This window comes from Methylobacter sp. (assembly GCF_004322395.1).
Taxonomy (GTDB): domain Bacteria; phylum Pseudomonadota; class Gammaproteobacteria; order Methylococcales; family Methylomonadaceae; genus Methylobacter_A.
Window position 1 is genome coordinate 1 of the sequence record NZ_SCTW01000070.1, and the last position, 53,106, is coordinate 53,106.

Below are 53,106 nucleotides of genomic sequence, written 5' to 3' on the forward strand. Positions count from 1 at the left end.
CACGAAGTCTATTTGCATGAACTGCTTTGCACTGATATTGACTGCAAGAACAATATTGCTGGTTTGCTCGCTATTACCCCACTTGGCAATCTGCTGACAAGCAGTATCGAGTATCCAATTGCCAATATCCAGAATCAGCGAACTTTCTTCAGCGACGGAAATAAATTTTGCTGGAGGTACCATACCGCGGTCGGGATGTTTCCAGCGTATCAATGCCTCTGCTCCGGTTTGACGCAGATCGTGGTCTAACTGTATTTGATAGTACAAAAACAGTTGCTGTTCGGTGATTGCGCGGCGTAAATCCGATTCAAGCGCGGCACGTGTTTCGACCGATTGCTGCAATTCCGGATCAAAGAACCTGACTTTATTGCGTCCGGCATTCTTGGCTTGATACATCGCGATATCGGAGTGCTTAATCAGTTCATGTACCGATATCTCATTACCGCAAAAGAGACGCACACCGATGCTGGGTGAACTGTAGTGTGTGTTGTCCTTTATGTAATAAGGTGTAACTAGAGTTGCGCGTATCTTCTCGGCGACTCGAGCGACATTTTGTGAAGCATCGTTCGCCTCCGTACTGATGTTTTCGATCAGTACCAGAAACTCATCTCCACCGAAACGAGCCACAGTATCCGTCTCTCGCACACAGAACTTGAGGCGATTAGTAACTTCGATCAGTAACTTATCACCAGCTTCATGTCCCATCGTATCATTTAATGTTTTGAAATTGTCCAGATCGAGGAATAGCAATGCTCCGTATTGCTTGCTTCGGCCTGATGCTGAAACTGCAACACTGAGTCGATCAAGAATCAACCGCCGGTTGGGAAGTCCTGTCAGTGGATCGTAAAACGCCAGATTGTAAATCTCTTCCTCAGTTTTTTTGCGTTTGGATATATCGGCGAACATCGCAACATACTGGGTCGTTTCTCCATCGGCAGTTTTAACTGCGGTAATAGTCAGTTGTTTCGGATAAATATTTCCGCTTTTGTGCCTGTCCCACATTTCGCCATTCCAAGAACCTGTAGTCTGCAACCTTTGCCACAAATCGGCATAGAAAGTTTTTTCATGACGCCCAGACTTCAGAATGCGGGGATTCTTACCGATCACTTCTTCTTCGCCGTATCCCGTGATGCTTTCAAATGCGCGGTTGACACGAATGATCGCGCCATCTGCGCTAGTAATCATGATAGCTTCATGGGTCTCGAATGTAGTAGCTGCGATATGCAGCGCTTCTTCGGCTTTTTTGCGTTCGGTAATGTCGCTGGCTATGCCCATAAAGCCAACGATACGTTTTTCCTCGTCGAATATCGCGGTAAGGGAAAGCAGCACAGAGATACGTTTCCCGTCCTTGCATATGTAAGTCCATTCACATTCTTCGACCGTTCCCAGTTTGGCTTTTGCGACAAACACTTCAAAACCGGGCTTAACTAGATACCCTAGTTCTTTCGATAACTTCTCCGCATGTATGACCACTTCTTTCTTATCGTGAATAATTTCAGGGGTCTGTTTGCCGATCATTTCATCTGCGCTATAGCCAAGCATCCGCTCGGCGGCCGCGTTGAAGTCTGTAATGAGCCCATCGTGATCGGTAGCGATGATGGAATAATTTGCCCCATCCAGGATGGCGTGCTGGCGAGATAACAAGCGCGAGACTTCCAGCTGTGTTTTCTGGCGCTCGGTAATGTCTCTGAAAAAAGCAAAAAACTGCTGCGATTCCGCCATGTAGTTTACGGATACTTCAACATCAATGAATGTTCCATCTTTACGCCGATGGCGTGTATTAAACAAGTCAAAGCCTTGGGCGAGCACCCTATCGATATGGACTTGCACGTCGGAGGGGTCTTCCATCGCCTCAAGATTGCTGATGTGCATCGTTTCCAGTTCTTTGATTGAGTATCCCGACATGTCCGCATAAGCTTGGTTGGCTTCCAGCAGATTACCCTCCAAATCTGCTACCCAGAAGCCGTCACGAGCCCTATCAATGACCACTTTGTGATGTTTTGATATTGCCTCTGCCTTCTTACGGGCGGAAATATCCACCGCGGTTGGCAGCAGGCCGACAATCTTACCGCTCTCATCGTGAACAGGAGAAATTTGGAAGTCGATGGGGACAATATCTTCACCCATTTTTACTACTTCCTCATAGCGGATTGTCTCCCCCTGATTGGCGGCTTCGATTGCCTTCAACAATCGAGTTCGTACTGTTTCGTCGTAAGCCCACCACGGCCCATCGTAGAAATATTGACCGAGGACATCTTCACGCTTAATTCCGGACTGGCGTAGCGGTGCATCGTTCATTTCCTGGATTATTCCATCGGGATCCAGTAAACCAACATAGCAAAAAAGATTGTCGAGGATTCGTTTTAAATACTTGGCACTTATACGCTGGTTTTCTTCTGCTACTTTCTGTGCGGTGATATCAAGCCAATAGCCAACGAATTCATGGGATTGCCCACTACTGTTACGAATCAACACCGACTCGCCAAGCATCCAGCGGAAGCTGCCATCTTTGTGCTGAAAACGGCAATCGAATTTGTGAAAACCCGATTCCAGCAGATGCCTCATTCCTTCATGTACCATTGTCAAATCATCCGGGTGAATACGGCTAACCCAGAACGATGAATCTTCGGTGAGCTCATTGGGTTGATAACCGAGTTGCGAAGTTACATTTTCGCTAATAAAAGTCACCCCATAATCGCCATAGGCACGGGCGGAATAAATTACCGCAGGAGTGGAGTTGAGCAGGAATTCCAATCTCGACTTTAATGTCTGCAATTCTTCTTCAATTCGTTTGTGCGCAGTGATGTCGGTAGAAATTCCACATAAACCAATAATCTGGCCTTGATCATTGCGAATGGGTTTCTTGGCCGTCCAATAAATTCGCTCTTCTCCACTGGGCTTGAGAGCATTCCTTTCCTCTCGCTCTATCGTTTCTCCAAAGTCGATAACGCGACGATCATTAACCGTCAATTCGTTAATTTGTTCCAGATCAAAGAAATGACTGTCATCTTTGCCCACAATGTTTTGATAGGAAGTGCCGAAAAGATCTTGGACCTTCTGATTCACATAGGTGTAACGTCCGGCGGTATCCTTTGTAAAAATGTAGGAGCCGGTTTGATCGATAACCGTCTGAAGCCCATGTAATATGTCATGCAACGCGGGTAATGCGGCATCCAAACTACCCCCTGATTGGTTTTCAACCGAGGTTTCTATTGGCATAGTGAAGATAGAATTATTTTGGTCATTTAATGACAAAGGTTTTTCTTTTATACGAATATGAAGCAATCGATTGATTATCAATCTTAATAAACCACTCCGTCAATGGCTGGTTTTAGCCCAGGCTGTGTCAGAACGTAAAGCTTCCGATTATGGTGAAAACAATCAACCGATTATTGCCTGATTATCATTAAAGAAGTGATGACAGTCATTATGAGCTCGCCATGTTATAAAGGGTAAGCGGATTAAGTGTCACCACTGGAGATTTTGTTTGCGGGGTTTTGACTCAACCGCCGATAGCACTCGATTGCGAACTGGTGCTATCGACCCTGAGCGGTTAGTCACTGTTGACCGATACAACTATAGGGCAAGAGGGTGTAAACAAGTTTCCGGTAAAGAGCGTCTACATTGACCAGTAACCATGGCTATCTCGTTGTTTTTAAATTGAGAATAAATTTACTAAACTAGAAAATCGGGCGCCGGATGTGGAAAAAGCTGAAAGCTCTTTTACAGGCAGCCCTTAGAAGCCCCAACGGGAAGCTTCGATCACATGTTCTTGACTTTGTTCAGCTTTAAGTCGTCGTTTATATCTGTAAAATGCTCGAAGTCCCACAGAATGTAAACGCTCCCTATATTCCGGACGCTCCCGAGTTTCATAACTTTGAATTCTAATGTTGTCGTAGAGCTTAAAAGCTTGTTTGGTCAGTTCTTTTTGTGTCATGAGGTCAATTTTCCGTTTCATAGTTCTTGAGCTGAGCTCAAATACGTCAAAGGGCGCACAGTAAGGTAAACGGCCAGATATTGGTATATCGTAAACTACCTAGAAATTAAGAAATTATTCCGGCGTGTTAGCTCCGCCAATCACCCGCGAAAAGTGAAGAATATTATTTAAATATATTGCTGTGTGTTTATCGGCTGTAGTTGTTAATTAATATTGCCAAATTACAGCAAAGAAAAAAGCCCGGATATATAAGCATTCGCACCTATTCCTTTGTTATTGCAAAAACTCTAACATCCAACTCAGTTGAAAAAATGCCCGAGCGAACCCAAGACCCAGGAGTTCACATGGGATTAATAAAACTAACTCAGAGGAATTACGCCATGACCAGTTTAATTCTAACGATAGCATTCTTAATCCCACTATCAGCGCAAGCAAATGAAGAAGGCTGCCTGGCCAAAATTATTTTCGCGGAATCGCGAGGCGAGTCTATAGAAGGGGCTATTGCTGTAGGACAGGCTACGGTTAATCGGGCCAAGCGTACCGGCAAGACCATATGCAAGTTGTCCGGCGTATCGAGATTAACCCCGCCGCGCAATCTGATGGCCCATTATACGGCGTTAGCTCAATCGGTTATGCGCGGCAAAGATTCAATAGTGCAAAACTCCGATAGCTGGAACACCGGCACCAAGCCAAGCCGTTCCGGGAAAATTGTCAGGCAGATTGGCGGGCATGTTTTTTATGTAATGTCGAGGCTGTAAAAATAACGATAAACCTCATAGAAGCAGTAATTGCGCGCTAAAAACACTTCCCGCTCTTTTATGGGTAGCCCGGAAATAGGCATTTATAAAAAGCGTAATCCAAACCGTGTGCATTCCAATTTTTCGAAAACATATTGCCATTTTATATTTTCATCTTCCGCTAAATTCCAATTTCATTTTGTTCGACTCGTCATCCGCTTTATTAAAAACGACTATTCTATTCAAAGAAGTATTTTTAACCTTCTTCACAGGAATAGCTTGTCGTTATCGATAGAGGCCTTGGTTACTTTTACCAAAAATCATAGCGTTACGTCCGGGCTAAATCATCAATCAACGATCAGCAGCCTGAAAGTTATTATTTTTTCAGAATGTACAGCCTTTTCAGCATGAAATTTTCGATGCTGTTTGACGGCTATACGGTTTTCAACTGCAAGCTTACGCGGATGTGCGGTATAATTACTGCATATTCCACTATTTAACACTCAATAAAGGCAATGGCTCAATTTTTTGAAATACACCCGGAGAGCCCGCAGCTGCGCTTGATACATCGAGCCGTAGAAATAATCCGGAAAGGTGGTGTTATCGTTTATCCGACTGATTCTTCTTATGCAATTGCCTGCCATATAGGCGATAAGCAGGCATTGGATAAAATACGCCGCATCAGACAGCTGGACGATAAACACAATTTCACCCTGGTGTGCAAAGATCTGGCTCAAGTATCCATGTTTACCAAAATCGGCAATGATGCTTTCCGGCTGATTAAAGCGTTAACGCCGGGAGCTTTCACTTTTATTTTGGACGCTACGCGTGAAGTGCCTCGCCGGTTGCAGCACCCCAAGAAAAAAACGGTAGGTATACGCATACCCGATCATCCCGTCGCCCAACTGCTGGTTCAGGAGTTGGGTGAACCCTTGTTTAGTTCCACGCTGATGCTGCCGGGAGAAGAAGAGGCATTGACCGATCCTTATGAGATTAGGAATAAACTTGAGCATGAGCTGGATTTAGTGATTGACGCCGGCATTATTGAGTCAGAACAAACGACTATTATCGGATTTTCCGGCAACGGTGCTGAGATAATCAGGCAGGGCAAGGGCCTTGCGCCAATGTTAGATAGACGAGGAGCATACCGGCATGATGGATGAATTGACGCTGATGCAACGCATAGTAGTCTGGATATTGCCGGTAATTTTTGCAATTACCGTGCATGAAGTGGCGCATGGTTGGGTTGCAAAAAAATATGGCGATAATACCGCCTCGGCATTGGGCAGATTAACCTTGAACCCGATTAAACATATCGATTTGATTGGAACCATTATTCTTCCAGGGATATTACTAATGACGGGCACGGGGTTTATTTTTGGCTGGGCAAAACCTGTACCTGTCGATCCGCGAAATTTTAAAAATCCCAGGCATGATATGGCCATAGTCGCGCTGGCCGGCCCCGTTGCCAATTTATTAATGGCTGTCGGTTGGGCATTAATCATTCGTTTAGGTATTACTATCGGTGTAAGTGCTGAAGCTATTTCGTTGCCTTTGATTTATACAGGATTTGCAGGCATCTCAATAAATCTGTCTTTGGCGTTAATTAACTTATTGCCGGTTCCGCCGCTGGACGGCAGTCGGGTTTTGACGGGCATTTTGCCCAGTTATTGGGCGTGGCAATACAATCGTTTGGAACCCTATGGTTTTTATATTTTATTAGCGCTTTTATATTTTAAAGTGTTGAATGTGCTTTTAGAATACCCCCTATTTGTCGCGCAGAAAGTGTTTTCTTCAATTGCCGGGTTGTAGAACGATTAATTAGTCGATGACGGCAACTATTGATATGCATCAGGATACCGCCGAGATATTGGATGAATCGCCAGCGTTAGCAATGGTTAACGGCGCGCCTTTCAATAAGCTGCCGGATGATCTTTATATTCCGCCGGATGCACTGGAAGTGCTGCTGGACACTTTTGAAGGACCGTTGGATTTATTGCTGTATTTGATCCGCAGGCAAAATCTGGATATTGTAAACATACCGATAGCCCAGATTACTCATCAATACATCGCTTACATCCAAATAATGGGTGTGCTGAATCTGGAACTAGCGGCGGAATACCTGGTAATGGCTGCCCTGTTAGCGGAAATCAAGTCCAGAATGCTGTTGCCCAGGCAGCCTGATGCCGAAGAAGACGAGGAAGACCCAAGGGCAACGCTGATCCGCCGGTTGCAGGAGTATGAGCAGATTAAAAATGCGGCTGAAGATATTGACCAGCTGCCCAGAGTCGAACGTGATATATTTGAAGTCGGCATCGATGTCTCGGCGCTTAGAAATTGTGAAAAAATCTTGCCTGATGTTCAGCTAAAAGAAATGCTGCTGGCATTTCAGGATGTGCTTAAACGAGTCGAGCAACTCAGTCACCATCAAATAACCAAAGAGCCCTTATCTGTCCGTGAACGAATGTCAACCATTTTGGAAAACCTTAAAGGAGCGGATAATCTCCTTTTCTCTCAGCTATTTATCCGAAAAGAAGGTCGACACGGAGTCGTTGTCTCGTTTCTGGCAATCCTCGAACTCAGCAAGGAACGACTCATCGATATTATCCAGTCAGAACCCTTTGCCGAATTACGAGTCAGAATCGCCGCCCCCGTCACCGATAGCTGAGCCTTCGTCATCACCCCTCGACAATGCTCAGGATAAGCCCCCCTTAACCGAACAGCGTGAAATTAACGTGGAAATTAAACGTGTAGTTGAAGCAATTTTATTTGCCGCCAACCGGCCGATGACCAGTAAACAGCTGCAACAGGTTTTTCCTGAAATCGAGCAGCCGAACCTACAGGACATTGAGGATGCCCTTGAGTCAATCAAGGAGGATTACCGGTTCAGGCCGGTTGAATTAAAGCGGGTCGCCAGCGGCTACCGTTTTCAGGTCAGGCGGGAGCTGTCGCGCTGGGTATCACGGTTGTTTGAAGAAAAGCCGCCACGATATTCCCGTGCATTATTGGAGACGCTGGCCATTATTGCCTATCGCCAACCGGCAACACGCGGAGAAATTGAGGATATTCGCGGTGTTGGAGTCAGCTCAAGCATTATCCATACACTACTGGAACGCGAGTGGATTAGAGTGGTGGCGCACAAGGAAGTACCGGGCAGACCCGCTTTATACGGTACGACCAAACAGTTTTTGGACTATTTTAATATTACATCATTAGACGAGCTGCCGACATTGCAAGAGATTCAGCAGCTTGATTCAACGTTAGATGCAATGCAACAAACCATGCAGGTAAAGAGTGAAGAGCAAGAAACCACCGAACAAATCGCCGAAATCATCGAACAGCTTGACGAAGCAGCCGAGCAACTTGGCAAAATCGAGCCGACCCTCGAAGCAGCAGACTGACAACAAAGCGGCTAAATCGCCTGCTTTGCAAACAAGGAAATTTGACGCCGATCAGTCAACCGATGGTGAACGTATCCAAAAGGTGCTGGCGCGCGGAGGCGTCGGTTCCCGGCGGGAAATTGAACGCTGGATAGATGAGGGAAGATTAAAGATTAACGGCAAACCTGTCGGCTTAGGCGACCGATTAAAAGCCGGGGATCATTTACAAATCAATAACCGGGTTGTTCATTGGGAAAAATTTGTCGAGCAACCCACCCGAGTGCTGCTTTACCATAAACCTGTCGGTGAAGTGGTCACGCGCCGCGACCCGGAAGGGCGTCCGGTGATATTCACGCAATTGCCGAAGCTGGCCGTCAGCCGCTGGATAGCCGTTGGCCGTCTGGATATCAATACCTCGGGATTATTATTAGTCACCAATAATGGCGAACTGGCCAATCGCTTAATGCATCCGTCAACCCAAATGGAGCGTGAATATGCTGTGCGTATTTTGGGCGAGGTTTCAGAGGCCACCTTAGCAAAGCTCAAGCAGGGTGTGGAACTGGAAGACGGCAAAGCCAAGTTTGACGATATTAAATTTTTCGGCGGTGAAGGCGCCAATAAATGGTACAACGTTACCGTTACCGAAGGCCGCAATAGACTGGTAAGACGTTTATGGGAATCTCAGGAAGTCGTCGTCAGCCGTTTAATGCGGGTGCGGTATGGGCCTGTGGTGCTGCCGGAGAGGTTGAAAACCCATTCGTTTTATGAATTGTCTGAAAAAGAACTGGAATTGCTATTTGAATTTGCAGGCATGGAAAGCGATAAACCGGTAATTAATGCCAAACCCGAGTTTAAGCAACATAAGTCAGGGAAATAGGCTGAATTGACCTGAAGGCACAAGAGTTCGGTGTACCAACAGTAGGCGCTCCAAGCGATCCGACTGCCGTTGATTTATTTAGCGAAGACAACTTGATTTCTGCCCTTGTTTTTGGCCGTATACATGGCTTTATCTGCACGTTGGATGAAAGACTCGGTAGTATCATTGTCGCGTAAAGTGCTAACCCCAAGGCTTGCTGTGACTTTAATAGTTTCCATGCCGTAAGCTATTGTGTGATGTTGAATTGAAGAGCGAATTCGTTCTGCCAGCAATTCTGCACCATTGGCATCTGTGTCACTTAATAAAATTACGAATTCTTCGCCGCCATAGCGGAAAACAATATCACTGTCCCTTAGACTTTCTTTGATCTTTTTTGCACTAAAAGCCAGCGTGATGTCGCCGCAATCATGGCCATATTTATCGTTGATGGCTTTAAAATGATCGATATCAAAGAAAATAAGCGATAATTTTTTGGCGGTGCGATTAGCAAGGCTCATTTCCCGTTTAATGGAGTCATTAAAAGACGTCCTATTATGAGTTTGGGTGAGTGGATCCGTATAAGCCATTTTTAAGGCCTGATGAAATAAAGTTGCATTCTTCAGCGGATAAATTAAGCAACAAAGCAGCGCTTCCAGCAACTGGAGATCAGCATCGCTGAATCTATGGTTGCGCATCAGTTTTAATTCTCCCAATTGTTGTTGTTCAACTTTAAGCGCGTAATTACAAGAATGCCTTGTAAAAACGCCGCTTTTTATTTCCAATCCAAATTCCGTATTGATATAAACATAGGCGCTATGAGGGACCATGTTTGCGATTTTATTACTAAAAATCGCGATCAGCTCATTAAATTCTAAAGTTGTTTGTAACGCGCTGCTTATATCGTAATGATGGAGGTTGACTGCCTTGGTTGCTTCAAAAGTGTTATTGTTGATAATCGCTAAGTTTGCTGAATTTTCGATCATGGCCGCTTCCCAATGGATTGAAACTATTACGTTACAATAGCTAATGCGAAGCCTGTGCCATTTCACTTAAAAACAATATTAATCAATGCATTGATTAATATTTTTTAATTTAAAAATACTCGATGCCATAAAATTGACACTCTAAAGCGGCAAAGGGTTGCCTATGAATGGGCTTGAGAGTTGCTCTATTGCCGTCATGTTTAATTTCAGGGAGCGGGTTAATCTGTAGATTCTTACTCAGATTCAGCTCATAAATGCAACGAACTAAATCGCCCCCCGAAAAAATGCTCCGCTCATTGAGGCTATCAATCTATTTTAATAGGATGAATGGGGCACTAAATGCCGTGTAAACGCGCATTTTAGCGCTGCTTGGATTTTCGCGCTTTACCAACGCATATAGAGAGGTGCAATCTGGGAAACTGGCCTTATAACAGCCGAATATTGAGTTAAAACTAATAAGTCCGACAAATTCTAAAGCCTGAAGTCCATTAAGAGCCTTTAAAATTATAGCTTTTTACTTTCAGCCAAAATTTTCGACTGTAAACAGGCATTCTTCCGCGACGCAAGGCATCGCAAAGAAATAGCCCTGACCGAATTGGCAACCTTGATTTTTTAGATAGCCTATCTGCCCTGCATGCTCAATCCCTTCAGTGATAATTTTAATACCCATGTGTTGCGCGATTGCAATAATGGAATTAACAATCACCTTATCGTCATTCATTTCCAGAATATCTCTTATAAAAGAACGATCTATTTTTAACATATTAACCGGGAACTGCTTAAGATAAGTCAACGAGGAATAACCCGTACCAAAATCATCCAATGAAATACTAACACCAAGATGCTGCAAGCCTTTAAGCATCTTGATAGTTTGATTCATGTTTTTCATGATGACGGTTTCGGTAATTTCCAACTCCAAATATTGAGGCTCTAAAGCGTACAAATTCAAAGCATGCTTAACCACTTCAACCAGATCATGTTGCATAAACTGTCGCGCCGATAAATTAACCGACATTTTCAAGTTGCTTCTTCCAGCCTCATGCCATCGCTTTAACTGCTGACACGCACTATGCAGTACCCACTCGCCAATGCCGATAATCAAACCTGTCTCTTCCGCAATCGGTATAAATAGATCAGGCGGAATAAGCCCGCGTTTAGGATGTCGCCAACGAATCAAAGCTTCAAAACTCACAATTTCGGAAGTTTGCAAATTAACAATAGGTTGGTAATACAACACTAATTCCTGGTTTTCTAGCACTGAACGTAAATCATTTTCCAGGGTACTGCGTGTCAAGGCCTGTTCACGCATGTTATCGGAATAACATTGGTAATTATTGCGCCCCTGTTCTTTGGCATGGTACATCGCTGTATCCGCATTTTTCATTAATTCGGCGACCGAGTGTCCGTCCTTAGGGAAAAAAGCGATGCCAACACTGGTCGTGGTCATAAATTTGTTGCCTGATAAATCAAACGCTTTGGATAATTCAGACAAAATCTTTTGGGCAATTTCGGCAGTATGCAAGGTGACGGATTGCTCGTCTTCAAAGTCTGACAGCACTATCATGAATTCATCGCCCCCAAAACGCGACACGGTATCGCTTTCGCGTACGCAATTTTGAAGGCGCTTGGCAACCCCTTGCAGCAATAAGTCCCCTATAAAATGCCCCAATGTATCGTTCAGGGTTTTAAAACGGTCAAGATCCAGAAATAATACCGAAACCCACTGCTTATGCCGGGTAGCCCGTACAATGCTGTGCTTTAAACGCTCATTAAACAACACCCGGTTCGGCAGAGCGGTCAGCGCATCGTAATGCGCCATAATTTCAATTTGCTCCTCCGTTTGTTTACGGCGGGTAATATCCGAAAATATGCCAATAAAATGAGTTACCTTGCCAAATTGATCGTTAATGGCATTAATGCTCAAACATTCGAGATAAAAATCACCGTTCTTGCGCCGGTTCCAAATTTCACCTTGCCAGCCTCCTTCACGGTTGATCTTATTCCACATCTGCCGGTAAAACTCGGGGGAATGTTTATAGGATTTTAAAATAGTCGGTGATTTGCCGATCACCTCATCGGCATCGTAACCGGTGACAGCAGTGAAAGCAGGGTTGACCTTAACAATGCGCAACTGATGATCGGTAATCAAAATACCTTCATCACTGTTTTCAAACACCTTGGCGGCCAATCTCAATTCGTCTTCCAATTGTTTATGGGAACTGATGTCAACGACATTGACTAACAGATAGGGCTCTTCGGGTGCATTTGCCTGAAGGACATGAGGCTTAACCAAACGTCCGCTGAGTTCTACCAATAAAGGAGGAAGCCTATACCTGTTTAAACGCAATTCAATGCGTTTATTTTCAGGGCGTTTAAAAAATGCCTGGTACCGAGCATTGAAAATTATCAAGTCTTCATGATGGATAAAATGCACAAAATATTTATCGTTCTCAAATTCACCGGCATGATAATTAAGCCATTCATGAATGGTGCGATTGCTCTGCAATATTTGAGCTTTGCTGTTCAGGATCAAATAGCCCACAGGAGCACGATCAAAAAACTGGCTTGCGTTTCTTTGCGCGACCAGTAATTCGGCTTGGGCCATTCTGAGCTGTTCATTCTGCATTTCCAGCTCAACCTGGTGTACTGTTAACTCATGAAAAATCTTGGCATTTTCACTTTGATCGAACAGAACAATATCTTCCTCTTGCATGGCAATCAGGGATTCAGCCTTTTCTCTTAAGATATTGTAATATGAGGTATTTTTATGTCTCATCAACTCCCCTTTAACCTCATTACGGATACGGAACTTAGTCCTGATGACACTCAGTAACAACAATCATCACGACTTCACCGCTATGATTATCCAACACTGAAGCGGACAAGCGTACCGTGATTTCATGTCCATCCTTGGTTAAGCATTGCACCTTTAAATTTTGTTGCGTTGCCTCACCGCTAACGAGTGCCTGAATTTTATCGCGAGTTAATGCCTGTTCCTGCGCCGGAACCAGATCGGTGATGTTAATATTGATCTTCTCCTGCTCTTTCCAGCCATACAGTTTTCCCGCACGTTGATTCCAGTCCATGATATTGCCTTGAGTATCCAGTAAAATGATAGCATCTTGTTCGCCATCCATTACAATCGTCGTTAAACGTTGCATACAGCTTATACAACTATTATTTGCCGTCGATTGTCTGGAACGTATATCTCTTTCGGTAAAAGTAATCAATTCGCGATGGTGGTTTTCAGTATATAGCACTGAAACCGTCACCCAGACAGTAAAAACAGTGCCGTTTTTTGCAATACGCTTGGTTTCAAATTCAGGAACCGGAGTACCGTTTTTCAACTTCATCCGTATCTGTTGGTCATTGGCTATTTCGGTTTCGGGTATGAGCATCGTAAAATTCATCTGTAAGGCTTCTGCTTCAGTCCACCCATACAGCTCTTCCGCACCACGGTTCCAAGTCAGAATTTGTCCATCCAGCGTTTGCAGAGTAATTGCATCATGCGAATAGAGCACCATAGTTGCTAAACGTCGCGTTTCTTCCTGTTCGCGCTGTTGCAATTCAAATTGGGTTTTCTTAAGCTGGTCAATATCGACAAAGGTCAAGATAACGCCTGCGTACACATTATCTGAGATGGCATAAGGCGAGATACGCAACAAAAACCAATTTCCTGCTTCTATTTGCACCTCTTTAGCAATGGTTTGATGATTGAGCATAACTGAATTAATCAGCTCGCCCAGGCTAATATCAACGATACGATGCGATAAATGACTATAGGGGCGGTCTATATCATGCGCCATGATATGGAATATGGACTGTAATTTTGGCGTAAAGCGGCGAATATCCAGGTTTTCATCCAAAAACAGCGTAGCGATTTGAGTGCTATTAAACAGGTTGTCCAGATCATTATTGAGCAAGGTTAATTCAGTAATTTTGCCTTGATATTCGGCATTGACGGTATAAAGTTCCTCGTTAACCGATTGCAGCTCTTCATTAGTGCTTTGCAGCTCTTCATTACTGGCAAGCAATTCTTCGTTGGTTGCCTGTAATTCTTCATTGGAGGTTTCCAGCTCTTCAACCGTGGCTTGCAGGTTTTCCCGGGTAAATTGCAGTTCATGCTCCAGATCGCTGATGCGTAGTTCTGCTTCTTGGTTAACGTCAAATGTCAACGACTCCGACTCACTCAAGACATCTTTTTTAACGGTTTCGCTGATGAAAATAGCTAATAACGGATCCTGGCCTTTTTTTCCGGGTAAACATTTAACTCGTAAACTCAAAGAACGCACATCCTGAGCTTCACGAATACGAATATTGGACAAAATAATGTCGTCACGGCTGCTTAACGCACGTTTAATAGCGGTAGCAATAGGGATGGACAGGTCTTTTTTGACGATTTTAGTAACATCCTGCACCAGTTTACCGCTGGGATAAGCAAGATAATCCTTGGCATCGCCAAATACATGCGTAACTTCCGCGTGTTCATTAACAATCAGCGTAAAGGGCAATAAATCATCTGCCAAGCCCCTCACAAATCGGTCGAGCACCCGATCATCCGCATAATAAGCAAGATTGGAACGGTTAACGGATGCAGGTGCCGAGTTATGAAAAGGCCCTTTGGTAAAAGGCGCAGGATCCGCAATACCCAAACCGATACCTGAATTATATTTGCCTTTGGAACGATAAATTTTCCATTTAGGCCCGACCAGATCGAAGTAATCGACCATTTCGCCGACAGATTCGCTGGCGCCCAACATTAAAATGCCTTCCTTGACCAGGGAAAAATTGAATAACGCCAAAATCTTACGTTGCAATATGGATTGCAGATAAATCAGCACGTTACGGCAGCTTAATAAATGAATATTGGTAAAGGGCGGATCTTTAATCAGATTGTGTTGCGCAAACACCACCATTTCCCGGATTTTCTGGCTAACCTGATAATTATCTTCACGGCGTATAAAATATTTGCTTAATAACTCAGGCGGCACATCCGCAGCAATACTGGCGGGATAAATACCATTGCTGGCTTTTTCGACAGCCTTATGATCAACGTCGGTAGCAAAGATTTTGACCCTGAAATGTTCGCCGGTATGCTCCCGGTATTCCGCCAGCAACATGGCTAATGAATAGGCTTCTTCGCCGGTCGAACATGCCGCCACCCAAAGCCTGATTTCATCGTCCTGTAAATTTTCAATAAGGTTTCCCAACCATTTATCGCGCAACTCGTCAAACGCCAACTCGTCGCGAAAAAAACAGGTGACGCCAATCAGCAGTTCCTGAAACAAGGTCGCCACTTCATTCGGATTATTTTGCAGAAAGCGCACATATTCGCTTAAATCCTGCAACTGATTGATCGTCACCCGACGTTCGATACGGCGCAATACGGTCGTTGGCTTGTAATAGGTGAAATCAACCTTGCTCTTCTCGCGCAACATCAAAAAAATGCGTGTCAAATCGCTGTCATCGCCTTGAAACCCGCCGTTTTCAGGGGCAGACGCATAGGGGTGTTTGACAAAAGACAGCAATTGTTTGGGCATTTCATCGGGCGGTAAAATAAAATCCGCCAAGCCGGTCGCAATCGCATTTTTTGGCATACCGTCAAACTTGGCCGTTTCATCATCCTGCACCATGACCATGCCGCCGCGCTCCTTAATCGCACGAATGCCGCGCGTACCGTCGCTGCCGGTACCGGACAGCACGACACTGATAGCATATTCGCCCATATCTTCCGCAAGCGAACGGAAAAATATGTCGATAGGCAAATTGAGGCCTTCCGAATGATCCTGCTCTGTTAATAACAAGCGGCCATGAAACGAACTGAGGTTTTTGCGCGGTGGCAACAGATAGATATTGTTTTCTTTGACCAAAACGCCGTCTTCGATGCGATTGACCGGCATTTCGGTATGTTTGGATAACAGTTCAACCATCAAACTTTTGTAATCCGGCGACAGATGCTGCACCACCACAAACGCCAACCCTGAATTAGCCGGCATTTTCTTAAAAAATGCTTCGATTGCCTCTAACCCGCCTGCCGAAGCGCCGATACCTACGATATATTTTGCGGGCTTAGTGGAGGATTCATTCAGTTCATTCATAAGTTTTTGAAACTGTAAATATTGATAAAAACCAAAAAATCCTATTTCTCTGGTATTGCAGCCCAGTTTAATACAATAACATAAGCAATCTAAGGTTTTTTATCAGGCAGATCCCCTTAAATCAGCCTTATTTTTATTACAAATTGTTAATCAAATACTTACAAATATTATTTTCAAAAAAATAAGAGATCATGAAGGTGCAATGCGCGTTTATTTCACTCAGATAAATTTGGCAACAATCTGATTCATAATAATTTAAGCATTTACCATTACTATCCGACAGACAAAAAAAAGGCCGATGCAAATGCACCGGCCTTTTACTCAGCTAATCGATTTATAGGCTATTAACTGCATTCAATTCCTGGAAAGCCTGTTCCAAACGAGTCACCATACCGACTTCACCGGCACGTTGCCAAACGCGCGGATCGTAGTATTTTTTGTTTGGCTTGTCGTCACCGTCAGGGTTGCCGATTTGGCCTTGCAAATAACCTTCGTTTTGTTTGTAGTAATTCATGATGCCTTCCCAAGTTGCCCATTGGGTATCGGTATCGATGTTCATTTTGATTACGCCGTAGCTGATTGATTCTTTGATTTCTTCTGCGCTGGAGCCTGAACCGCCGTGGAATACAAAGTTCAGAGTGTTTGCCGGAACGCCGAATTTTTCAGAAACGTGTTTTTGTGAGTTAGCCAAAATGCTTGGCGTCAATTTAACGTTGCCTGGTTTATAAACGCCGTGAACGTTGCCGAATGAAGCAGCAATAGTGAAACGCGGGCTAATTTTGCTTAACTCTTCATAAGCGTAAGCCACATCTTCCGGTTGGGTGTACAGCATTGAATGATCCATATCGCTGTTGTCGACGCCGTCTTCTTCACCGCCGGTGCAGCCTAATTCGATTTCCAAAGTCATGCCCATTTTGGACATACGCGCCAGATATTGGCCGCAAATTTCAATGTTTTCTTTCAAGCTTTCTTCAGACAAATCCAGCATGTGCGAGCTGAATAATGGCTTGCCGGTTTCTGCGAAATGCTTTTCGCCGGCATCCAGCAATCCGTCAATCCAAGGCAGCAGTTTTTTAGCCGCGTGGTCGGTATGCAGAATGACAGGTACGCCATAAGCTTCAGCCACATTGTGTACATGCTTAGCACCGGAGATAGCGCCTAAAATAGCAGGAGTTTGGCCTTCCGCTTTAAGGCCTTTACCGGCAATAAATGCTGCACCGCCGTTAGAAAACTGGATAACGATAGCCGATTTTACTTTCGCGGCCGCTTCCAACGCTGCATTAATCGAATCAGTGTTAATGACATTTACCGCGGGCAATGCGAAGTTGTTTGCTTTGCAAATTGCAAAGATTTTTTGTACGTCATCGCCAGTTACAACACCGGGTTTTACTACATCTGAAATTTTCTGTGACATTAAGGATTCCTGTTTCAATCTGTTACGTTGAGGATGATCAAGCCGAAAGCCATTGCGATTGCGGAAAACATCCGCCAACCCAATGCGGTCAGCCGCTTATTATAAAGTGTGTTCGTATAATAGGCTACTTGCCGATAACCCAATCCTCACACAGAGGCCTTTATTTTTGAAGTTGTTTATATAATCAGCCCGTTTAAACTTGGAATCGGCGCAACATTTCCTGAAAATTAAATTTTATTCCATTGTGCCGTAGACTTTCTTCTTGGCAAAGATTGCTTACTGTCTTTTGAACAAGAACCCCAGCGATAGCCTAAAGCCCTCGATGGTTGCCGATAAAGACTTAATGCTCACTTAACCAAAAAATCATTGGATTTGATATTTCCGAATGAGGCGGCCGGGCCGGTCGCTCTTTATGCCCGTGGGTGCTACAACGGTCAGTTCTGTGAATGAGATGATTTCACCATCTAATTAATTTTTCAGACCAGACATCCCTATAAATTATGTCTAAAAACTTTACACTTTATTTAAAATAACAAACCCAAAATAATTAAATCATATTTATATTCAATAAGTTAAATAATTGGAACAACTATTGCTTGTAAGATAATACTGCAAATTGATGGGAAATTTTGGTTTTATAGCAGTACGCTATTATCGATGCTAAAGGAATTACAGCTTGTACTAGACTGACAGAGCTGAAATTGAGCCTAGATTGATTTGCCGTGACTATAAATAGCAGTTAATTTTTCAATATAATATTTTATTCATTTTAATCACTAAGGAATAACCATGAAAACACTCATTCAAACTACGCTTTTTTTATCGCTGGCTTTAACAAGTCTTTTTGCAAATGCACAAACAGCACCAGATAGAGTAAGTGCTCCAGAAATCGGCATCGACAGCGCCGTATTAGGTATAGGTTTATTGACCGGCCTCGTTGCTCTGATTTCTGAACGCCGTCGTAAATAATTTCTACCGCTTAAGGGAGGCGATGGTAAAAACCCATCGCCTCCCTCATCGCATGCCCGTCTTTTCTCTTCGAGTTTCCACTTAAGTTTAACTCTCCAATATGCTGAAACTTGATGCCCTCCTCCACCTGCCATCAAAAGGGTTGCTTGTTCAAAGAAGCCTCTTTCTGATCCTTTTAATAGGTGTGGAACTAACGTTGTTAACGGTGCGCTTTGATACTCAATCATTTGAAGGCTCATCGTACCCGCTTTTAAACTTGCTAGGTTATTCCGGGGAATTTCTTAGATTTAGTATTGGCATTGCCGGCGCTTTCGTAATTTTTTCCATATCCAGGCTTAAAATGACTTTCTCGCCATTAACGCAATCTATTCAACACTCAGCCTGGTTGAATTGGCTTTTTGCTCATGTAGCCTTGATATTCATATTTTATTGGCTGACGGTTATTTTATTCGAGAGCATTCCCAAAAGTGCGCTTATTGATACGGTGCGGGTTAATTTAGCCATTGTCGGCTGGTTGTTAACGGGTATCTGCGCATTGGTATCGGTGTTATTTTCTATGACTTCGCCATCATGCTGGCGGCAATTTATACACCAACAACATAAGACACTGCTGGCCTCAGTTGTAGCGGGAGGGCTGATTTGGATTTTGGGTCAGGTCTCACAGCAGGCTTGGCAACCGCTTGCGAATTTAACTTTTTGGCTCTCTTTTTACTCGTTGAGAATGGTCTACCCCGAGGTTGTTTATGATGTATCTGAAAAATTATTGGGCACACCGTCTTTCCAGGTCTTAATCTCTCCGGAATGTTCGGGTTATGAAGGAATAGGCTTGATTGTGGTATTTTTAAGTATCTACATTTGGGTGACGCGTAAGGAACTGCGTTTCCCTCAGGTCTATGTTTTATTCCCTCTAGGTATTATGGCCATCTGGCTACTGAATGCGTTACGGATTGTAGTCTTGATTGCTATTGGCTCATCATTTTCCCCGGAAATCGCCGCAGGTGGATTTCATTCCAATGCAGGCTGGATTACTTTTGTCATCATAGGCGTAGGACTGGTTTTGCTTTGCCAAAAAATGCCCTTGTTCAATAGCAAGCAAATTATACCCGACGCCTTATCACACGCAGAAACATCATACGCAGCCCCGCTACTCGCTCCTTTTGTCATTCTGTTAGCCGCTCTGTTAATGACATCCGCTATGACAACAGGATTCGATTGGCTTTATCCGCTACGGGTTATTCTGGCTATCGTTACGCTGTGGCTGTTTCGAAAACATTACCGAGTGTATTTAAAGAACATAACCGGCACATCGATTGCCATCGGCTTTCTTGTGTTTATTATCTGGATAATGCTGGTTCCGACATCTGCCGATGCCAATCAGCAGTTTGCAACAGAACTTTTTAGCGTCTCACCCGTTCTTGCCGGTACTTGGTTATTATTTCGGTTTTTGGGTGCAACGATTACCGTCCCTATTATTGAGGAGCTTGCGTTCCGTGGCTATTTAATAGCAAAGCTGGTGAATACTCAGTTTGAATCCGTTAAACCGGGGCAATTTACTTGGCTTTCTTTTTTAGTCTCGTCTTTACTTTTCGGCCTATTGCATGGCGATTGGTTTGCCGGGACCGTGGCAGGGCTTTTTTTTGCTTTTGCACTCTACCGGCGAGGTGAGTTACTGGACTCGGTGGTTGCGCACATGACAACGAACTTATTACTTGCCGTTTATGTTATATCGACAGGCTATTGGGCGTTATGGTAAACAGCAAACTAAAATGGACTATCTCATGAATCTAGGAGCCTGTCGGACTTACCAACTTTCTGTTGATCGTTCTCTTATTTTTCTTGCCCGCCGTGAAGCCCTGCGATGCTATGGGTAAAAAGCCCCGGAGCAAAGAACCGAAGACTCTCGAAAGCGCCCAAAGTTAAACCAATGCGCATCATGCCGAGCGCCAACGGCTTCGTATAGGACTACATTTAGAATAATCCAATCAATAAGCGCTCCTCCACTTCAACAAACTGCATCAATATATAAAACTCATTCTCTGTAAGGTTCCATATATAAAAATCGGTTAACTTATCGTAAAAATAGCGATTACTTTCGTTAAGTGAAGATAACTTATCTGTCAAAGGCTAACTTCCAGTATTAAAATTTGCCACGGAAATTAAGGGATAAAAGTTCTACTGATATAATGATAGTAATCCAAGTTGTAGAAAAACAGCCCGTGGCAGAACAACACATGACTAATAACCTAGTAATAAAGTAAACTATATAAACCTCAAATTATGGTTAGCACGATGACAGCAACAAACAATGTACACCCACACGAAATCCATAAATTCGGCTCGATGGCGGAACGCTGGTGGGATACTCAGGGCGAATTCAAAACCCTGCATGATATTAACCCGCTACGTATCCAATTTATCCGGCGTTATGCGGATATCGAAGGTTCCCGTTTCGTTGATGTCGGCTGCGGCGGCGGCATTTTAACCGAGGGCTTGGCTAAACAGGGCGCTGATGCACTGGGTATCGACCTGAGTGAAGACCTGATCGACATCGCCGATTTGCACGGGCTTGAGTCCGGCGTTAATGCGCATTATCAAAAAATCAGCGCCGAAGACTTGGCCGAGCAACAGCCGGAAAGCTTCGATCATGTGACCTGCATGGAAATGCTCGAACATGTACCTGATCCCGGCTCGATAATCTCCGCGTGCGCCAAAATGGTTAAACCCGGCGGCATGGTGTTTTTTTCGACGCTCAACCGTAAACCCAAAGCGTATTTGCTGGCTATTTTTGCAGCGGAGTATGTCCTGCAAATGTTGCCTAAAGGCACGCATGATTTTAAAACCTTCATCAAGCCTTCCGAGCTATGCCAGTCAGCGCGCGCGGCAGGTCTTGAATTGCAGGGTATGGTAGGGATCGAATACAACCCGTTCACCAAACACTTCAGCCTTGGCAAAGACATTGACGTCAATTACATCGCTGCTTTTAAGCGTTCCGCGTAAAACATGCCTGCCGATTTCAAATTATCCTGTGTATTATTCGACCTCGACGGTACTCTGGTCGATACCGCTCCGGATTTAATTTCATGCTTGAACCGGGCGCTAAACGTTCACGGCTTCGACATTGTTGCGCCTGAAATTATCAAACCGTTTATTTCGTATGGCGCTACGGCGATGATAAATGCGAGCCAGCCTTCAATTAACGACCGGTTAAAGGCGGATATTCTGGAAACCATGCTCGCCCTCTATCAGAACAATATTGCCGAACATACGGTTTTTTTCTCCGGCATGGTCGATACGCTGGCTGCGATTGAAGCCCAAGGGCTAAAATGGGGCGTGGTCACCAATAAACGCGAACGCTTTACCAACCCGCTAATGGACGCCTTGAAGCTGACCGAACGTGCCGCCTGTATCGTCAGCGGCGATACCACCGCTAACTCTAAGCCCCATCCGGAACCGATGCTGGCAGCCTGCAAGCAGGCGGATGTCGATCCGCAGGAATGCGTTTATATTGGCGACGCGCAGCATGACATTGTCGCCGGGAAGAATGCGCAAATGAAAACACTGGCGGCACTTTACGGCTACATTAACCCCGGCGATACGCCGGAAATGTGGGGGGCTGATGCGTTAATCGAGTCTCCCGATCAAATTTCAACCTGGATAGCCACGGTAACTGCTCCCTGCGTTGCTTACATGGATGTAGGCAAGGGGCGTGAACAGGGAGCGGAAGCTTCGCCTAAAGCGCCTACTGTTGGTACTCTACCTCCTCCATCCATGGAGTCGTCACTGCCATGCCGCTAAGAAATCAAGTCATCTTAATTACTGGTGCCGGTGGCGGCCTGGGCAGCACGGCTGCTTTGGCATTAGCCAAACACGGTGCGCATATTATTTTGTTGGATAAAAACATCGCTAAACTGGAAGCGGTTTACGATGCGATTTTGACAATCAAGGCGCCCGAGCCGATCATTTATCCATTCGACCTGGCGGGCGCCAATGAAAACGAATACCAGGAATTGGCCGACAAAATTGAACAAAAATACGGCTCCTTGCAAGGCATCTTGCACTCAGCGGTAGAGTTTAGCGCCTTTTCCCCGATCGCTACCCACAAAACAAAAGACTGGGGACATACCTTAAACGTCAACCTGAATGCGCCTTTTTTACTGTGCAGAGTTTTGTTGCCGGTATTACAAAAGAGCGATCATGCCTCCATCGTATTCACGTCCGATTCCTCGGCCAGGAAGGCTCCCGCTTTTTCAGGAGCATACGGCGTTTCCAAAATAGCAATGGAGGGTTTGGCTAACATACTGGCCGAAGAACATGAAGCTTTCGGCAAAATCCGGGTCAATACGCTGATACCGGGACCGATAGATTCTCCATTAAGAAAACGGGCCTATCCGGCCGAAGATAAAAGCAAATTTCCTGCAATGAAATCACTGGCTCCCATTTATCTGTATTTATTCGGCTCAGAAAGCATAGGCATTACCGGTCAGGCTATCGATGCCCGAACTTTTTATCTGTAATTAAATCATCATGACTGAAAGAGAAGACGTTGTTTTAACAAGGGATGTCAATATTGTTACTATTCCTGACGGTAACACCGGAACCTTAAGCAAGGGGCAAATAGTCACCATTTATCAGGCGCTTGGCGATAACTATACCGTAGTCACCGAACACGGCCACATGGTGCGGATTGCCGGAGCGGATGCCGATGCGTTAGGCAAAGAACCGCAGCAGTTGCATACATTGGTATCAGCGACCGATGCCGAGGCGGTTGAAAAAAACTGTTGGGAAGTGATGAAAACGATTTACGACCCCGAGATCCCTGTCAACATTGTCGACTTGGGTCTGGTTTATCAGTGTAAAGTCACCCCGACAGAGGAAGGTTTGAATGATGTCCATATCATGATGACCTTGACCGCGCCAGGCTGTGGGATGGGGCCGGTTATTCAAAGTGACGTGGAAAGATGCATTCGCGCACTGCCCGGCGTCGCCAGCGTTAATGTCGAAATCGTACTTGATCCGCCCTGGTCGAGGGAAATGATGTCGGAAGTGGCTCAGTTGCAATTGGGTTTATATTAAAATCAGTTCAGAAATAACAATAATAAGAATTGAGAAAATATGATCACGTTTAAGGATATTAATCTGCAAGTTGGTGCGCGCTTGCAAATGATGTTGCACCATGGCTCCAAGCAGCTCATTTATTATACGGAACTCATCGGCTATTCAGATGGAGAGTACTTAATAATAAAGACACCTTTTGAGAACGGACTTTCCGTTCAACTGAAAGTAGACGAGCCGGTTATCCTGCGAATATTATCGGGAGTAGATGTATTTACATTGACTTGTAGGATAAAAACCATCTTTAGAGCCCCGCACCATTATATGCATCTGAGTTTTCCGACGGATATTAAATCCATAGCGCTACGAGGCGCCGTCAGAGCCAAAGTGAATCTACCGGTACAAATCAATGGCGTAGCCGGAGCCGGGGTGATTACCGATATCAGTGTCACAGGTGCAGCGATAACTGCCGATAAAGCACTGGGCGAGCTTAATGCAGAAGCTTTAATTTCTTTCGAGTTCCCTATAAAACCGACCAGTCAGAGTGCTCGCATAGATACCAGTGCGACGATTCGCAGCATTCAAGAGTTACCCAGCAAGAACAAAAACTCACTACCCAAGTTTTCGCATGGAATTTCGTTTCATGAGCTTGAGCTTACCAACCAAGTGATGTTGTTAAATCTTGTCTATGAATCGATGAATAGACTGTAGTAATGCCCTTACTTAGGTAAGATTTTAAGGCGCAATTAACAAAGCAAACCCGGCGAAAACGCCATAATCATCGGTTATAGTGGTCATACCTATCGTTCCGCCAAAATCCAACATCAGTTCAGGTGTCATTAAATAATTTAGAGTAGCTAAAAATTGGCTGGTCGGTTTTTGTTGTCTAGCTAAAACGCCGGAAAACTCGCCAGCGATGCCCCAGCGCTCGTCAATCGGATGCGATACGGCTATCGCCCAATTGTACCTGTATCGATCCAGATCCTCTTCCTTAAATCCCTTTCTCGTCACGCCGGCATTGACATCAATCCGCAAGTCGGAAATATCCTGGCTGACAATCAAATTGCCCAAATAATCGGTGCGTCCTTGCCCCAGTGACTTACGCGCTGACGGCAAGACCGCCCCCGCTTCAAAACCGACAGCCAGCGTCGAGTTAATCGGATAATAATGTTTAAGCAGAACCGAGGTATTGCCAAAGCCGGAAATGGTTTCGTCCGGGCTACGGGATTTAATCCACGCTTCGCCGCCAACCAACAATCCCCATTGATCGGCAAATGGATATTTCAGCAAAAAAGGCAGGCTATTACGCTCCTCTTCCATGCCGGGTTGATTCGATTGTACGCCGAATTCAACTTCCAGATGCTGCAATGCAGACAATTCCGCCGGATTGGATACTGTGGGCCGGTAGGGTGTAACGGTAAGCTGTTCGGCTTGTGCAATCAAAGGTAGGGACAATATGAATAAGAGCGGGAGAAAACGCATAAAAGTGGAATATGGGGTAAATTAAGTCTATCGATTTTACGCGAATAGCCGCAAAAAGACAGTTTTCCGGAGCAAGGAAAAGGAGTGTGTAGAAGTCAAAATCGGTGCGATGAATTTAGTATACTATGAAGTAATTAAGGAAAAATCCTTCTAATCCTAGAACTTCAATTAGTTGTCACTAAGGGTTAACCAAACAGTACCTAAAATAAAATGTCGATGGCACACAAAAAAATTCCACGCGAATACGGTCAGCCCTGGCCCGATTATGAGCTGCTCGATGCGGGCAACGGCAAAAAGCTTGAACGCTGGGGAAAGGTCATTACCATCCGCCCTGAACTTCAAGCCAATTTTAAACCGGGATGGTCGTTTGCCCATTGGCGAGACATGGCGCATTGGGAATTTGAAGAACAATCCTCAACCCAAGGCCGTTGGCTTAACATCAAACCGCATGCTCCCGAACAATGGATTATTTCCTACGGAAACTTAAATTTGGGTTTGAAGCTAACCAAATTCAAACATGTCGGCCTGTTTCCGGAACAACAGGCAAACTGGCGTTTTATTAAAGAACGGGTTAAAGTCGGTCAAAAAGTATTGAATTTATTTGCCTACACCGGCGCGGCATCGCTGGTTGCCCGTAACAGTGGGGCGGAAGTGGTGCATGTGGATTCGGTTAAACAAATGATCACCTGGGCCAACGAAAACAAGGAACGTACGACTGCAAGGATGCAGAACGACTGCAAGGATGCAAGAGGTAGAGTACCAACAGTAGGCGCTTTAGGCGGTGCAGGAGCAGTTACCGAGGTAGAACAATGCATGGAGCTATTGCCGAGTAACCTTTCCGACATTAAATGGGTGCTTGAGGATGCGTTAAAATTTGCCCGGCGTGAATTGAAGCGGGGCAATAAATACGACGGCATCATCATGGATCCTCCCGCCTGGGGCCTAGGCGTCAAAGGCGAAAAATGGAAATTGGAAAATCACCTGTCCGGCTTGATAGAAGCAGCGTACGGACTGATGAATCAGGGAGCTTTTTTAATTCTTAACACCTACTCACCCAAATTAGAACCGGCAGATTTGGCAACATCTGCCGGGCAATATTTTTCTGCAAATCAACTTGAAATAAAACAACTGTGGATGCCGACAAAAACCGGTAAGGAGCTCTATTGCGGCAATTTATTGCGGGCGATCAGGTAAGGTTATTTTGGCTGTGTCTATCTGAAAAAATAAATGCACAATACTTGCGGAGGCTGTTTAATTAAAATCGGCAATCCATACTCTTAAGCAACGTGTAGCCCTACTACAACACCTCCAATTGAGCATAAGCCAGTATCAACCATTTAAGACCGACTTGCTTGAAGTTGATCTGGACTCTTTCCTGCGCGCCCTCCCCTTCCATCTGCAACACTACGCCTTCACCGAATTTGGCGTGGCTGACACGCTGGCCCAGCTTGTATTTGCCTTCTATTTGCAAAGACTGCGCTTTCGGCTGCACCGAAGTCACCGGACGCGTCACGGTGGCGCGCATTCTGACTTCCTGGATATGTTCAGGCGGTATCTCGCGCAGGAAGCGCGACGGCCTGGGGTAGCTTTCCCGGCCGTATAAACGCCTGGATTCGGCATAGGTCAGATACAAGCGCTGCATGGCGCGGGTAATGCCGACATAGCAAAGTCTGCGCTCTTCTTCCAAGCGCCCGACATCTTCAACAGACTGCTGCGATGGAAACAGGCCTTCTTCCATGCCCACTAAAAACACCTGTTTAAACTCCAATCCTTTGGCCGAGTGCAGGGTCATCAGTTGAACGCAATCGTCGAAATCGTCGCCTTGCAGTTCGCCGGATTCCAGTGTCGCATGGGCCAGGAACATGTCCAGCTCGCTTAAGCCTTCTTCGTCTTCGATATCTCCGATTGCGGTGGCGTCAAAAAGCCGGGCCGCGTTGACCAGCTCTTCAAGGTTTTCTACTTTTTCTTCGTCTTTGTCGGTCTTGTCTTTTTTATATAATTCAATCAGTCCGCTTTTTTCTACGACCAACTTGACCTTTTCATAAAGCTCAATGCCTTCCGCCTGTACTTCAAACTGCTTAATCAATTCCAAAAAGCCGATCAGCGCGTTAGTCGCCCTGGCCGATAAGGTCCGCTGGTTGATCAGCACTATCGCCGCGCCCCATAAAGACAGGTTTTGATCACGCGCTATGTTGCGAATATCATCGATGGTTTTGGTACCGATGCCGCGAGTCGGGGTGTTGACGACCCGCTCGAATGAAGCGTCGTCGTTGCGGTTGGACATCAGCCGTAAATAAGCTAATGCATTTTTAATTTCCGCCCGTTCGAAAAATCGCAGCCCGCCATAGACCCGATACGGTGTGCCGGTGGTCATCAAGCGTTCTTCAAACTGGCGGGATTGGGCGTTGGATCGGTACAAAATGGCGACATCTTTGCGCATGCCGCCTTCATTCACCCAAGCCCTGATGCGCTCGACGACAAAATGAGCTTCATCCTGTTCGTTGAATGCCGCGTACAGAGAAATCAACTCACCATCGCCGGCATCGGTCCACAACTCTTTGCCCATGCGGCCGTCATTGACGCTGATAACGTTGTTGGCGGCTTTCAGGATGTTGCCGGTCGAGCGGTAATTCTGCTCCAGCTTGATAACTTGATGGTTGGGATAATGTTTTTGAAAGTTGTAAATATTCTCGATTTTTGCGCCGCGCCAGCCGTAAATGGACTGATCGTCATCGCCGACCACAAAAATATTGTCCTTGCCTTCGGTCAACAGCCGCAGCCATGCATATTGTATGGTGTTGGTATCCTGAAATTCATCGACATGAACCTGCCTGAAACGCTGCTGATAAAACTCCAGCACGTCGGGATTGTCGCGCAGCAATTCATGCGCCCGCAGCAACAACTCGGCGAAATCCACCAAGCCGGAGCGATCGCACAGTTCTTCATAGGCTTTATATATGGAGAGCATTTGCCGCTGATAAAGATCGCCGGTCTCCATCATATGCCGCGCCCTGATGCCTTCGTCTTTTTGTGCATTGATATACCACTGCGCCTGGCGCGGCGGCCACTTGTCGGCATCGAGATTCAGCGTAACCAACAGGCGCTTGATCACCCGCAACTGGTCGGCGGAATCCATTACCTGAAAAGTTTCCGGCAACTTGGCCTGTTTGGCATGGCGTCTTAGCAACCGATGCGCGATGCCGTGAAACGTCCCTATCCACATGGATTGCGCGGACACCTTCAGCAAATCCTCAATTCTTCCGCGCATTTCCCTGGCCGCTTTATTGGTAAAAGTGACCGCCAGAATGCTGTGTGGCGATACGCCTTCCACTTGGATCTGCCAAGCGATGCGATGCACTAAAACACGGGTCTTGCCGCTACCGGCCCCGGCCAAAACCAGCATGGCTTGGGAAGGTGCGGTAACCGCCTGACGCTGAGCATCATTGAGGGGGTCTATTATTGATGTAACATCCATTGCCTAAAGCACCTAACTGTTGGATTTTTCACTTGCACATTTTTTGGAGCTGTGTATATTGCATAAGGTTCAATAATGACAAACTGAACCGTTGTTTTACTAAAGATAATAATAATTACACACAGAGGATTTTAAGATGAATTTTGATTTTAAACGTATGCTTAAATTTGAACACAATGTTGGAGAGAAAGAAAAAAAATACCGTTTATATGGGGGAGCGGGCCTTCTGGTTATTTCACTTTTCGTTCCTGGCGGTGAAGTTCTTTTATTATTGGTGGGCCTGGTTCTTGTTGCAACCGGTTATTCCGGCTGGTGCCCGGTCTATTCGGGGCTGAACAAAAATACCTGCGAAACCGAGGGCGGCTCTTCTTCAGAAGGCTAAGCTACAAAGGCACGAGACAAAAGCCGGAATTTAGCCTTGTGCCTTTACCTTGAACCTTTACCATTACTCTTCTTTATGAAACTCGCCTTCCAACACATTATTTTCAGCCTCTTTTCTCTGCTGAAAATGCGCTCCGGCCTGAACAAGATAATGTTCAATCAGATATTGGGCGATTTTTCTGCGTAACTGCGGAATCAAGCAAGCAAAGCCAATTATATCGGTAATAAAACCCGGCGTTAACAATAATGCCCCTCCCACCAGAATAATCGGGCCTTCAATCATTTCATAAGCGGGAATCTCGCCCCGCGCCAAACTTTCCTGAAAGCGCTGAAACGTTGCAAAGCCTTGCTGCTTCAATAGCCAAGCACCCAATACCGCGGTAAACACCACTAGTAAAATGGTCGGGAATGCGCCAATAATTCCCCCCACCTGTATCAGCAAATAAATTTCTGCAAACGGGATAATCAGAACAACCAGAAATAGTATTTGAAAAATTTTCATCTTAAAGAACTCATTTTGTAATCATCGTCGTTACAATATAAGGGCAATTCAGGTTAATTTCTAGGATAATATCTTAGCTCCCGTTTTTATGACCCGTAACATGCCTGCTAACCATCAAATAATCTTCTGCACTTGCCCCGATAAAGACACGGCGGAAAAAATAGCCCGGCTGCTGGTCGAAGGCCACAAAGCCGCCTGTGTAAACATTTTGCCCGGCATCGCTTCTATTTATTCATGGAAAGGTCAGATTGAATCGGCAAAGGAGCATCTATTGTTAATTAAAGCGCATAAAGACCACTACCAGTCCATTGAAACAACTGTGCGCGACCATCATCCTTACGAACTGCCTGAAATAATTGCCGTCCCTGTTGAACGCGGCCTACCTGAATACCTGCATTGGATAGATTCATGCCACTCTTTAAAATAATTTTTCTCTGTTTCCTGTCGCTTGTTAGTCAATCGGCGTTTGCGTTAAACACTGACGAAATTCTGCCGCCCAATCAAGCTTTCAAAGTTTCTGCAAAAGCGCTTGCCGCAGATCGGATTGAAATCACCTGGGATATAGCAGAAGGCTATTATCTTTACCGCAATAAAATGCACTTTGAGTCTAAAACAGGACAAATCCGCTTAGGCGATCCTGCTTTTCCGGCCGGGCAAACTCATCATGACGAGAACTTCGGCGATGTAATTATTTATCGCAATACCCTGAATATCCCGGTCTCCTTAACCGTCGAAAACGGCACATCTTCTTTGCAACTGTTGGTTCAATATCAGGGCTGTGCCGACAGGGGCATTTGTTATCCACCGCAGAAAACCACTTTCGATCTCAAACTGCCCGCACCTATCGCCAAAGTCGATCCGCTTAAGCAACTGATAAAAGGCACTCAAGGTTTAAAGCTTAATTTGTTTGAGGATGAACAATCCGCCAGGAGCGGATTGGTACGCGTAGCGCCCGAAGGGGAACGGGCAGGGACAGCCCGTTATGAACTGTTACAACCGGATCAAGCTTTCGAGTTTTTTGCATCGGTCAAAGATGACCATACCCTGCATGTTAACTGGCATATTGCAGAAGGCTATTATCTTTACCGGGAAAAAGTTCAGCTTGAATTGATTAACGCCGAAGGTGTAACGCTTGGCACTTACGAAATCCCCAGAGGCGAGCCCAAACAGGATGAAGCTTTCGGACAAGTAGAAACTTTCCACGACAAGCTCGACTTCGACCTGCCGCTTATCCGTTCCGACCTATCGGCAAAAAATATTACTTTACAGGCAAAATATCAAGGTTGCGCCGATCGCGGCGTTTGCTATCCGCCTATGAGCAAAAAAATCGATCTGTCTCTACCGATAGCACAGCAGCTCATAACGGAACAATCAGCCGCGCCGGAACTTTCCGAACAGGATCAAATCGTGCGATCCCTGCACAGGGACAGCTTATCGATAACTTTACTCAGCTTTTTCGGCTTCGGGTTATTGCTATCACTGACCCCATGCATTTTTCCGATGATTCCGATTTTGTCGGGCATTATCGTCGGTCACGGCAACCGGATTACCACCACCCGAGCCTTTTTGCTTTCGTTAAGCTATGTGCTTGCATCGGCGCTAACTTACACGGTATTCGGCATACTCGCTGCGTTGTTCGGCAGCAATTTACAAACCGCTTTTCAGCAGCCTTGGATTATCGGCCTGTTCAGCGCCATTTTTGTAGCGCTGTCCCTGTCCATGTTCGGCTTTTATCATCTGGAACTGCCCAAATCGTTACAAGTCAAACTGCATAATTCCAGCGAGATACACCGCGACGGCTCGCTGTTGGGCGCTGCGATCATGGGTGCATTATCCTCCTTGATCGTCGGCCCCTGCGTCGCCGCACCATTGGCGGGCGCCCTGATTTATATCGGCCAGACCGGCGATGCGGTGTTAGGCGGCAGCGCTTTATTTGCGTTAGGCTTAGGCATGGGCGTGCCGTTGCTGTTGTTGGGCGCTTCTGCCGGAAAACTGCTGCCCAAAGCCGGAGACTGGCTTAATTCCACTAAAGCCGTATTCGGCGTAATTATGTTGGCGGTCGCAGTCTGGATGCTCAGCCGCATTTTGCCGGGCAATGTGATCATGGTGCTCTGGGCGATGCTGCTGATATTTCCAGCCATTTATCTGAGCGCCGTCGATCCGCTACCCGAAAACAGCTCAGGCTGGCGTAAATTATGGAAAGGCTTAGGCTTGATGATGCTGGCTTACGGCCTGTTATTGTTGATCGGCTTTAGCCTGGGCAACAGCAATCCATTAAAACCGCTGCAAGGACTCGGCTTAAGCACGGCTCAAGCAGCAGAACCGGGCATCAGCTTTGAACGGGTCAACTCGATAGCCGCGCTGGAAGCCCGGATCAACCAGGCCGCCGCCAATCATCAACCGGTCATGCTGGATTTTTACGCCGACTGGTGTATCTCATGCAAGGAAATGGAAACCTATACCTTTGCGGACCCACGCGTCAAACAAGCGCTCAACGGTTATGTGCTGCTGCAAGCCGATGTGACTAATAATTCCGATGACGATAAAGCCCTGCTGGAAAAGTTTAGTTTGATCGGACCGCCGGCGATTTTGTTTTTCGGTTTGGATCATCAGGAAAAAACCGCCAACCGGGTTATCGGTTATCAGGATGTGGAAACCTTTATTAAATCATTGCAACGAGCCAAATCATGAAACAAACAGCCCTGATTATTATTGCCGCGATTCTTGCACTGGCTTTGGGGATAACCGCCCGGCATTTTTTTCCATCGCCTGAAAACACTGCTCCGAGCGCTTTACCGGGGTTCAACCTGCCCGATCTGTCCGGTCAGCAACACAACATTTCCGAATGGCAGGGTAAGGTATTGGTGATTAACTTCTGGGCAACCTGGTGCTCGCCGTGCCGCAAAGAAATCCCCGACTTTATTGCGTTGCAGGAGCAATATGCTAATAATGGGCTGCAATTTATCGGCATTGCTTTAGAGGACAAGGAGCCGGTCGCCAAATACAGCGCCGAAAGTAAAATTAATTATCCGATTTTATTGGGCGGGGATAACGGCATCGCCCTGTCTCAGCAACTGGGTAACAGTGCCGGTGCGGTTCCGTTTACCCTTATCGTTAACCGGCAGGGGCAAATCGTACACAGGCATCCGGGAGAGCTGTCCAAAGAGCAGCTAATGGAGATTCTTACGCCGCTGCTGAACTAACAACATTCTTAATCCCTTGTTCCGTTCAATGCTGCCATCTAAAATGCGCACGGCATTCCTTAATCCTAGAAAAATCAGTTAGCCACAGATTTACACAGATAAAGCTGAGTTGAGCAGCTTGCCTGCTCAAACGAAACTCATGCCCTTTGGGTATACACACCGATACTACATTAAGTTATGCAAGAAGTGCGGTTCACCAAAGGGCGCTGCAAAACACTCAGGTAACCCATTATTCACCTGTGTAAATCCGTGTCCATCCGTGGCTCAACCGCTCTTTTCAGATTAAACAGCTGTTTAATCGCTAAAGCACTGCCCTCGTGATTTACAACAGCGGCGCCAACTCGTTTCCCCAGTTATTTTTGCCTTTGAATAGCCTCCCGTTCGGCAGCAATTGCCGAGCGTTGCGCAATTTCCCAGCTTTTTTCCTCTGCTTTTCCGGCTATTTGTTCCGCATCTTTCATTTCAAATACCTCAATAAAATTAACATCTTGAAGCCAAAAACCGCCCAATAACGATATAAACGATATATTCGCTTATAAATTCATAAACGATAAAAACGATAAAAACGATAAAAACGATTGATTAAATCGATACAACCGATATAATTTTTCTCAAGGTCTTCGACTGGCTTGGTTTCGCACCAACCCTCATACATAAATATTGTTAATCAAGGATCACTGAGGAAATTGCAATATGAAAAAACCGATGAAATTTTATCGAAATGAGTATTGGCTGGCTTTTCCATTGCTGGTATCCGGCACGCTTGGCGCGTTAAGTTCCGTAGTGTCCGGCCGTTTTGCAACGAGTGGTTTGGCAATGGCGGTTGGTTTGATGATTATGACTGTCGGCTTGTGCTTCTGGAACCGTAACCGCTACCGGATGTCGCTACAAGCTATCGAACAGAATCTATCCGAAAACTTACAACAAAAAAACGACCAAGCTATCAAAGCCTTGCAGGATGCGCACCGTGAAACTGTTTTGCAAGCTTGCGCCGATCAAGCGGAATCGGATCGAAAACATATCGAACCATTGTTGACTGATTTGGCGCAACGCTTCAGTGCATTATCGCAACGTCTCGGCGGGCAGGATCAGGAACAAACAGTACACGGCGGTTTATCCGTCGAAGCGCAAATTGCAAATTTAGCGCAGCGTATCGACGCCTTGATAAGTCATCTCGATCAACAACTGACGAACGGCGACAAACAAGAGCAGAGCATAAATGGGCTGGATTCGCTATGCCAAAAAGTATTACCGATCTGGTCGAGTCAAGTCGAAATGGCCAGAGTGCATACCGAAGAGTCTATAACCAACTTGGCGGAACGTTTCGATGCCCTGTCGAAACGCCTCGATGCCGCCGTCATCGCGTCCCAAAATGCGGTCGGAGGCGATAACGCTTCGAATGGCGGCATCGTAGAACTGTTGCAAGACAGCCAGGCGGAGTTGGAAACCATCACCAAAGCATTGGGCGCTTCGCTGGAAGAAAAAGACAAACTGCTACGCTCAATCGAAGACCTGTCCGGCTTTACCGAGCAACTGAGCAAAATGGCCTGGGAAGTCAGCAGCATTGCCAGCCAGACTAACCTGCTGGCGCTGAACGCCGCCGTTCAGGCAGCTCGGGCCGGAGATTCCGGACGCGGATTTTCAGTGGTTGCCGATGAAGTGCGGAAATTATCGCGCTCGTCAGGCGATGTCGGCAGGAAGATTACCGAGACAATCGAATCCGTCAACGACGCGATTGAAGACACCTTAAAAATTTCCCGTAAATTCGCCACACAAGACAAACAGACGCTGAGCAATGCGGAGCAGATTATTGCTTCGGTGTTGAATCGCTTTAACAAAGCCGCTTCCGGATTGTCCGATTCCGAGGAACTGTTGCGTACTGAAAATAACGCGATCAACTATGAAATATCCGATGTTTTTGTCGCCTTGCAGTTTCAGGATCGGGTTAACCAGATTTTGATGCTGGTCGGCGACGATTTGAACAAGCTCGAACAGCATTTGAATAAGCTTAAAAATGAACAAGCCGAACAGGGAGCAGCGCCCCGCTCGGTCAATGTAGAACAGTGGCTGGAAGAACTGGCCATGACTTACACCATGGAAGAGCAGCTTGCAGCACACGAAGGCGCGAAAACCGAGATCAATACCCATCAAACCAACATTACATTTTTTTGAGGAACTAGACATGGCCAAAACAATACTGTTTGTAGAAGATTCAACTTCGGTAAGAACGGTGATGAAGAGCACCCTGACCCGCGAAGGCTACGAAGTAATTGCCGCTTGCGACGGCCAGGATGCCTTGAGCAAACTGGACGGCACCAAAATACACCTGATCATCAGCGACGTGAACATGCCCAATATGGACGGCCTGACCTTTGTTAAGGAAGCCAGACAACTGCGCGCTTACAAATTCACCCCGATCATCATGCTGACCACCGAAACTCAGGAAGAGAAAATGAACGAAGGCAAGGCCGCAGGCGTAAAAGCCTGGATCGTTAAGCCTTTTCAGCCGGCACATCTGTTGGCGGCGGTTTCGCAGCTTATTCAGGCATAACTGACGGGAGCGACTTATGACGGACGTGAATAATAAAAACCAGCCAAGCGGACGCATCGTCATAGAGGATGAATTGACCATTTATACCGCTCTGGAATTGAAAGAAAAATTGTTGACAGGTTTGTCGACGACTGAGGAGCTGGAGTTGGATCTGTCCAGGATCGGTGAAATCGATGCCGCCGGGTTGCAACTGCTGATAATGATAAAACAACAGGCGGCGGTTTTAGGCAAAGTCTTGCGCTTTACCGGCCACAGTCCGGTGGTATTGGATATTTTGGATTTGTCCGGCCTGGCCGGATTCTTCGGCGATCCGCTGCTGATTGTCTGCAAGCCCACATAAGAAGGTAACTCGACATGATTCCAGACGAATATCTACAAACCTTTGTTGTCGAATGCAGGGAACTGCTCGAACAAATGGAAGAAGCCCTGCTCATCGTAGAACAGGCCGCGGAAGATCCTGAAATTATCAATGCGATTTTTCGGGCGGCTTACACCATTAAAGGCTCGGCCGGCATGTTCGGCATCGATCATATCGTGGTATTTACCCATGCCGCGGAAAGCGTGCTGGATAAGGTGCGTAGCGGCGACATAGCCATGAGCTCCGTATTGGCGGCTTTGTTTATCGAAGCGCACGATCATTTGAGCGTATTGGTCGAGCATGTCGCCGAAGGCAGCCAAGCTCCTGAAGAAACCGACAGCCACGGTAAAAGCCTGATAGAGCAACTGGAAGCTTGCCTGGGCGAGACCGCAACGGCTCAACCGGACAATTCGCCGCCAATAGTCCATCAGCCCAAGCTGGAGCGGGAACAGAGCGAAGCGGTCGGAACCGACCTTTGGCACATATCCTTGCGCTTTGGGCCGGAAGTATTCAGGATCGGCATGGACCCGTTCTCGTTCGTGCGCTGCTTGTCCTCCCTGGGCAGTATCGTGGAACTGGTGACCATCATCGATGCGATTCCGGCAGCCGAAGAGATGGACCCGGAAACCTGCTATTTGGGTTTTGAAATCAGCTTCAGCAGTGAAGCCGACAAACTCGCAATCAACAACATCTTCAACTTCGTGCGTAGCGACTGCCTGATCCGCATCCTGCCTCCGCACAGTAAAGCCTCAGAATACCAACGCCTGATACAGGAATTGCCGGAACAGGAAATGCGTTTAGGCGAAATCCTGGTCAAATGCGGCACCTTAACCCCGGAAGAACTGGACAACATCCTGCGCATTCAATCGGCGCGCGGCGATGATCCGCAACGGCCGATAGGCGAAGTGCTGGTTGAACAACAGATGGTCAGTCCGCCGGTGGTCGAGGCCGCACTGGCAAAACAACAACAGGTTAAAGACAACAAAAAAAGCGAGGCCAACCTGATCCGCGTCGATGCCGAAAAACTCGACGAACTGATCAACCTGGTCGGCGAACTGATTATTGCCGGCGCCGGCACCAACATGATCGCCCGGCGCGCAGGCATGGCAGACCTGATGGAATCCACCGCAACGCTGTCGCGGCTGGTCGAGGAAGTCCGCGATTCCGCACTGGCTCTGCGCATGGTGCAAATCGGTGCGACTTTCAACCGCTTCCAGCGCGTGGTGCGCGACGTCAGCAAAGAATTGGGCAAAGATGTCGATCTGGTCATCAGCGGCGCGGAAACCGAACTCGACAAAACCGTCGTCGAAAAAATCGGCGACCCGTTGACGCACTTGGTGCGCAACTCCATGGATCACGGCATAGAACCTGCCGAGCTGCGTATTGCTCGCGGCAAACCGGCCAAAGGTACGCTCAAACTGAACGCCTATCACGACGCCGGCAGCATCGTGATCGAAGTCAGTGACGACGGCGGCGGCTTGAATAAAGAAAAAATTCTGGCCAAAGCCATCGAACGCGGCCTGGTCAGCGAAGGCGCCAATCTGACCGACAAAGAAATCTACAACCTGATTTTCGAAGCCGGATTCTCCACTGCCGATGCGGTCAGCAACCTATCCGGACGCGGCGTCGGCATGGATGTGGTGAAACGCAACATCCAGGCCTTGCGCGGCACAGTGGACCTGGACAGCGTCGAAGGCCAAGGCAGCACCATCCGCATCCGCCTGCCGCTAACGCTGGCGATTATCGACGGCTTCATGGTCGGCGTCGGCAATGCCGCTTATGTGATCCCGCTGGACATGGTTGTCGAGTGTATCGAATTAAGAGCCTGGGCCAGCGACGAAGGCGATGGGCAATACCTGAACCTGCGCGGCGAAGTGTTGCCGTATCGGCGGCTGCGCGACCACTTCGATAAGGAAGGCGACCTGGTGCAACGCGAGAATGTCGTTGTCGTGCGCTATGGCGAGCACAAGGCAGGCTTGGTCGTGGACAAACTGCTGGGCGAATTCCAGACCGTAATTAAACCGTTAGGCAAGTTGTTTAAAGGCGAAAAGAGCCTTGGCGGCTTCACGATACTGGGTAACGGCGAAGTCGCATTGATCGTTGATGTACCCGGACTGATGGGGCAGATAGAGCGCGAAAAGAACATAAAGATGCCGGCAGTAGCCAGATAATGCAATCGAGTAAAGCGGCGAAGTTTCGAGACGAATGTTTATAAAGCACAGGGCATTAACAGCATTGCTGGAGAAATCCGGCAAAATTTCGTTGCGGGACATTTTGAAGCGAGGTTTTCGGCCTGGAGAGGAAACCCGCTTAGTTATTCAAACAAGGGCACTGTGTTCATCACACACAATCCATAGCTCAGAGAAAGAGTAAAGACTATGAAAAACAATCAACCTGTAACGCAAAACGAAGTTCACTTCTCCGAACACGATAAGCTGGTTTCCACGACCAATCTCAAAGGTATTATCACCAGCGTCAGTCCGGCATTTGTCAAAATAAGCGGCTTTACCGAACAAGAGCTGGTAGGCCAAAGCCACAATGTCGTCCGCCATCCGGATATGCCGCCGCAAGCTTTCGAATCGTTATGGCGCACGGCCAAGTCCGGCCATACCTGGAACGGCCGCGTCAAAAACCGCTGCAAAAACGGCGATTATTATTGGGTGGACGCGCATGTGTCGCCGATTTTCAATGCCGGCCAGATCATCGGCTACCGCTCGCTGCGCTTCAAGCCGTCTCGTGCCCAGGTCGAGGAAGCGGGCAAGCTGTATGCCGACCTGAATGCCGGGCGCATCGCTAACCCGTTCAAGCCCGGCAAAATCAAAGCGTTTTTAAGCGATATTAAATTATGGCAAAAACTGATGGTCTTGGCGCTGCTGGCGGTGACGATGTTTGTGATACCGAGTTGCCTGCTGGTTATGCGCGCCAACGAAGAAATCGCGTTTTCCGCCCGCGAAAAACTGGGCGTCGAGTATGAGCGGGACATCATCAAACTGGTGCAACTCGTTCAACAGCACCGCGGACTGTCTAACATGGTGCTTTCCGGCGACCAGAGCAGCACCGGCGAATGGGAAAGCAAACGAGCTGAAGCCAACGGCCAAGCCAAAGCAATCGACGCCGTCGACAACCGCTTGTCTGAGCTGGGTTTGACCGAGCCTTGGCGGGCCGTGCGTCGTGATTGGGAACAGCTGGAAGCGGCAGTTACCCAAATGGAGCCGCAAACCAGTCTTGCCGGCCACAATGCGCTGATCGAGAAAATCTTTGTCTTTAACCGGAAGCTCAGCGATGTGTCCAATTTGGCTTTAGACCCGGAAGTCGATACCTATTACATGATGACAATTGCGCTAAATCAGCTGCCGGACATGACCGAATTGCTGGGGCAATTGCGGGCGAAAGGCGCCGGCATCCTGGCAAAAAAAGCGATCAGTCCCGAAGAAAAAGCAACTCTTTCGCAAATGGCGGAAGCACTGAGAAAAAGGCAGGTTCTGGTTGACGAAAGCGCGGCAAAAATATCGGGCGCCGATCAATCGTTACGCGCGGATATGCAGCAAATGACCGATGACGTTAATGAAGTCGTTCATTTGGTTGAAGACAACATTATCAAACCGGCGAAACCGGACTTCTCCAGCAAGGAATATTTCGACGCGCTCACCGCCACCATCGACCGGCGCTTTGTGGCTTGCAACAGCTTGATCGATGCACTGAACAAGGCGTTGGATGCCCGCATTCAACGCATCGATACGGTCAAAAACTCGATGCTGGCCGTGGTGCTGGGTTTGTTTACCGTGTTTTTAGTGCTGAGCTGGTTCATTGGCCGCGGCATTTTGCACCCAGTTTCGGCGATTGTCGAAGCGATGAGTAAACTCGGCCGCGGAGAAATGCCAGTGCGCGACGAAAACAATTACGGTTTTGAGTTTAACCAGCTCAAGGAAAGCGTGAATTTAGTGGTCTTGGCGGTGCAGGCTTTGATCGCCGACTCGATCATCCTGTCCCAAGCCGCTATCGAAGGCAAGCTGGCTAGCCGCGCCGACGCCGATAAGCATTTGGGCGATTACCGCAAGATCGTCGAAGGCTTTAACGCGACGCTGGATAGCATTGTGCTGCCGCTAAACGAAGCAATCGAGGTGCTGAACCGGGTCGAACAGGGCGATTTGACCCAGACCGTCAGCGGCGCCTACCAAGGGCAGATGAAAGAGTTCAAGGACACCGTGAATAATACCGTCGATAAACTGGCGCAAACGATCAGCGAAGTCATTAGCGCCGCAGGACAGCTTGGCAATGCCTCCGAACAGGTCAGTGTCACTGCGCAATCTTTGGCGCAAACCAGCAGCGAACAGGCAGCTAGCGTCGAAGAGACCAGCGCTTCGGTCGAGCAAATGTCGACGTCGATCAACCGGAATACTGAAAACGCCCAAATCACCGATGGCATGGCGGCCCAGGCCAGCAACGAAGCGGAACAAGGCGGCGAAGCTGTCAAACAGACCGTCGGCGCAATGAAAAGCATCGCCAATAAAATCGGCATCATCGATGACATTGCCTACCAAACCAATTTGCTGGCGCTGAATGCGGCAATCGAAGCCGCCCGTGCCGGCGAACACGGCAAAGGGTTTGCGGTGGTCGCGGCCGAAGTGCGTAAACTGGCCGAACGCAGTCAAATCGCCGCGCAGGAAATCGGCGAACTGGCCGGAAGCAGCGTTGAAATGGCGGAAAGCGCCGGCAAGCTGCTCGATACCATCGTGCCGTCGATCAAGAAAACGTCGGGCTTGGTGCAGGAAATCGCCTCCGCTTCCGAAGAGCAATTGGCCGGCGTGGGGCAAATCAATAGCACCATGAATCATCTGAACAAGATCACCCAACAGAACGCCAGCTCGGCCGAAGAGTTGGCCGCGACCTCGGAAGAAATGAGCGGACAGGCGGCGCAGTTACAGGAGTTGATGGCGTTCTTCACCATCGGTGAAATTGGTGGTGCGCTTCCTGCAGCCGCCAATTCCAAGGCTAAAATCAGCCCTTTAAAAACGACGGGGGTAAAACATGCCTATAACGAAGCCGAGTTTGTGTAAATTTTGAAATGGCACGATTCGTAGGGCGACCCGACGGTCGCCCGAAGCCTTGCTATACATTGACCGCTTCTTTCGCTATTAATACACCTAAGGAAACGCTGATTTAATCCTTCGACAAGGCTCTCCTGAGCGTAGCCGAAGGGCTCAGGATGAACGGTAAGTTTTTGATTTCGTTCGTGGTGAGCCTGTCGAACCATGAGCGAAATCGATTCATTCAGCACTTTCCTAAGCAGCATAAACATCAGCCGAATCGCCGGGATACATCAAAGATTCGATCTGCGAAGACGTCAGGATTTTTTCGGCGTTTCTCCATCCCGGCTGCCAATAAAGGGAAAAACGATGCACGGGAATGCCCATCAGCTTGCCTAATAAATGATAGGCCGTATTGCTGTTGATAGCGGCGATACCAACAATGCCGAAAGGCGTGTAAGCCACGTCAAGGCTATTCAGATAAGGCAGGGCTTTAACCGCATTGTCCCATCGCGCTAAAACCTCCTTCGGGCTTCCGGAGAACATCGGCTTCGATTGTTGACCGGCTTTAATGAAGTTCAAATTACGAGCCGGATTTAAACCGAATGAGATCGCGCGGAGTCCGAAATGGTAGAATTTCAGCTTATCGCCAATAATTCCGATCGGTTTAATAATGTTGCCGACGCTCGTTGCCAGCCCATGCAATTGGCCCAAAACCTGGCCTTTTTCGTCCCTTAACACCCAAAAATTATGTGCGGCAATACCGACAATGTCGTAGGCTCGCGCTTCAATCGTATATTTAGTTTCTGACATTTTTGGTTATGGAATAAACAATCAGGTTGAAGTGAAGCATTAACTTAAAACCAATGGCTAGGCAATGAAGTTTTAGCGGGATGGTCATTTTAAACCGATTTTTATTATTAAAAGGCTCTAAATGAGCTTTGGACCTGTTCAAAGCCGGACCGGGCATGTAAGTTAAGCGCGGCTGGGGTAATGCCGTCACCCCGACCCGGTCTTGACTGTGTAACATCAGTTATAATCATGGATAAAATCAAATTGCATACCCTATGGATCAATAATGCATTCACTCAGATTTAAATTTTCATTGGCGCTTATTATCACCAGTATGAGTGCTGTCATCGTTGTCGGCATTATCGCACAGTGGCGGGTATCGACAAGATTCGATCAAATGGCGATGGAGCGCGCTTTTGAAAATTTTCAAGCGGATGTTACAGCCTATATTGCCTCTTACGGGTCTTGGAATGAGGCACAACAGGTCGAACGATTTGACCGGTTTGTCAGACGTAGGCGCATGCCAACAGGCAGACCTCCAGATGAGCCATTCTTTTCCGGGCCGGAAAATCGGATAGATCCTGCCGGGCGGAGATTAAAACCGCCGATGCCGCATGAACCTGAGTGGGCTCCGCCGTTCCTGTTCATATTGCTCGATCCGCAGGGCAAAGTGTTACTGGGTGGCGGAAAATATGAATATGGAGAATTTGTGCCGGAGTCGGCCCGTTTGGGAGTGACTCCGATTATGCTGGAAAATCAAGTACTGGCATTGGCGATTCCACAGAGCAAGCCCAATTTATCGGCGATAGACCGGAATTATCTGGCGATAATCAGGGAAGCCCTGATATATGCATTTGTCATTGCCGGCACATTGGCGATTTTTCTCGGCTTTCTGTTCAGTAAACGCTTAAGTAAATCGCTTCATGAATTGACAATGGCTATCAGAGCCATGAACCAAGGGGAACTCCGCCAAACAGTGGCAGTGCGTGGCAAGGATGAAACAGCTATTCTTGCTGAAGCATTTAATCGTATGAGCGCCGATCTTGCCCATGCTTATGAGAAACTGGAGGAGTCCAACTGCACCATTAGTGAGCAGGCCTTACTTTTAAAAGAACTGAGCATCCGCGACGAATTGACTCAACTTTATAATCGCCGCTATTTTAATGAACAGGCGAATAAGCTTTTTAACCAAATGAAACGCTATAAGCACCCGTTGAGTTTTATGATTGGCGATATCGATTATTTCAAGCAGGTAAATGACAAGTTTTCTCACGCCATCGGCGATGAAGTGTTAAAAGCAGTCTCCGGTATATTGAAAGAGAGTACACGCGAAAGCGATATTGTTGCCCGCTATGGTGGAGAAGAATTTGTCGTTATTTTTCCTGAAACGCCGTTGATACGAGCAGTGGAACAGTGCGAAAAGCTACGCAAAAAGATTGAAAATTTCCCTTGGCCGGCCATACATCCTGAACTTCAGGTTACCATGAGCATGGGCTTGAATGACGATCTTAGCTTTACCGGCTTCGAACAGATGCTGGCAGCTGCCGATAAAAATCTGTTTCAAGCAAAAGCCGATGGCAGAAACCGGGTTTGTTATTGATTTTTGGTGGATTTGGAGAGCTTCCGCAAGGGGATAAATAAATCTAACCGTGTATTCTCAAAACCAAGGAGGGCAGAAGCGACATTCAAAGGTAGGGTGCGCAATGCTTTTTCTGCCCACCATTTAGAGGCAATAGCTTTAATTCCGCTACCGGACTAGCCATCAACTTCCGTTATCTTTCATCAGTGAAAAATCTCAGCACAGACGGTTAACGGTAAAAATAAAGAATCCAAAGCGAAACTTAAGGATATATCCAGTAATGGATAACTGGGCGGGGCCACATCAAACTTCCTAAGGACAACCTCGTTTTGGGTTAATGCTGCCCAATCAAGCCGGGTTCCACTATAAATAAACACGCGTTCAGGTAAAGGAAGCTCGGTAACATCTAAAGTGCTAAAAGTAGCGCAACCGGATTGGCTTATGATGCAAATACCCAAAAATACAATGTGATTGGTGCTTATCACGCAATTACCGAGCTGAAAATCTTCCGTTTATCGATTAAGGATTTGGTCATTAATAACTTCCCGGCATGGAGCAGGTAAAATTTTTCCGTTCGCCCTGAGCTTGTCGAAGGGTGAGCGGAAAAATTTGAGCTCCACCGCGTCAAGCCGATCATGCTTCGACCAAGCTCAGCACGAACGGTTTAATGGTCAAAAATAGTGATTCAGGGAAGTTATTTTTAACCAAATCCTAAGTTGATCTTATTAATGCTCAGATAATCCCGCACTACCGTGTTCTTTAATTTGCGCGTCAATCCAGGCATGCAGCGCATTGAGCAATTGCGGGTCTTCAGTTGAGAAAACGATTTGGCCGCCATTGTTCAATGCTTTGTATTGATACTTAATTTCACCGGCTTTGGCGGCTTTCATCTGCGCCAAGCCGGGCATATTAGCACCGTGAAATCTTTCCGTGGATGAGAAATCCCCTTTTCCATATTCCTCGGCCGTTTGACGCAAATACTGTTGCATCCGTTTTATTTGCTGGCTGTCGTTGTCAGACTTGGCAATGATCTGCATGATGCCGCCATTGGCCGTTTTGACAAAACCTTCCAACGCCCGGTCGACTGCATAAGGCAATAATTGATGAGCGTCGGTATTCTTAGCGGCATGCTTTCCGGCATCGGATTCTTGCGCTTCTGCCGCAGCAAAGAACAAAACAAGCAAATAGGCAAGCAAAGCAGTTTTTTTCATAATGATTCTCCTCGTCGATGGACAAAATTGTTTATGTGGCACCAAGCATACATGCAACTGCCAATTGATGGCGGCTAAATTGTGTTGGCAAGTTTGGACTGTTAGCGACGATATTGGCCGATACCGTCAACCTTGTCACTATCACTTTGCTTAAATAGCACGTCATACCGGCATGGACTGCCGGAATGACGTATTGGATATTTTCGTTAAACTGATAAGTGTTAAGACCGTCAACAGCAGCGCGAAACTTGGTGGAATCGAAGATAATGACGAAGCATGACCCAGGCGCCTTTTTCGGGCATCATGACAGCCTTATCGTAAAAGCGACGGTGGTAAAATCATGTTTCCTCCTGTAAATCTTGCCAGTATTCAAAATTCCGAATCGTTAGTTTATCTAGTCACAGGCGCAACCGGCGCGATCGGCAAGGTGATCGCCCGGCAACTGGCCGCGAACCCGAACGCTGAAGTCGTACTGGTTTGCCGAAATTCGGCAAAAGCCGAACAAACGGCAACGGACATTGTTGCGGCAACCGGCAACCCAAAGGTTCGTTTCGAGCTTGCCGACTTGAGCAGGCTGAAAGAGATACAAAACTTGGCCGAGCGTTGGACCGGCCCGTTGCATGCACTGATCAATAATGCCGCTTGCGCTCCGCTCGCTCGGCAGGAAACGCCCGAAGGCATCGAAATGCAGTTTGCCACCAATGTATTGAGCTATTTTTGGCTCATTGAGGCTTTCAGCGATATTTTAAAAGCCTCGGCGCCTGCGCGTATCGTCAATGTCGCCAGCTATTGGGCGGGAGGGCTGAATTTGAACGATTTGGAATTCAGCCGCCGGCGCTACGATAACGACAGCGCCTACCGCCAATCGAAACAAGCCAACCGGATGCTGACCGCCGCCTTCTCGGAAAAACTGCAACCGTTTGGCATCTCCGTCAATGCTTGCCATCCCGGCGATGTTAATTCGAAGTTGAGCAATGATTTGGGCTTCGGCGGCCACGAAACACCCGATCAGGGCGCCGAAACACCGGTCTGGTTGGCCACGCATCCTATCGGCATGGAAACGACCGGGCGTTATTACGAGCGCAAACATGAAGTGGATTGCGGTTACATCCGGGATAGGCAGGCTGCCGATACCCTGTATCGAACTTGCTTGGATTATAACGGTCGCTGAATTTGGATTTTGTCTTTTGTTGACTCGTTGTGGACTTAGGTCGGCAGTCATAGCCCGTACGTAGCGTAGCGGAATACGGGAAGAGCTGTGCCACGAAGCCCTGGATTTCGCTACACTTCATCCAGGCTACGCGCTATATGAGTGAACATAACAAAAAATCATCACAAACCATCCTTGTTATCATATAATCTTACTTCCTTACTTTGGAGGTTAACATGCTAGCGAAATTAACCAGTAAAAACCAACTGACATTGCCGAAATCGGTCGTACAGTCGGTAGGCCAGACGGAATATTACGACGTAACCGTGGAATCGGGGCGAATCGTCCTGACGCCGGTTCGAATCCAGCAGGCGGATGCGGTTCGGGCCAAGTTGGAAGCGTTGGGAATCGACGAGCAAGATGTGAAGGACGCGATTGCCTGGGCAAGGCGCGAATGAGCCGACGGGTTGTGCTGGATAGCAATTGCGTAATTTCAGCGCTGCTGTTCTCCCAGCAAAAAATGGCCTGGCTACGGCACAGTTGGCAAAACGGACAAATAACGCCGTTGGCAAGCAAAGACACGGTAACAGAGCTGATTCGCGTATTGGCTTATCCCAAATTCAAGCTCACTAAAGCGGAACAGGATATATTGCTTGCGGACTTCCTGCCTTATGCGGAGACGGTCGTAATCGAGCAGGTCCCTAACGGCCTGCCGCAAATTCGCGATCAAGCGGATCAAAAGTTTTTAATTCTTGCCGTCGCAGGCCGAGCGGAAGCGTTAATAACCGGCGATGCCGATATTCTTGAGATTAAACCCGATTTTGACACGCCACCGATTATGACGTTGGCGGAGTTTAAGGATTGGTTGGAGCCGACGGAAATTTAGACAAACGTTTTCGTCATATTTCATAGTTACCACGCGGAACACTGCTGCGATACCCTTCTAGATGTAGGCCGGAATAAGCTCGCCCGGCGACAACCAGGGTGGGCGTTTCCGGCAATCGGAACGCCGGAAACGCCCGTCCTGCGCTTAAAGCGCGGACAGGCTTATTCCGGCCTACGTCCCGCCAATTCATGCGTTCGTTTAAAGTTTTCAGAAACCCGTGAACAAAAAATTAAGCGCAGCAACAATCTCTTGACGCCGGTCTTTTAGCGAACCCACTTTATCACCTATTGCCCGGATTGGAATACCGGCCAATTCCGCGGTAGACATAAACACAGCGGTATCTTTAATTGTGAAACCAGGATTAATATGCTTGATCGCTTTACCCATAGCGGAAGCAGCTACCAGCGGTACAACTACGCGCGTCGAAAGCGTATCAAGCAAATCCGCCTGTACATCGAGCAGATAAGGAATGGCTTGATTAGTCTCTTCATTGGGATTTTCAAAAACGTCGAACTGAGCCATCAAAACCTCCGCAAACCGTCGCTGAATGCACCAGCCGTTTCAATGCGCCGGTTATAGTCTTCAATCGCTTCACAGTTTTGTTCGCGCCATTCTCGGCGTTTTTCCTCCAGCAACATCTCGATAAGGCTTTGTTCCAGAGCCTTGGAAAGATTGATGTGATGGTTTTTGGCTTGTTGCAGCAAATCGCTGTTGATGCTCAGGTTTGTGGACTTTTTCGGAGCCTGGGCGTCGTAAAAATTCTCTTGCATGATGGTCTCCAGATGCGCATTTTTGATGCGCATATAGTGATTGCTTAAATGGGCATTGGCAAGAGGTTTTAAGGCGCTTTTTTGAAATTACTCGTATGCTTGAAGACCACGCATACGGGATTACGCAAGTTCTATCTGGGGTAGCCGCTCAAGTCGTAGCCCGTATGCAGCATAGCGGAATACGGGATGAACTGTGCCACGAGGCCCCGGATTCCGCTATGCTTCATCCAGGCTACGTGCTAGGAAGCCCAACGCACGGAGCTTTAGAGTGTTGGGCTTCGTGCTTGTAGACCGCGCCTCTCATCGGAACGGTTAGCTACAATCGGCACCTGTATTCTCAGGAGCCGGTCTGCTGCGAATATGTATAGACCCACAACGGAAAAACGATTTGCACCTCTCTATTAGGTTGTAATCAAATAGCTCAGCCTCTCCTCTACAAATCTTAAGCAGCATTATTAATTCTTGAAGATCGAAAACGTGAAAATAGTCACCGGTTTCTAGAATGGCGTTTTTAAGTTGTTGTTCTATTTCTGACCAATCTCCTTCATGGGCCAGTTCTATAAGGAGAACTATGCAATGAAAAGGCTTGTCAGTAACTATTTTTATATCATCGCCAGACTGCGAGATTATTTTTTCTCCCCGTTTTACTGCCTTTGACGCGCCGACGAGCTGGGTAATGGCTTTCTTTGTCTGTTTCTTAACAGAGCTGGTTCTTCGCTCACGACTTCGATCTGAGCCTACGTTAAAAACAGAAAGATCTTTTGCCTCAAACAGGAAGGATCCGTATTTATAGAAAGTAAGTACGTCTGTTAGCTCTCGTGTTTTATTCCCTATTCTGACGCATGGGGAGTGATGCAAGCCAAATGGGAACACTGATTCCATTGCAGCCCAGACTGATTTTTCAAGGGTTGCCCCTTCATCAGGCTCGCTGATAATTACTTCTTTGGATTCATAATTTCCAATGAATGAATTATTGCTTGAGGTCCAAGATCCATATTCAACTGCAATCTCAATGGTTTCTATCTTACTTGCAGAAGAATATCGCTGGGTAGAGTCAATAGAGAAACAGAAATCATCTAAAGCCAATGAGGTTTGCGGTGTAAAATCACCACAGTAGCGCTCTTCGATAGGATTAATTAAGGCATATGCGCCTTTGGCCAATTCCTCAGAAATTGAAATATTTGACCATGCAACGCAAATATCAAGTTCGTTAAACAAAAACAGAGGAGAACTTCTTTCAAGAAGGAACCTTTTTAGAGCATTGTGTTCTTCAATATGACGCTGAATATTGCATGTAAAAACTGGAGCGTCGGATATATCATAAATTCTAGCTCCGCAGCATAAGTAATTAGATTTAACGCCAAACGCAAATCCTATGCTGCAACCAGATATTAATGATTTTAGGGTACTGGTTGGTGCCTTGATAAGTACAGCAATTTCTTCACCATAATTTGCTGGAACAAACCAAATTCCAGCCACTTCGGATCGAATTTCGCTATAGATGCGCTTCTCAGGTATATGCATAAAGGCTAACGTAAAGCTAACCGGGCGCGGCACGGAAAGCTGAAAAAATAAAACCGCATTATAACCGCGCTCCGGTTGAGCGCCATGTTAGGCGCAATGGACGTAATACATGTACTGTTACTTGCCAAATTTTTCTTCGACACGCCTTACCCCTTCAAGAATTTTCTCAGCAAATGCACGCGCCTCGGCAGTGTTGAACTCGACGGGATCTTGGTACTGCATAGCAATAACCTTGATAAATAAGAGCCCCTCTTCCTCAGATACATCACAATCGATGAACTCTTCGTATGGTGGAACATTCGGTTCGGACATGCGCAAGCCTAACGTAATATATACAACATCAAATATCTCATAAAAAATATCATATCGTATATTTTTCATGATTTTATTTAATTAAAGTCCGCTGGATTTCATTCAGAATGAAACAAGTAAAACTAATTTGACTGCCTGCACTCACCTTTATAATAGCAGTCATTATTTGGCGCGAATCCAATCCGGCTAAGCATGGCATGGCCGGCCATACCGCACCAAACACCAAAACTCCCAATTCGCAATTTTTATAAGAGGTTTAATCACGATGTCCCGCTGGCAATTTTGGATCGATAGAGGCGGCACTTTTACCGATATTGTGGCGCGCACGCCGGACGGGCGAATCGTCTCGCGCAAGCTGCTGTCGGACGACCCGGAGCATTACCAGGACGCGGCTTTGCACGGCATACGCGGCATTTTGCAAGTGCCCGGCGGCGAGCCGCTGGATGGGGCTATCGACAGCGTCAAAATGGGCACGACGGTCGGCACCAATGCGTTGCTGGAGCGCAAAGGCGAGCCGGTAGCGTTGGTGATCAATCGCGGTTTCAAAGACTGCTTGCGCATCGGCTACCAGAACCGGCCGGATATTTTCGCGCTGGATATTCGCCGGCCTGAGCAGTTGTACCAGACCGTCGTCGAAATCGACGCCCGGATCGGCGCTGGCGGCGAGGTTTTGCAAGAACTCGATACCGAACAGGCCGAGCGCGAATTGCAGGCGCTACACGATCAGGGCATACGGGCGTTGGCAATCGTAATGATGCATGCCTGGCGTTATCCGCAGCACGAACGGGCTTTGGCCGACATCGCCGGGCGCATCGGCTTCAAACAAATCTCGCTATCGCACCAGGTCAGCCCTCTGCCGAAAATCGTCGGCCGCGGCGATACCACGGTGGTCGATGCTTATCTGTCGCCGGTATTGCGCCGTTATGTCGAGCAGGTCGAACAGGGTTTGAGCGGGCAAGACGGCGATGTCCGGCTGTTGTTCATGCAATCCAACGGCGGGCTGGTGCGGGCGAATGCTTTTCAAGGCAAGGACAGCATTCTGTCCGGCCCTGCCGGCGGCATGGTCGGTGCGGTCGCCGTTGCGCATCGTGCCGGGCTGCAAAAAATCATCGCGTTCGACATGGGCGGTACCTCGACCGATGTTGCGCATTACGCCGGCGAGTTGGAACGGACTTTCGACACCGAGGTGGCCGGCGTACGCATCCGCACGCCGATGATGGCTATCCATACCGTCGCGGCCGGCGGCGGCTCGATTCTGCATTTCGATGGATTGCGTTACCGGGTCGGCCCGGATTCGGCCGGCGCCAATCCCGGACCGGCTTGTTACCGACGCGGCGGGCCGTTGACGGTGACCGACGCCAATTTGCTGCTCGGCAAACTGCCGAATTTTCCGGCGCTGTTCGGCCCCGACGGCAATCTGCCGCCCGATGCCGAGCGCGTCCGGCAATTGTTTAACGAATTGGCCGAGCGCATCCGGGCCGCGACCGGCGACTTGCGCACGCCGGAACAGGTGGCCGAAGGCTTTTTGGCGATTGCGGTCGAAAACATGGCCGAGGCAATCAAGAAAATCTCGGTGCAAAAAGGCTACCACCTCGGCGCATACGCGTTGTGCTGCTACGGTTCTGCCGGCGCGCAACATGCCTGCCTGCTGGCCGACCGCCTGGGCATGCAAACCGTGCTGTTGCATCCGTTGGCTGGCGTGCTGTCGGCTTACGGCATGGGGCTGGCCGATTTCCGGGTATTGAAGCATCAGGCATTGGAACAACTTTGGGATCAGGTCAGTTTCGATGAGTTAAACCGGCGCTTTGTCGAACTGGAACAACAAGCCTGCTCGGCCCTGCGCGAGCAAGGCTTGCCCGAACAATCGATGACCAGCCAATGGCGCTTGGCCTTGCGCTATCAGGGCACCGATACCGCATTGACGGTCGATTTTGCCGAGCCGGCCGACATTATCAGCCGTTTTGAAAGTAAGTACCGCCAGCAGTTCGGCTTTTGCTATCAAAACCGGCCGTTGTTGATTGCCGCGCTGCAAGTCGAAGGCATCGCCAGCGAGCCGCAACCGGCCGATGCGTTTGAACCGAACGCCGAAAATCGTAGCGGCCAAGCGCAAAGCGTCACTCGTGTTTTCAGCCAAGATGCTTGGCACGACGCGCCGGTGTATGACCGCGAACAACTGATGTTTGGGCAAACCATTGCCGGCCCCGCCATCGTGCTTGAACCGATTTCGACCATCGTCATCGAGCCCGGCTGGCAAGGAACCTTTCAAGCCCGCGGCGATTTGCTGCTGACCCGGCATGCCGGGACTGGCGCGCAAACCTTTAATACCCAGGCCGATCCGGTAATGTTGGAAATTTTCAACAAGCGTTTCATGTCGGTCGCCGAGCAAATGGGCTTCGTGCTGCAAAACACTGCGCATTCGGTCAACATCAAGGAGCGCCTGGATTTTTCCTGCGCACTATTCGACGCGGCCAGCAATTTGATCGCCAACGCGCCGCATATCCCGGTGCATATCGGTTCGATGGGCGAGAGCGTCAAAGCATTGCTGCAACGGCATGGTGACGGTTTCCGGCCCGGCGACGCCTATTTGTTGAACTCGCCCTATGCCGGCGGTACGCATCTGCCCGACATTACCGTCGTTACGCCGGTGTTTGGCGATGACAGTCAATTGCTGTTTTTCGTTGCCTCGCGCGGCCACCACGCCGACATCGGCGGCATTTCGCCCGGCTCGATGCCGGCCGGCAGCCGCCATATCGACGATGAAGGCGTGATCAGCGCAGGCCTGAAAATTCTGGCCCAGGGGCAATTGCAGGAAGCCGCGATCCGCGACTGGCTGAACAGCAACCGCCATCCGGCCCGCAATCCGGAACAGAACCTGGCCGACCTGCAAGCGCAAATCGCCGCCAACCAAAAAGGCTCCCAGGAATTGTTGGCGATGATAGCCGCTTATTCGCTGCCGGTGGTGCAGGCCTATATGCAGCATGTGCAGGATCATGCCGAAGCCTGCGTGAAGGTGATGTTGCAACGGCTGGACGGCGGCAGCTTTGAGTACGAATTGGATCAGGGCCAGAAAATCGCGGTGGCCGTGGCTATCGACCGCGATGCACACCGCGCCCGGATCGACTTCAGCGGCACCTCGCCGCAATTGGCCGACAACTTCAACGCCCCGGCGGCGGTTTGCAAGGCCGCGGTGCTGTACGTGTTCCGCACACTGCTGCAAGACGACATCCCGCTGAATGCAGGCTGCCTGAAACCGCTGGATATTATTATCCCGGAAGGCTGTTTGTTGAATCCGCAGTATCCGGCAGCGGTGGTCGCCGGCAATGTCGAAACCTCCCAATACATCGTCGATGCGCTGTACGGCGCTTTGGGCGTACTGGCCGGCTCGCAGGGAACGATGAACAATTTTACGTTCGGCAATGAGCGTTACCAGTATTACGAAACCATTTGCGGCGGCGCGGGGGCCGGCAACGGCTTCGATGGCGCTAGCGGCATTCACACGCACATGACCAACTCGCGGATCACCGATCCTGAAATTCTGGAGCAGCGCTTTCCGGTAGTATTGCAGGAATTCTCGATTCGCCGCGGCAGTGGCGGCAGTGGGTGTTATCGCGGTGGCGATGGCGTGATCAGACGCATCGCATTTCGTGAAGCGATGAGCGCCGGCATCCTGTCCAGCCATCGGCTGAAACCGCCGTTCGGCATACAGGGCGGTTCGCCGGGAGCGCTCGGCGTCAATCGCTTAATCAGAGCGGATGGGCGCGTCGAGTCATTGCCCGGTTGCGTAGAAATTCGGGTCGATCCGGGCGATACGATTATCATCGAAACGCCTGGCGGCGGCGGTTACGGCCGGAATTGAGTGCGTTTGGCTGTACCATCTGGATCATTGGGCGCTTTTAAATTAGAAAAGTCGCGCCTTAATTCCAATTGTGTCAAATCAATTCCATACTTGACCGTTTAGACATTGTGCAGCCCATCTATCAAGGTTATGCCGATGAGCCGCCTACCTTATCAGGGTAATTGCGCTATACGAAAAATTAACACCGTTAGTTCTCTCTCCCTCCGAGAGCATAACTATCTACACAAGTGCCAGCCCCTTCTCCCTCATGAACAAATCCGCCGGGAATTAAACCTACGAGGTTTTAAAAACCTCGCAGGTCTTCAACGGCCCCAGCGTCGCCTAAAGCAATTCTCGGTTATTTAAGATCACTCCCATTGTTAAATTCTATCTATTGAGTAGTAGGAACTTGTAGCGGCACGGATTGGGTCCCGTTTGCCGCGCCGAGCACCGGAGCTTTCGCCGGGAAATTGCCCGCAGGGGCGCGGCAAGGAGGCCGCGCGTTGTCAGAGGGCCAAGGATGGCCCTTCTGGCAACCCCCGGTGAAAGTGAGGAGCGCAGGATTTGAGCGGCAACGGGCCGCCTTTTCTTTGGATACTTTCTTTTGGCGGCGCAAAAGAAAGTATCTCGCCTTCGGGGGCG

Annotated in this window: 44 protein-coding genes; 28 read left to right on the plus strand and 16 right to left on the minus strand. The window is 47.8% G+C overall.

Annotated elements, in window-relative coordinates:
- Both EPO18_RS10275 and EPO18_RS10280 read right to left on the minus strand, forming a co-directional pair.
- On the minus strand, positions 1–3,255 hold a 3,255-nt coding region (locus tag EPO18_RS10275; protein ID WP_292433275.1), incomplete at its 3' end, for a PAS domain S-box protein.
- A 481-nt stretch (positions 3,256–3,736) separates the two neighbouring features.
- On the minus strand, positions 3,737–3,937 hold the full coding sequence (locus EPO18_RS10280; protein WP_292433276.1) for a hypothetical protein: 201 nt from the start codon (positions 3,935–3,937) through the stop codon (positions 3,737–3,739).
- A 380-nt stretch (positions 3,938–4,317) separates the two neighbouring features.
- Between EPO18_RS10280 and EPO18_RS10285 the strand changes: the two genes are divergently transcribed.
- The 6 genes from EPO18_RS10285 (at position 4,318) to rluB (ending at position 8,931) form a co-directional block, all read left to right on the plus strand.
- Positions 4,318–4,695: a hypothetical protein gene (locus EPO18_RS10285; protein WP_292433277.1), complete on the plus strand. Its 378-nt coding sequence runs from the start codon at positions 4,318–4,320 to the stop codon at positions 4,693–4,695.
- Positions 4,696–5,189: 494 nt separating this feature from the next.
- Positions 5,190–5,837: an L-threonylcarbamoyladenylate synthase gene (locus EPO18_RS10290; protein ID WP_292433278.1), complete on the plus strand. Its 648-nt coding sequence runs from the start codon at positions 5,190–5,192 to the stop codon at positions 5,835–5,837.
- Positions 5,827–6,486: a site-2 protease family protein gene (locus EPO18_RS10295; protein ID WP_292433279.1), complete on the plus strand. Its 660-nt coding sequence runs from the start codon at positions 5,827–5,829 to the stop codon at positions 6,484–6,486. Before EPO18_RS10290 ends, EPO18_RS10295 begins: the two co-directional genes overlap by 11 nt.
- A 16-nt stretch (positions 6,487–6,502) precedes the next feature.
- Positions 6,503–7,342, plus strand: a complete 840-nt coding sequence (locus EPO18_RS10300) for a segregation and condensation protein A (RefSeq protein WP_472850888.1) — start codon at positions 6,503–6,505, stop codon at positions 7,340–7,342.
- Between the two features lie 67 nt (positions 7,343–7,409).
- Positions 7,410–8,075 (plus strand): SMC-Scp complex subunit ScpB, encoded by a 666-nt coding sequence (gene scpB / locus EPO18_RS10305; RefSeq protein ID WP_292433280.1) that lies wholly within the window; start codon positions 7,410–7,412, stop codon positions 8,073–8,075.
- A 25-nt stretch (positions 8,076–8,100) separates the two neighbouring features.
- Positions 8,101–8,931 carry a 23S rRNA pseudouridine(2605) synthase RluB gene (gene rluB, locus EPO18_RS10310; RefSeq protein ID WP_292433316.1) on the plus strand — a complete coding sequence of 277 codons (831 nt, stop codon included), beginning with the start codon at positions 8,101–8,103 and terminating at the stop codon, positions 8,929–8,931.
- A 74-nt stretch (positions 8,932–9,005) separates the two neighbouring features.
- Here rluB and EPO18_RS10315 read toward each other — a convergent pair whose 3' ends face one another.
- The 4 genes from EPO18_RS10315 to fbaA all read right to left on the minus strand — a co-directional run bounded on the left by EPO18_RS10315 (position 9,006) and on the right by fbaA (position 17,405).
- Positions 9,006–9,893, minus strand: coding sequence for a GGDEF domain-containing protein (locus EPO18_RS10315; protein WP_292433281.1), 888 nt, complete (start codon positions 9,891–9,893; stop codon positions 9,006–9,008).
- A 520-nt stretch (positions 9,894–10,413) separates the two neighbouring features.
- On the minus strand, positions 10,414–12,669 hold the full coding sequence (locus tag EPO18_RS10320) for a sensor domain-containing protein (protein ID WP_292433282.1): 2,256 nt from the start codon (positions 12,667–12,669) through the stop codon (positions 10,414–10,416).
- A gap of 34 nt (positions 12,670–12,703) precedes the next feature.
- Entirely contained in the window at positions 12,704–15,991 is a 3,288-nt protein-coding gene (locus tag EPO18_RS10325; protein WP_292433283.1) for a chemotaxis protein CheB, read from the minus strand.
- 334 nt (positions 15,992–16,325) lie between these two features.
- Positions 16,326–17,405 carry a class II fructose-bisphosphate aldolase gene (gene fbaA / locus EPO18_RS10330; protein WP_292433284.1) on the minus strand — a complete coding sequence of 360 codons (1,080 nt, stop codon included), beginning with the start codon at positions 17,403–17,405 and terminating at the stop codon, positions 16,326–16,328.
- Positions 17,406–18,194: 789 nt separating this feature from the next.
- On the opposite strand from fbaA, the gene EPO18_RS10335 reads away from it, so the two are divergent.
- The 7 genes from EPO18_RS10335 to EPO18_RS10365 all read left to right on the plus strand — a co-directional run bounded on the left by EPO18_RS10335 (position 18,195) and on the right by EPO18_RS10365 (position 24,137).
- Positions 18,195–18,374: a hypothetical protein gene (locus EPO18_RS10335; protein WP_292433285.1), complete on the plus strand. Its 180-nt coding sequence runs from the start codon at positions 18,195–18,197 to the stop codon at positions 18,372–18,374.
- A gap of 100 nt (positions 18,375–18,474) precedes the next feature.
- Positions 18,475–20,127 (plus strand): exosortase E/protease, VPEID-CTERM system, encoded by a 1,653-nt coding sequence (xrtE, locus tag EPO18_RS10340; protein ID WP_292433286.1) that lies wholly within the window; start codon positions 18,475–18,477, stop codon positions 20,125–20,127.
- Positions 20,128–20,663: 536 nt separating this feature from the next.
- Positions 20,664–21,371, plus strand: a complete 708-nt coding sequence (gene ubiG / locus EPO18_RS10345; RefSeq protein ID WP_292433287.1) for a bifunctional 2-polyprenyl-6-hydroxyphenol methylase/3-demethylubiquinol 3-O-methyltransferase UbiG — start codon at positions 20,664–20,666, stop codon at positions 21,369–21,371.
- Between the two features lie 3 nt (positions 21,372–21,374).
- Positions 21,375–22,169, plus strand: coding sequence for an HAD family hydrolase (locus tag EPO18_RS10350; protein ID WP_363331495.1), 795 nt, complete (start codon positions 21,375–21,377; stop codon positions 22,167–22,169).
- Positions 22,160–22,888, plus strand: coding sequence for an SDR family NAD(P)-dependent oxidoreductase (locus tag EPO18_RS10355; RefSeq protein WP_292433288.1), 729 nt, complete (start codon positions 22,160–22,162; stop codon positions 22,886–22,888). Before EPO18_RS10350 ends, EPO18_RS10355 begins: the two co-directional genes overlap by 10 nt.
- A 10-nt stretch (positions 22,889–22,898) precedes the next feature.
- Complete coding sequence (gene sufT, locus EPO18_RS10360; protein WP_292433289.1) at positions 22,899–23,447, plus strand: putative Fe-S cluster assembly protein SufT; 549 nt, start codon at positions 22,899–22,901, stop codon at positions 23,445–23,447.
- A 39-nt stretch (positions 23,448–23,486) separates the two neighbouring features.
- A complete protein-coding gene (locus tag EPO18_RS10365) occupies positions 23,487–24,137 on the plus strand; it encodes a flagellar brake protein (protein ID WP_292433290.1) in 651 nt (216 codons plus the stop codon).
- Positions 24,138–24,161: 24 nt separating this feature from the next.
- Here EPO18_RS10365 and EPO18_RS10370 read toward each other — a convergent pair whose 3' ends face one another.
- Positions 24,162–24,881, minus strand: a complete 720-nt coding sequence (locus EPO18_RS10370; protein WP_292433291.1) for a transporter — start codon at positions 24,879–24,881, stop codon at positions 24,162–24,164.
- A gap of 243 nt (positions 24,882–25,124) precedes the next feature.
- Here EPO18_RS10370 and EPO18_RS10375 point away from each other — a divergent pair, with 243 nt between their 5' ends.
- Complete coding sequence (locus EPO18_RS10375; protein WP_292433292.1) at positions 25,125–26,102, plus strand: class I SAM-dependent methyltransferase; 978 nt, start codon at positions 25,125–25,127, stop codon at positions 26,100–26,102.
- A gap of 103 nt (positions 26,103–26,205) precedes the next feature.
- Here the strand turns inward: EPO18_RS10375 and uvrD are convergent, their stop codons facing one another.
- The gene (gene uvrD, locus EPO18_RS10380; protein ID WP_292433293.1) at positions 26,206–28,383 is read right to left on the minus strand and encodes a DNA helicase II; all 2,178 of its coding nucleotides are present in this window, start codon (positions 28,381–28,383) and stop codon (positions 26,206–26,208) included.
- Between the two features lie 136 nt (positions 28,384–28,519).
- Here uvrD and EPO18_RS10385 point away from each other — a divergent pair, with 136 nt between their 5' ends.
- Entirely contained in the window at positions 28,520–28,765 is a 246-nt protein-coding gene (locus EPO18_RS10385) for a YgaP family membrane protein (protein WP_292433294.1), read from the plus strand.
- A gap of 63 nt (positions 28,766–28,828) precedes the next feature.
- On the opposite strand, the gene EPO18_RS10390 is transcribed toward EPO18_RS10385, so the two are convergent.
- Entirely contained in the window at positions 28,829–29,266 is a 438-nt protein-coding gene (locus EPO18_RS10390; protein WP_292433295.1) for an FxsA family protein, read from the minus strand.
- A gap of 88 nt (positions 29,267–29,354) precedes the next feature.
- Here EPO18_RS10390 and cutA point away from each other — a divergent pair, with 88 nt between their 5' ends.
- The 8 genes from cutA (at position 29,355) to EPO18_RS10430 (ending at position 40,435) form a co-directional block, all read left to right on the plus strand.
- Complete coding sequence (cutA, locus tag EPO18_RS10395) at positions 29,355–29,693, plus strand: divalent-cation tolerance protein CutA (protein ID WP_292433296.1); 339 nt, start codon at positions 29,355–29,357, stop codon at positions 29,691–29,693.
- Positions 29,675–31,957: a protein-disulfide reductase DsbD gene (gene dsbD / locus EPO18_RS10400; RefSeq protein WP_292433297.1), complete on the plus strand. Its 2,283-nt coding sequence runs from the start codon at positions 29,675–29,677 to the stop codon at positions 31,955–31,957. The genes cutA and dsbD overlap by 19 nt, the downstream gene beginning before the upstream one ends.
- Positions 31,954–32,469 carry a TlpA family protein disulfide reductase gene (locus EPO18_RS10405; protein ID WP_292433298.1) on the plus strand — a complete coding sequence of 172 codons (516 nt, stop codon included), beginning with the start codon at positions 31,954–31,956 and terminating at the stop codon, positions 32,467–32,469. The genes dsbD and EPO18_RS10405 overlap by 4 nt, the downstream gene beginning before the upstream one ends.
- A gap of 693 nt (positions 32,470–33,162) precedes the next feature.
- On the plus strand, positions 33,163–34,641 hold the full coding sequence (locus EPO18_RS10410; protein WP_292433299.1) for a methyl-accepting chemotaxis protein: 1,479 nt from the start codon (positions 33,163–33,165) through the stop codon (positions 34,639–34,641).
- Between the two features lie 10 nt (positions 34,642–34,651).
- Entirely contained in the window at positions 34,652–35,020 is a 369-nt protein-coding gene (locus EPO18_RS10415) for a response regulator (RefSeq protein WP_292433300.1), read from the plus strand.
- A 16-nt stretch (positions 35,021–35,036) separates the two neighbouring features.
- Entirely contained in the window at positions 35,037–35,360 is a 324-nt protein-coding gene (locus EPO18_RS10420; RefSeq protein ID WP_292433301.1) for an STAS domain-containing protein, read from the plus strand.
- Between the two features lie 14 nt (positions 35,361–35,374).
- Positions 35,375–37,549 (plus strand): chemotaxis protein CheA, encoded by a 2,175-nt coding sequence (locus tag EPO18_RS10425; protein ID WP_292433302.1) that lies wholly within the window; start codon positions 35,375–35,377, stop codon positions 37,547–37,549.
- A 207-nt stretch (positions 37,550–37,756) separates the two neighbouring features.
- On the plus strand, positions 37,757–40,435 hold the full coding sequence (locus EPO18_RS10430) for a methyl-accepting chemotaxis protein (RefSeq protein WP_292433303.1): 2,679 nt from the start codon (positions 37,757–37,759) through the stop codon (positions 40,433–40,435).
- Between the two features lie 225 nt (positions 40,436–40,660).
- Here EPO18_RS10430 and EPO18_RS10435 read toward each other — a convergent pair whose 3' ends face one another.
- Positions 40,661–41,218, minus strand: coding sequence for a hypothetical protein (locus tag EPO18_RS10435; RefSeq protein WP_292433304.1), 558 nt, complete (start codon positions 41,216–41,218; stop codon positions 40,661–40,663).
- 265 nt (positions 41,219–41,483) lie between these two features.
- Between EPO18_RS10435 and EPO18_RS10440 the strand changes: the two genes are divergently transcribed.
- Complete coding sequence (locus EPO18_RS10440) at positions 41,484–42,797, plus strand: GGDEF domain-containing protein (protein WP_292433305.1); 1,314 nt, start codon at positions 41,484–41,486, stop codon at positions 42,795–42,797.
- A gap of 182 nt (positions 42,798–42,979) precedes the next feature.
- On the opposite strand, the gene EPO18_RS20710 is transcribed toward EPO18_RS10440, so the two are convergent.
- Together EPO18_RS20710 and EPO18_RS10445 are read right to left on the minus strand one after the other, a co-directional pair.
- Positions 42,980–43,261, minus strand: a complete 282-nt coding sequence (locus EPO18_RS20710; protein ID WP_363331496.1) for a YceK/YidQ family lipoprotein — start codon at positions 43,259–43,261, stop codon at positions 42,980–42,982.
- Positions 43,262–43,501: 240 nt separating this feature from the next.
- Entirely contained in the window at positions 43,502–43,987 is a 486-nt protein-coding gene (locus tag EPO18_RS10445) for an aspartate carbamoyltransferase (RefSeq protein WP_292433306.1), read from the minus strand.
- A gap of 340 nt (positions 43,988–44,327) precedes the next feature.
- On the opposite strand from EPO18_RS10445, the gene EPO18_RS10450 reads away from it, so the two are divergent.
- The 3 genes from EPO18_RS10450 to EPO18_RS10460 all read left to right on the plus strand — a co-directional run bounded on the left by EPO18_RS10450 (position 44,328) and on the right by EPO18_RS10460 (position 46,023).
- Entirely contained in the window at positions 44,328–45,158 is an 831-nt protein-coding gene (locus EPO18_RS10450) for an SDR family NAD(P)-dependent oxidoreductase (protein WP_292433307.1), read from the plus strand.
- Between the two features lie 215 nt (positions 45,159–45,373).
- Positions 45,374–45,595, plus strand: coding sequence for an AbrB/MazE/SpoVT family DNA-binding domain-containing protein (locus EPO18_RS10455; protein WP_292433308.1), 222 nt, complete (start codon positions 45,374–45,376; stop codon positions 45,593–45,595).
- Positions 45,592–46,023, plus strand: coding sequence for a putative toxin-antitoxin system toxin component, PIN family (locus tag EPO18_RS10460; RefSeq protein WP_292433309.1), 432 nt, complete (start codon positions 45,592–45,594; stop codon positions 46,021–46,023). Before EPO18_RS10455 ends, EPO18_RS10460 begins: the two co-directional genes overlap by 4 nt.
- Before the next feature lie 207 nt (positions 46,024–46,230).
- Here EPO18_RS10460 and EPO18_RS10465 read toward each other — a convergent pair whose 3' ends face one another.
- From EPO18_RS10465 to EPO18_RS10480, 4 genes are all read right to left on the minus strand, one after another.
- Positions 46,231–46,545 (minus strand): CcdB family protein, encoded by a 315-nt coding sequence (locus EPO18_RS10465; protein ID WP_292433310.1) that lies wholly within the window; start codon positions 46,543–46,545, stop codon positions 46,231–46,233.
- Complete coding sequence (locus tag EPO18_RS10470; protein WP_292433311.1) at positions 46,545–46,826, minus strand: type II toxin-antitoxin system CcdA family antitoxin; 282 nt, start codon at positions 46,824–46,826, stop codon at positions 46,545–46,547. Before EPO18_RS10470 ends, EPO18_RS10465 begins: the two co-directional genes overlap by 1 nt.
- A 279-nt stretch (positions 46,827–47,105) precedes the next feature.
- Positions 47,106–48,317: a hypothetical protein gene (locus EPO18_RS10475; protein WP_292433312.1), complete on the minus strand. Its 1,212-nt coding sequence runs from the start codon at positions 48,315–48,317 to the stop codon at positions 47,106–47,108.
- A gap of 117 nt (positions 48,318–48,434) precedes the next feature.
- Positions 48,435–48,698, minus strand: a complete 264-nt coding sequence (locus EPO18_RS10480) for a hypothetical protein (RefSeq protein ID WP_292433313.1) — start codon at positions 48,696–48,698, stop codon at positions 48,435–48,437.
- A gap of 196 nt (positions 48,699–48,894) precedes the next feature.
- On the opposite strand from EPO18_RS10480, the gene EPO18_RS10485 reads away from it, so the two are divergent.
- Positions 48,895–52,485, plus strand: a complete 3,591-nt coding sequence (locus EPO18_RS10485) for a hydantoinase B/oxoprolinase family protein (RefSeq protein WP_292433314.1) — start codon at positions 48,895–48,897, stop codon at positions 52,483–52,485.
- The last annotated feature ends 621 nt before the right edge of the window (positions 52,486–53,106 follow it).

Excerpts from the sequence above, each read along its gene's own strand:
- EPO18_RS10320 (WP_292433282.1), bottom strand. The coding sequence starts at position 12,669 with ATGAGACATAAAAATACCTCATATTACAATATCTTAAGAGAAAAGGCT.
- EPO18_RS10285 (WP_292433277.1), top strand. The coding sequence starts at position 4,318 with ATGACCAGTTTAATTCTAACGATAGCATTCTTAATCCCACTATCAGCG.
- ubiG (WP_292433287.1), top strand. The coding sequence starts at position 20,664 with ATGACAGCAACAAACAATGTACACCCACACGAAATCCATAAATTCGGC.
- EPO18_RS10475 (WP_292433312.1), bottom strand. The coding sequence starts at position 48,317 with ATGCATATACCTGAGAAGCGCATCTATAGCGAAATTCGATCCGAAGTG.
- EPO18_RS10425 (WP_292433302.1), top strand. The coding sequence starts at position 35,375 with ATGATTCCAGACGAATATCTACAAACCTTTGTTGTCGAATGCAGGGAA.
- EPO18_RS10335 (WP_292433285.1), top strand. The coding sequence starts at position 18,195 with ATGAAAACACTCATTCAAACTACGCTTTTTTTATCGCTGGCTTTAACA.
- EPO18_RS10350 (WP_363331495.1), top strand. The coding sequence starts at position 21,375 with ATGCCTGCCGATTTCAAATTATCCTGTGTATTATTCGACCTCGACGGT.
- EPO18_RS10445 (WP_292433306.1), bottom strand. The coding sequence starts at position 43,987 with ATGAAAAAAACTGCTTTGCTTGCCTATTTGCTTGTTTTGTTCTTTGCT.
- EPO18_RS10365 (WP_292433290.1), top strand. The coding sequence starts at position 23,487 with ATGATCACGTTTAAGGATATTAATCTGCAAGTTGGTGCGCGCTTGCAA.
- EPO18_RS10280 (WP_292433276.1), bottom strand. The coding sequence starts at position 3,937 with ATGACACAAAAAGAACTGACCAAACAAGCTTTTAAGCTCTACGACAAC.
- EPO18_RS10355 (WP_292433288.1), top strand. The coding sequence starts at position 22,160 with ATGCCGCTAAGAAATCAAGTCATCTTAATTACTGGTGCCGGTGGCGGC.
- dsbD (WP_292433297.1), top strand. The coding sequence starts at position 29,675 with ATGCCACTCTTTAAAATAATTTTTCTCTGTTTCCTGTCGCTTGTTAGT.
- EPO18_RS10460 (WP_292433309.1), top strand. The coding sequence starts at position 45,592 with ATGAGCCGACGGGTTGTGCTGGATAGCAATTGCGTAATTTCAGCGCTG.
- EPO18_RS10470 (WP_292433311.1), bottom strand. The coding sequence starts at position 46,826 with ATGCGCATCAAAAATGCGCATCTGGAGACCATCATGCAAGAGAATTTT.
- EPO18_RS10325 (WP_292433283.1), bottom strand. The coding sequence starts at position 15,991 with ATGAATGAACTGAATGAATCCTCCACTAAGCCCGCAAAATATATCGTA.
- EPO18_RS10290 (WP_292433278.1), top strand. The coding sequence starts at position 5,190 with ATGGCTCAATTTTTTGAAATACACCCGGAGAGCCCGCAGCTGCGCTTG.
- uvrD (WP_292433293.1), bottom strand. The coding sequence starts at position 28,383 with ATGGATGTTACATCAATAATAGACCCCCTCAATGATGCTCAGCGTCAG.
- fbaA (WP_292433284.1), bottom strand. The coding sequence starts at position 17,405 with ATGTCACAGAAAATTTCAGATGTAGTAAAACCCGGTGTTGTAACTGGC.
- EPO18_RS10480 (WP_292433313.1), bottom strand. The coding sequence starts at position 48,698 with ATGAAAAATATACGATATGATATTTTTTATGAGATATTTGATGTTGTA.
- EPO18_RS10410 (WP_292433299.1), top strand. The coding sequence starts at position 33,163 with ATGAAAAAACCGATGAAATTTTATCGAAATGAGTATTGGCTGGCTTTT.
- EPO18_RS10450 (WP_292433307.1), top strand. The coding sequence starts at position 44,328 with ATGTTTCCTCCTGTAAATCTTGCCAGTATTCAAAATTCCGAATCGTTA.
- EPO18_RS10435 (WP_292433304.1), bottom strand. The coding sequence starts at position 41,218 with ATGTCAGAAACTAAATATACGATTGAAGCGCGAGCCTACGACATTGTC.
- cutA (WP_292433296.1), top strand. The coding sequence starts at position 29,355 with ATGACCCGTAACATGCCTGCTAACCATCAAATAATCTTCTGCACTTGC.
- sufT (WP_292433289.1), top strand. The coding sequence starts at position 22,899 with ATGACTGAAAGAGAAGACGTTGTTTTAACAAGGGATGTCAATATTGTT.
- EPO18_RS10455 (WP_292433308.1), top strand. The coding sequence starts at position 45,374 with ATGCTAGCGAAATTAACCAGTAAAAACCAACTGACATTGCCGAAATCG.
- EPO18_RS10430 (WP_292433303.1), top strand. The coding sequence starts at position 37,757 with ATGAAAAACAATCAACCTGTAACGCAAAACGAAGTTCACTTCTCCGAA.
- EPO18_RS10385 (WP_292433294.1), top strand. The coding sequence starts at position 28,520 with ATGAATTTTGATTTTAAACGTATGCTTAAATTTGAACACAATGTTGGA.
- xrtE (WP_292433286.1), top strand. The coding sequence starts at position 18,475 with ATGCTGAAACTTGATGCCCTCCTCCACCTGCCATCAAAAGGGTTGCTT.
- EPO18_RS10420 (WP_292433301.1), top strand. The coding sequence starts at position 35,037 with ATGACGGACGTGAATAATAAAAACCAGCCAAGCGGACGCATCGTCATA.
- EPO18_RS10390 (WP_292433295.1), bottom strand. The coding sequence starts at position 29,266 with ATGAAAATTTTTCAAATACTATTTCTGGTTGTTCTGATTATCCCGTTT.
- EPO18_RS10440 (WP_292433305.1), top strand. The coding sequence starts at position 41,484 with ATGCATTCACTCAGATTTAAATTTTCATTGGCGCTTATTATCACCAGT.
- EPO18_RS10405 (WP_292433298.1), top strand. The coding sequence starts at position 31,954 with ATGAAACAAACAGCCCTGATTATTATTGCCGCGATTCTTGCACTGGCT.
- EPO18_RS10465 (WP_292433310.1), bottom strand. The coding sequence starts at position 46,545 with ATGGCTCAGTTCGACGTTTTTGAAAATCCCAATGAAGAGACTAATCAA.
- EPO18_RS10375 (WP_292433292.1), top strand. The coding sequence starts at position 25,125 with ATGGCACACAAAAAAATTCCACGCGAATACGGTCAGCCCTGGCCCGAT.
- EPO18_RS10415 (WP_292433300.1), top strand. The coding sequence starts at position 34,652 with ATGGCCAAAACAATACTGTTTGTAGAAGATTCAACTTCGGTAAGAACG.
- EPO18_RS10295 (WP_292433279.1), top strand. The coding sequence starts at position 5,827 with ATGATGGATGAATTGACGCTGATGCAACGCATAGTAGTCTGGATATTG.
- EPO18_RS10300 (WP_472850888.1), top strand. The coding sequence starts at position 6,503 with ATGACGGCAACTATTGATATGCATCAGGATACCGCCGAGATATTGGAT.
- EPO18_RS10315 (WP_292433281.1), bottom strand. The coding sequence starts at position 9,893 with ATGATCGAAAATTCAGCAAACTTAGCGATTATCAACAATAACACTTTT.
- EPO18_RS10485 (WP_292433314.1), top strand. The coding sequence starts at position 48,895 with ATGTCCCGCTGGCAATTTTGGATCGATAGAGGCGGCACTTTTACCGAT.